General features: G+C 58.5%; 43 protein-coding genes, 8 pseudogenes and 1 other annotated feature (1 of these 52 cut by a window edge). Of the genes and pseudogenes, 17 read left to right on the top strand and 34 right to left on the bottom strand.

The window, feature by feature from the left end:
* The first annotated feature begins 808 nt into the window (after positions 1-808).
* Genes ACVINW_RS19055 through ACVINW_RS19045 form a run of 3 tightly spaced genes read left to right on the top strand, consistent with a single transcriptional unit; the run spans position 809 to position 3469 of the window.
* Positions 809-1018 carry a hypothetical protein gene (locus tag ACVINW_RS19055; protein ID WP_456752716.1) on the top strand — a complete coding sequence of 70 codons (210 nt, stop codon included), beginning with the start codon at positions 809-811 and terminating at the stop codon, positions 1016-1018.
* Positions 1019-1064: 46 nt separating this feature from the next.
* Entirely contained in the window at positions 1065-3206 is a 2142-nt protein-coding gene (locus ACVINW_RS19050; RefSeq protein ID WP_456756438.1) for an AAA family ATPase, read from the top strand.
* Positions 3203-3469: a hypothetical protein gene (locus ACVINW_RS19045; RefSeq protein ID WP_456752715.1), complete on the top strand. Its 267-nt coding sequence runs from the start codon at positions 3203-3205 to the stop codon at positions 3467-3469. Before ACVINW_RS19050 ends, ACVINW_RS19045 begins: the two co-directional genes overlap by 4 nt.
* A 1351-nt stretch (positions 3470-4820) precedes the next feature.
* Here ACVINW_RS19045 and ACVINW_RS19040 read toward each other — a convergent pair.
* Positions 4821-5573 carry an enoyl-CoA hydratase/isomerase family protein gene (locus tag ACVINW_RS19040; protein WP_456752714.1) on the bottom strand — a complete coding sequence of 251 codons (753 nt, stop codon included), beginning with the start codon at positions 5571-5573 and terminating at the stop codon, positions 4821-4823.
* Between the two features lie 26 nt (positions 5574-5599).
* Positions 5600-5941 (bottom strand): hypothetical protein, encoded by a 342-nt coding sequence (locus tag ACVINW_RS19035; RefSeq protein ID WP_456752713.1) that lies wholly within the window; start codon positions 5939-5941, stop codon positions 5600-5602.
* Positions 5942-6275: 334 nt separating this feature from the next.
* Between ACVINW_RS19035 and ccrA the strand changes: the two genes are divergently transcribed.
* The gene (ccrA, locus tag ACVINW_RS19030) at positions 6276-7508 is read left to right on the top strand and encodes a crotonyl-CoA carboxylase/reductase (RefSeq protein ID WP_456752712.1); all 1233 of its coding nucleotides are present in this window, start codon (positions 6276-6278) and stop codon (positions 7506-7508) included.
* A 530-nt stretch (positions 7509-8038) separates the two neighbouring features.
* Positions 8039-8443 carry a helix-turn-helix domain-containing protein gene (locus ACVINW_RS19025; protein ID WP_456752711.1) on the top strand — a complete coding sequence of 135 codons (405 nt, stop codon included), beginning with the start codon at positions 8039-8041 and terminating at the stop codon, positions 8441-8443.
* A gap of 25 nt (positions 8444-8468) precedes the next feature.
* Here the strand turns inward: ACVINW_RS19025 and ACVINW_RS19020 are convergent, their stop codons facing one another.
* The 3 genes and pseudogenes from ACVINW_RS19020 to ACVINW_RS19010 form a co-directional block, all read right to left on the bottom strand.
* Positions 8469-9230, bottom strand: a complete 762-nt coding sequence (locus tag ACVINW_RS19020) for an enoyl-CoA hydratase/isomerase family protein (protein WP_456752710.1) — start codon at positions 9228-9230, stop codon at positions 8469-8471.
* Between the two features lie 155 nt (positions 9231-9385).
* Positions 9386-10708 (bottom strand): aminotransferase class I/II-fold pyridoxal phosphate-dependent enzyme, encoded by a 1323-nt coding sequence (locus tag ACVINW_RS19015; protein WP_456752709.1) that lies wholly within the window; start codon positions 10706-10708, stop codon positions 9386-9388.
* A gap of 659 nt (positions 10709-11367) precedes the next feature.
* Positions 11368-11727 (bottom strand): annotated as a pseudogene (locus ACVINW_RS19010) (IS110 family transposase); the annotation flags it as partial.
* A 112-nt stretch (positions 11728-11839) separates the two neighbouring features.
* Here ACVINW_RS19010 and ACVINW_RS19005 point away from each other — a divergent pair.
* Positions 11840-12250 (top strand): annotated as a pseudogene (locus ACVINW_RS19005) (DDE-type integrase/transposase/recombinase); the annotation flags it as partial.
* Between the two features lie 31 nt (positions 12251-12281).
* Here the strand turns inward: ACVINW_RS19005 and ACVINW_RS19000 are convergent.
* The 6 genes from ACVINW_RS19000 to ACVINW_RS18975 all read right to left on the bottom strand — a co-directional run bounded on the left by ACVINW_RS19000 (position 12282) and on the right by ACVINW_RS18975 (position 19501).
* Positions 12282-13877, bottom strand: coding sequence for an MFS transporter (locus tag ACVINW_RS19000; RefSeq protein WP_456752708.1), 1596 nt, complete (start codon positions 13875-13877; stop codon positions 12282-12284).
* 882 nt (positions 13878-14759) lie between these two features.
* Positions 14760-15308 (bottom strand): CoA transferase, encoded by a 549-nt coding sequence (locus ACVINW_RS18995; protein WP_456752707.1) that lies wholly within the window; start codon positions 15306-15308, stop codon positions 14760-14762.
* Positions 15309-15514: 206 nt separating this feature from the next.
* Complete coding sequence (locus ACVINW_RS18990; protein ID WP_456752706.1) at positions 15515-16732, bottom strand: ABC transporter ATP-binding protein; 1218 nt, start codon at positions 16730-16732, stop codon at positions 15515-15517.
* Complete coding sequence (locus ACVINW_RS18985; RefSeq protein ID WP_456752705.1) at positions 16729-17541, bottom strand: ABC transporter permease; 813 nt, start codon at positions 17539-17541, stop codon at positions 16729-16731. The genes ACVINW_RS18990 and ACVINW_RS18985 overlap by 4 nt, the downstream gene beginning before the upstream one ends.
* An 8-nt stretch (positions 17542-17549) precedes the next feature.
* The gene (locus tag ACVINW_RS18980) at positions 17550-18464 is read right to left on the bottom strand and encodes an ABC transporter permease (RefSeq protein ID WP_456752704.1); all 915 of its coding nucleotides are present in this window, start codon (positions 18462-18464) and stop codon (positions 17550-17552) included.
* Positions 18449-19501: an ABC transporter substrate-binding protein gene (locus ACVINW_RS18975; RefSeq protein WP_456752703.1), complete on the bottom strand. Its 1053-nt coding sequence runs from the start codon at positions 19499-19501 to the stop codon at positions 18449-18451. Before ACVINW_RS18975 ends, ACVINW_RS18980 begins: the two co-directional genes overlap by 16 nt.
* Positions 19502-19881: 380 nt before the next feature.
* On the opposite strand from ACVINW_RS18975, the pseudogene ACVINW_RS18970 reads away from it, so the two are divergent.
* Positions 19882-21207, top strand: a pseudogene (locus ACVINW_RS18970) (IS3 family transposase).
* Positions 20160-20276, top strand: a sequence feature (AL1L pseudoknot). Its footprint overlaps the pseudogene before it by 117 nt.
* 118 nt (positions 21208-21325) lie before the next feature.
* On the opposite strand, the gene ACVINW_RS18965 reads toward ACVINW_RS18970, so the two are convergent.
* Positions 21326-22378 carry an ABC transporter substrate-binding protein gene (locus ACVINW_RS18965; protein ID WP_456752702.1) on the bottom strand — a complete coding sequence of 351 codons (1053 nt, stop codon included), beginning with the start codon at positions 22376-22378 and terminating at the stop codon, positions 21326-21328.
* A 319-nt stretch (positions 22379-22697) separates the two neighbouring features.
* Here ACVINW_RS18965 and ACVINW_RS18960 point away from each other — a divergent pair.
* Positions 22698-22885: pseudogene (locus ACVINW_RS18960) on the top strand (IS66 family transposase zinc-finger binding domain-containing protein); the annotation flags it as partial.
* A gap of 225 nt (positions 22886-23110) precedes the next feature.
* On the opposite strand, the gene ACVINW_RS18955 reads toward ACVINW_RS18960, so the two are convergent.
* From ACVINW_RS18955 to ACVINW_RS18940, 4 genes are all read right to left on the bottom strand, one after another.
* Positions 23111-24160 carry a hypothetical protein gene (locus tag ACVINW_RS18955; RefSeq protein ID WP_456752701.1) on the bottom strand — a complete coding sequence of 350 codons (1050 nt, stop codon included), beginning with the start codon at positions 24158-24160 and terminating at the stop codon, positions 23111-23113.
* A 329-nt stretch (positions 24161-24489) separates the two neighbouring features.
* Positions 24490-26136: a class I adenylate-forming enzyme family protein gene (locus tag ACVINW_RS18950; RefSeq protein WP_456752700.1), complete on the bottom strand. Its 1647-nt coding sequence runs from the start codon at positions 26134-26136 to the stop codon at positions 24490-24492.
* Positions 26137-26430: 294 nt separating this feature from the next.
* Positions 26431-27201 (bottom strand): crotonase/enoyl-CoA hydratase family protein, encoded by a 771-nt coding sequence (locus ACVINW_RS18945; protein WP_456752699.1) that lies wholly within the window; start codon positions 27199-27201, stop codon positions 26431-26433.
* Positions 27202-27273: 72 nt separating this feature from the next.
* Positions 27274-28770 (bottom strand): aldehyde dehydrogenase family protein, encoded by a 1497-nt coding sequence (locus tag ACVINW_RS18940; protein ID WP_456752698.1) that lies wholly within the window; start codon positions 28768-28770, stop codon positions 27274-27276.
* Between the two features lie 567 nt (positions 28771-29337).
* On the opposite strand from ACVINW_RS18940, the gene ACVINW_RS18935 reads away from it, so the two are divergent.
* A complete protein-coding gene (locus ACVINW_RS18935; protein ID WP_456752697.1) occupies positions 29338-30072 on the top strand; it encodes a GntR family transcriptional regulator in 735 nt (244 codons plus the stop codon).
* Positions 30073-30134: 62 nt separating this feature from the next.
* Here the strand turns inward: ACVINW_RS18935 and ACVINW_RS18930 are convergent, their stop codons facing one another.
* The 3 genes from ACVINW_RS18930 to ACVINW_RS18920 form a co-directional block, all read right to left on the bottom strand.
* Positions 30135-31403, bottom strand: a complete 1269-nt coding sequence (locus ACVINW_RS18930) for an NAD(P)/FAD-dependent oxidoreductase (RefSeq protein WP_456752696.1) — start codon at positions 31401-31403, stop codon at positions 30135-30137.
* Between the two features lie 61 nt (positions 31404-31464).
* Positions 31465-33120 carry a thiamine pyrophosphate-binding protein gene (locus ACVINW_RS18925; RefSeq protein WP_456752695.1) on the bottom strand — a complete coding sequence of 552 codons (1656 nt, stop codon included), beginning with the start codon at positions 33118-33120 and terminating at the stop codon, positions 31465-31467.
* On the bottom strand, positions 33117-34343 hold the full coding sequence (locus tag ACVINW_RS18920; RefSeq protein ID WP_456752694.1) for a pyridoxal phosphate-dependent aminotransferase: 1227 nt from the start codon (positions 34341-34343) through the stop codon (positions 33117-33119). Before ACVINW_RS18920 ends, ACVINW_RS18925 begins: the two co-directional genes overlap by 4 nt.
* 834 nt (positions 34344-35177) lie before the next feature.
* Between ACVINW_RS18920 and ACVINW_RS18915 the strand changes: the two genes are divergently transcribed.
* Both ACVINW_RS18915 and tnpB (ACVINW_RS18910) read left to right on the top strand, forming a co-directional pair.
* Entirely contained in the window at positions 35178-36017 is an 840-nt protein-coding gene (locus ACVINW_RS18915; RefSeq protein WP_456752693.1) for a Crp/Fnr family transcriptional regulator, read from the top strand.
* 646 nt (positions 36018-36663) lie between these two features.
* Positions 36664-36954 carry an IS66 family insertion sequence element accessory protein TnpB gene (gene tnpB / locus ACVINW_RS18910; protein WP_456752692.1) on the top strand — a complete coding sequence of 97 codons (291 nt, stop codon included), beginning with the start codon at positions 36664-36666 and terminating at the stop codon, positions 36952-36954.
* 170 nt (positions 36955-37124) lie between these two features.
* Here the strand turns inward: tnpB (ACVINW_RS18910) and ACVINW_RS18905 are convergent, their stop codons facing one another.
* From ACVINW_RS18905 to ACVINW_RS18895, 3 genes are all read right to left on the bottom strand, one after another.
* Entirely contained in the window at positions 37125-38678 is a 1554-nt protein-coding gene (locus ACVINW_RS18905; protein ID WP_456752691.1) for a S10 family peptidase, read from the bottom strand.
* A 206-nt stretch (positions 38679-38884) separates the two neighbouring features.
* Complete coding sequence (locus ACVINW_RS18900; protein WP_456752690.1) at positions 38885-39238, bottom strand: RidA family protein; 354 nt, start codon at positions 39236-39238, stop codon at positions 38885-38887.
* 18 nt (positions 39239-39256) lie between these two features.
* Positions 39257-40174 carry an NAD(P)-dependent oxidoreductase gene (locus ACVINW_RS18895; protein ID WP_456752689.1) on the bottom strand — a complete coding sequence of 306 codons (918 nt, stop codon included), beginning with the start codon at positions 40172-40174 and terminating at the stop codon, positions 39257-39259.
* A gap of 1254 nt (positions 40175-41428) precedes the next feature.
* Between ACVINW_RS18895 and ACVINW_RS18890 the strand changes: the two are divergent.
* Positions 41429-41798: pseudogene (locus ACVINW_RS18890) on the top strand (transposase); the annotation flags it as partial.
* Between the two features lie 330 nt (positions 41799-42128).
* Here the strand turns inward: ACVINW_RS18890 and ACVINW_RS18885 are convergent.
* Entirely contained in the window at positions 42129-42428 is a 300-nt protein-coding gene (locus ACVINW_RS18885) for a hypothetical protein (RefSeq protein WP_456752688.1), read from the bottom strand.
* A gap of 15 nt (positions 42429-42443) precedes the next feature.
* Complete coding sequence (locus ACVINW_RS18880; RefSeq protein ID WP_456752687.1) at positions 42444-42722, bottom strand: transposase; 279 nt, start codon at positions 42720-42722, stop codon at positions 42444-42446.
* A 578-nt stretch (positions 42723-43300) separates the two neighbouring features.
* Here ACVINW_RS18880 and ACVINW_RS18875 point away from each other — a divergent pair.
* A pseudogene (locus ACVINW_RS18875) lies at positions 43301-43514 on the top strand (transposase); the annotation flags it as partial.
* Positions 43515-44028: 514 nt separating this feature from the next.
* On the opposite strand, the gene tnpC (ACVINW_RS18870) reads toward ACVINW_RS18875, so the two are convergent.
* The 6 genes and pseudogenes from tnpC (ACVINW_RS18870) to ACVINW_RS18845 form a co-directional block, all read right to left on the bottom strand.
* The gene (gene tnpC, locus ACVINW_RS18870) at positions 44029-45609 is read right to left on the bottom strand and encodes an IS66 family transposase (RefSeq protein WP_456756322.1); all 1581 of its coding nucleotides are present in this window, start codon (positions 45607-45609) and stop codon (positions 44029-44031) included.
* A 76-nt stretch (positions 45610-45685) separates the two neighbouring features.
* Entirely contained in the window at positions 45686-46033 is a 348-nt protein-coding gene (gene tnpB / locus ACVINW_RS18865; RefSeq protein ID WP_050382259.1) for an IS66 family insertion sequence element accessory protein TnpB, read from the bottom strand.
* Positions 46030-46425: an IS66-like element accessory protein TnpA gene (tnpA, locus tag ACVINW_RS18860; protein WP_253589780.1), complete on the bottom strand. Its 396-nt coding sequence runs from the start codon at positions 46423-46425 to the stop codon at positions 46030-46032. The genes tnpB (ACVINW_RS18865) and tnpA (ACVINW_RS18860) overlap by 4 nt, the downstream gene beginning before the upstream one ends.
* 1113 nt (positions 46426-47538) lie before the next feature.
* Positions 47539-48624 (bottom strand): CaiB/BaiF CoA transferase family protein, encoded by a 1086-nt coding sequence (locus tag ACVINW_RS18855; protein WP_456752686.1) that lies wholly within the window; start codon positions 48622-48624, stop codon positions 47539-47541.
* 145 nt (positions 48625-48769) lie between these two features.
* The gene (locus ACVINW_RS18850; RefSeq protein ID WP_456752685.1) at positions 48770-49888 is read right to left on the bottom strand and encodes an acyl-CoA dehydrogenase family protein; all 1119 of its coding nucleotides are present in this window, start codon (positions 49886-49888) and stop codon (positions 48770-48772) included.
* 986 nt (positions 49889-50874) lie between these two features.
* Positions 50875-51378, bottom strand: a pseudogene (locus ACVINW_RS18845) (ATP-binding protein); the annotation flags it as partial.
* Positions 51379-51684: 306 nt separating this feature from the next.
* Here ACVINW_RS18845 and ACVINW_RS18840 point away from each other — a divergent pair.
* Together ACVINW_RS18840 and ACVINW_RS18835 are read left to right on the top strand one after the other, a co-directional pair.
* Complete coding sequence (locus ACVINW_RS18840) at positions 51685-51873, top strand: hypothetical protein (RefSeq protein WP_456752684.1); 189 nt, start codon at positions 51685-51687, stop codon at positions 51871-51873.
* Positions 51854-52235, top strand: a pseudogene (locus tag ACVINW_RS18835) (recombinase family protein); the annotation flags it as partial. The gene ACVINW_RS18840 and the pseudogene ACVINW_RS18835, both read left to right, overlap by 20 nt.
* A gap of 21 nt (positions 52236-52256) precedes the next feature.
* Here the strand turns inward: ACVINW_RS18835 and tnpC (ACVINW_RS18830) are convergent.
* The 3 genes from tnpC (ACVINW_RS18830) to tnpA (ACVINW_RS18820) are packed head-to-tail and all read right to left on the bottom strand — an operon-like array spanning position 52257 to position 54693.
* Positions 52257-53864, bottom strand: coding sequence for an IS66 family transposase (gene tnpC / locus ACVINW_RS18830; RefSeq protein ID WP_456756437.1), 1608 nt, complete (start codon positions 53862-53864; stop codon positions 52257-52259).
* A 50-nt stretch (positions 53865-53914) separates the two neighbouring features.
* Positions 53915-54268, bottom strand: coding sequence for an IS66 family insertion sequence element accessory protein TnpB (gene tnpB / locus ACVINW_RS18825; protein WP_456752683.1), 354 nt, complete (start codon positions 54266-54268; stop codon positions 53915-53917).
* Positions 54265-54693, bottom strand: coding sequence for an IS66-like element accessory protein TnpA (gene tnpA / locus ACVINW_RS18820; protein WP_456752682.1), 429 nt, complete (start codon positions 54691-54693; stop codon positions 54265-54267). The genes tnpB (ACVINW_RS18825) and tnpA (ACVINW_RS18820) overlap by 4 nt, the downstream gene beginning before the upstream one ends.
* Before the next feature lie 147 nt (positions 54694-54840).
* Between tnpA (ACVINW_RS18820) and ACVINW_RS18815 the strand changes: the two genes are divergently transcribed.
* Together ACVINW_RS18815 and ACVINW_RS18810 are read left to right on the top strand one after the other, a co-directional pair.
* Positions 54841-55116, top strand: a complete 276-nt coding sequence (locus ACVINW_RS18815) for a recombinase family protein (RefSeq protein ID WP_456752681.1) — start codon at positions 54841-54843, stop codon at positions 55114-55116.
* A gap of 123 nt (positions 55117-55239) precedes the next feature.
* Positions 55240-55686: an ATP-binding protein gene (locus ACVINW_RS18810; RefSeq protein WP_456752680.1), complete on the top strand. Its 447-nt coding sequence runs from the start codon at positions 55240-55242 to the stop codon at positions 55684-55686.
* Positions 55687-56623: 937 nt separating this feature from the next.
* On the opposite strand, the gene ACVINW_RS18805 is transcribed toward ACVINW_RS18810, so the two are convergent.
* On the bottom strand, positions 56624-57671 hold the 3' portion of the coding sequence (locus ACVINW_RS18805; protein ID WP_456752679.1) for a porin. Its footprint extends 491 nt past the window's final position; 1048 of the gene's 1539 nt are visible here — the last part of the coding sequence; its start codon lies beyond the right edge, outside the window; its stop codon occupies positions 56624-56626.

Raw genomic sequence — 57671 nt, 5'->3', positions numbered from 1 at the left:
CCTCAATGCGCCGCGATTGCATCTCGTCGTTGCTGTTCGGAAGAGATGTCGTCCGTTTCCTTCCCCCGTCGGCGGATTGCGCTGATGCCGAAGCGCCAGCGACCTGTCGACACGATAGACCGCCATAAATCGGTGATTATCCGTTAGCGAAAATCAAGGGTAACGTGCCCTGGCCATACATCCCGGCCTTCTTCGCCAACATGAAGCTTGACTCTGACTCGAGGCGTCCTGGAATCCTCGGCGATTCATTCAGATCGACCATGGTCAGATAGGTAGCAAACCCAGACACTAAAACTGGCACTCGCGAGCATACAGGCTTGGGCTCTGTATGAGAGGTAAGACAGACAAGTGGCAACAGCGGACCCCTGCCAATCCTTTTTCAAAACCGCTGGCTTGGCGAGACGCCCGCGATGGGGATGCAAGTTGGACGTTGGGCACGTTCCGGACGAAATGAAGCGCTATGATTTGGACGACGAAGTTGGAGATATGTACGATCCGTACAGAACTTCATGGTTTCAACAGTAGCCTCTAACCGAAATTTGGTCGCGCATCACTTGCGCGGCATGATACTGAGATTGCGACTTATGATCTCAGAGCTCTCATTTATGCGGCGCCGGGGCCGCGACGGAAGTTGCGAGCCAGACTTGTATGAAGGCTCAAATATTCGCCGACAAAACATCAGCAATCCACCGAACAAATACTCACCGGGCAACGAGCGATGATTGTCGATGACGGGGGTCATCGCGAACAGCCGGCTGAGTTATGGCGAGCACAATCATCGCGCTTGGCGCGCAGCGGGGTAAGTAGCTTGGACACCACGGAAGATAAAATTGAGGCGGCTGAGCCGCCCGCAAAAGTCAAGTCCGTCGCCGCCACCATCCTTGGCGAGTTCTTCGATGTTCTGGAGAAAGAGGAAGGCCTCAGCGAAGTCGCGCCGGGCCTCCGCAAGGTCGTACTTGGAGACGGCATTTTCCAGGAATCCTCCATACGAGCCGCCCTGTTTCCGGATGCTTCATGATCCGGATCGACACGATACATATTAAGGAGTTTCGCGGCATCCGTGACTGACCCTCGAGTTCAAGGGCCAGAACTTCGCTGCATGCGGACCGAATGGGACTGGCAAGAGCCGCATAGTCGACGCGATCGAGTTCGCTCTGACCGGCAACATCTCTCGCCTGGCCGGCGCCGGCACCGGAGGCCTTTCTGTCAAAGCGCACGGCCCGCACGTCGACAGTCGCAACAAGCCGGAGGCCGCGTCGGTGACAGTCGACGTCACCATCCCCGCGCTCGGCAACAAGAAGGCCCGGATTCGGCGATCCGTGAAATCGGCGAGCGCGCCGGAAATCACACCTGCCGACAAGGATGTCATCGCGGCGTTCGAGAACGTCAATCTCCACCCTGAATTCGTGCTCTCACGCCGCGAGCTAATCCGCTATGTCCTCTCAGAACCGGGCCAGCGAGCGAAAGAGGTTCAGTCGCTTCTGCGTCTCGACGACGTCGAGAAGCTCCGTGCCGTCCTGCAGAAGATCGCCAACGCTTGCACCAAAGAGCTTGCTGGCCTTGAACGAGCAGAGAAGGACGCAGTCACGAATCTCCTGGCAGCACTCGACACTGCCCAGCTCACAAAGAAGTCGGTTCTCGATGCGGTCAATCCGCATCGTGAACTTCTTGGGCTGGCCTCTTTGCCAGAGCTCGACGCCAATACTTCGCTGAAGGATGGACTGACCGCGACCACCCCCAGTGGGCCGGGCCGCGTCCCGAAGACACAAGCCGCTGCCGACCTTGCCACGCTGAGGGAAGCACTCCAGGCGCTTCAGGCCGATGCATTCAAACAGGCCAGCTCGACCGCCGATGCCAATGCGGCCGAACTCGGCAAGGATGCCGACAGCCTCACCGGCCTGTCGCGCGAAGCGCTTCTGAAGTCGGCGCTGGACCTCTACGACGGAACGGCGTGCCCGGTCTGCGACACTCCATTCGAGCCCGATGTCTTCAAGCGTCATCTTGCCGGGAGGCTCGCCCATCTCGACGACGTGAGCAAACGCCGGAGCGCACTCGAAGCGGAGCTGAAGCCGATTCTCGACAGCCTTCATGCCGCCGGTACCACCCTGAACATCATGATCGATTATGCCAGGCTGTTCTCGCCCAGGATCGACGGATCCGCGCTGGCCGAGTTCAGGACCGTTCTACGTGGCCGATACGAGCAACTTCAGAAGCTTTTGCCCCTCGAAGATACACGCGCGGTTCTCGCGGCCGTTCACATCGTCCCAGATCTGGAGCCGACGATGACCGCCCTCGATGCAGCCATCGCCGCGATTCCGGAGCCGACCAGGCAGGATGCCGCGCGCGACTTCCTCGTGCTGGCGCAGGAGCGGCTCGAACATTACCGGACGGCGCGTTTGAAACTTGCGGCCGGCAAGCTTCGCGCCGACCGCGCCACAAGGGTGTCTAGCACCTATGGGACAGTGACAACCGCGGCGCTCGAAAAGATCTACAAGGACGTTGAGGCGGCCTTCGCGAGTTATTACCGGAAAATCAACGAGGACGATGAAAGCACCTTCACGGCAAAGCTCATGCCCTCCATCGGCAAGCTCGGCTTCGACGTAGACTTCTACGGGCGCGGGCATTTCCCCCCGGGGGCCTATCATAGCGAGGGCCATCAGGACGGCATGGGCCTCTGCCTCTACCTTGCGCTCATGAGCCATCTGCTCGGGACGAATTTTACCTTCGCAGTCCTCGATGACGTGTTGATGTCCGTCGACGCCGGCCACCGGCGTCAGGTATGCACGCTCCTGAAAGATGGGTTCCCTAACACCCAGTTCATCTTCACGACCCATGACGAGATCTGGCTGCGGCACATGAAATCGGAAGGCCTCATCAAAGGCCGCAACTTCGCGCACTTCCGAACCTGGACCGTTGATTTCGGTCCGACCGAATGGGACGACCGCGATATCTGGGCCGAACTGGAAAGTTATCTCGCGAAGAACGATGTGCGTGCCGCCGCTGCGCTGCTGCGGCACTACCTTGAGCATTTCGCCAAAGAGGCATGCGATCGCCTGCGCGCCAGCGTGGAATTCCGTGGCGATGCCCAGTTCATGCTCGGCGATCTTCTTCCGAGGGCGACCAGTATGCTCGGCGACTTGCTCAAGAAAGCAAAGTCGCCGCGAACTCCTGGAATCAAAAGGACGTCGTCGAGCGCATCACCGTGATCGAAAACGCGTTCGGCCAAGCCAAGACCAAGACCGGCTATGAGAACTGGCAGATCAACACCGCCGTGCATTTCAATGAATGGGCCGACCTGAGGAACCAGGACTTTGCTCCGGTTGTGGATGCATTCCGGACCTTTACCGGCGCATTTGCCTGCGACACGTGCAACGAGATCTTATTCGTTGTTCCCGACAGAGGGAAAAAGGAAGCGCTACGATGCGGATGCGGAGCGTTCAACTTCAATCTCCTGCAAAAAGGTGGCTAGGCGGAGTTGCAGAACCTGCAATCCTCCCCGCCCGCAATGTTCCCATTCATCTCGAGTCGGGTGCAACTAGTCCAGATGCCGCCTGAGGTCGGCTATCGCTGCTCCCAGGAGAACGGCCGAAGTCTCGATATCCAGCTCGACTATCTCTGCCTCGGCATGACGAAGAAGGCGAATCAGGGTCACCAGCTGCTTCTGCCTGTTCCCCTCACCAGACTGGCTGGCACATGACGCCGACGATCGCCTTCCGTAAGGTGCGATAAGCCGGGAAAACTGCCAATTTGCTGCACGGGAAAGCGCTCTTATGAAAGAGCTCTCGACCAGCCTGTAGTTCCACCCGCGCCATGTACCTGACATATTTTATCAAGCTATACTCGACGTAAAGACAGCTCAGAGTCTCAATCCGGTCCTGACCGCAGGATACAAAAAAAGGGAGAGAGAATCGACTATCTATGCTTGTAGGAAAAGCTGCTGCGCACCTTTCGCCGACTTTCGGTCGATAACGGAATGTCGAGCTCAATTTCGCTGCGCACCTCTACAATTGCCTCCCGGCAGCGGCCGTTGTGCCACAGTGCGTATCTGAGCGCTTGGGAACGGTCCACGAAGAGACCTCCAAAAAGGCCATTTCGTTCGCGGGCAACCCAGTTGCCACGATGATTCCTGCCGACCAAGACGATTGTCGTGGCTGACGAGCTATCTAACCGTTTCGCTATGGGATTCACCCTCATGCCTCGCCCATCTCGCATCAGGAATACCCCGTCAAGCAAGGCGGCGCCCCTACCGCTTCAGGTGAGAACCGGCTGGCCTCCTTGCCTCAGCCCGTCGTCCGCCTGGAGAACCCTGAAGGAGGCTCCGCGATTAGCGGCATTCCTCTCCCGCCACGGGCTTCGTTAATCAACGAAGTCGGGCGTGGCGTTTATAGTTGTTGGGTCTCGAGTGGGAGTCTGCGATCTGTAGCCGTGTGCGCCTTCAACACGGGGCAGTTGACAAAGCAGGCCAGGAACAGTCTTCCGCCTCTCCTTTGACAGGCTCTCTCGATGTGGCTTCCAGGGCTTGCGTGTCCAGCTCAGTTCCGCAGCCTATGGGACTCTCGCGTCATCGATTGCCGGGAGGCAAGCAACCAGGCCGAGGCATATTCATTCAAGCCGCTGCCGTTTGCAGCCAGAGTAAGTCGAGCCCCTGAAATCCACGCGCCAGCGTTCGTCGAAAACAATTGACCTGACCCGAGCGGCATTCCCTCATGATCGTCGTCACCGACGTTCGCGGCCCAGAGGTAACGAACGCAAATGTATCGCGGAGCCAGACGGATTAATGTCATCCACGATCATGCTTGCGCCATGGCAAGCCTGTCTGACTATTGTCGCACAACCCGAGCAAAATGCGCCTGGGCAGAGCTGCTACGGAAGCCGTCCAGAATGATATCTTTTGCCATCGGCTTCAGCCGTTCGAGCCCGGCAATGAAAGAACGGTTCACAGACTGTTTCGTTGGCAGGTAGGCGGCTTGCGGATATTCCCCGAGCACGCCTGCTCTCCAGATTGCTCTCTCGACAACGTCCCGCCCCTCGGCAATCTCATTGAAGAACCTGTGCTCTACGCCCCAGTCGGGTGGCACAACTTCACAGCCGAAAACAATATCTGACATCGCGGAGCGCCCGAAGGATTTCCGAAGCATGTAGGCCCCGATGGGACAGGCCAGTCCCTGCTTGAGCTCCCAGCCAAGCGCCTTCGTCGTCGGCGTTCCCACACGCCAGTCGCAACAGAGTGCGATCTGGAGCCCGGCGCCTATGGCATAACCGTCAATTCCTGCGACGACAGGCTTGGTTACGCTGAGGATGGCAATGTAAAGTCCGACCGTCCGATCGATCAGCTCTTCGACGCCGGCGGGAGTTTTGATTTCTCGTGCTTCATGCAAGTCATCACCGACACCGAAGGAGCGATTCACTCCGCCGGTAAGGACGATTGCCCTGACAGACGATTCGGATTGCGCCCATCGACATGTCTCAACAATACCTTGCTCGAGTTCGCGATTGAGCGGATTCAGGGGTTTCTCGCGGTTGAACTGCACCAAAAGAACGGCTCCTGCCGCGTGAACATTGAGCGCTGTCATGCGAATCTCCTCTGTTTGTGCAAGCATCACCACTGCGGACCGAGGGCGATGACAGCAGGAGGCATGTCACCCGCCAAATTCTTGCTTCGATCAGCCCGCCTCGTGCCTGAGCCGCTCATCTTTACCTCAGCATTATCAGTTTTGCTGTTTAATCCAATATTGATTCTTACAATAGGTGTTTTGCTTGTTTTAAAATTCTCTGATTTGGAGTATGGTGCTCCTGTCAACACGACCAACTGCCAGAGCATGCGGTCCTGGCGATCCGGAACGGAGATGTTCGAACAGAGATTGAAAGTCGCGCCGCAAGCACGAAGAGTAACCTGCAGAAAGTGACCGAGCCTCATTGCGACCACCCCAATCGCATGCAACACGAACTCCCGATGCGGTGGGAGTTCACCGGCCGATCGATATCAGCTGCGCCAGCGGCCTTGCGGCGGACGGCGTCCGCCCGGCGTGCCGCGGCCCTGGTTCGCTGCCAGAACTCGGCCGGCTTGCGGAGATTCCTGCGGCCGCTCAAAGCGCCGCAACAGCAGCCTGCAGGCAAGCATCGCCCCAACATCGCAGGCATCATGAGGCGCCGCTCAAGGGACGAGGGCTGCTGGCCGGTTTCCCGTGTCTGGCGCCTTTTCAACGAGGTGAATGATGAGCATAACGGATCAACCCAGCGGACAGGACACGTCGACCGGGAAGAGTGTCCGGCCGATGAAGAATCTCTATGAGATTGGCGAAATTCCGCCATTGGGCCATGCACCGAAGCGGATGTTTGCGTGGGTCATACGCCGGGAGCGGCATGGTGATCCGGAGAATGCGATGAAGGTGGAGGTGGTTGAGACGCCCACCGTCGGACCTGACGATGCCCTCGTGATGATCATGGCGGCAGGGGTCGGCTACAATGGCATCTGGGCCTCTCTCGGGCAGCCTGTTTCACCCCTGGATATTCATCGACACTCCCATCATGTCGCGGGATCGGATGCCGCCGGCATTGTCTGGTCAGTTGGAGAGCGGGTAAAGAGATGGAAGGTGGGTGACGAGGTTGTTGTCCATTGTCATCAGGACGATGGCGACGATATCGAGTGCTGCGGCGGGGATCCCATGTTGTCGCCTTCCCAGAGGATTTGGGGCTATGAAACTCCGGAGGGAGCTTTTGCACAATTCGCGCGCGTTCAGTCCCGTCAGCTGTTGGCAAGGCCGAGGCACCTCAGCTGGGAGGAAAGCGCGTGCTATACGGGCACGGTAGGAACTGCATACAGGATGTTGTTTGGCCATCCCCCACATGCCGTTCGACCGGGTCAGAACGTGCTGGTGTGGGGCGCAGCTGGTGGATTAGGCTCGATGGCGGTCCAGCTCGTAACTCTGGCGGGCGCAAATGCAATAGGTATTGTGTCTGACGACTCAAAACGGCCCCATGTGATGTCGTTGGGTGCAAAAGGCGTGATCAACCGAACAAAGTTCGACTGTTGGAGCCGGCTTCCCGAGAGCGATAACGCCGCCACGTACGGGGAATACATGAAGGAGGTGCGCCGATTTGGCAGAAGCGTCCGCGATATTACGGGAGGGGCCACCGATATCGATATCGTCTTCGAACATCCCGGAGAGACAACATTTCCCGTGAGCTGTTACGTCGTGAAACGGGGTGGAATGGTTGTATTCTGCGGTGGGACCTCGGGTTACCATCTGACTATGGACGCCCGCTTCGTGTGGATGAGACAAAAGAGGGTTCAGGGCAGCCATTTCGCCAATCCGTATCAACTGTGGGAGGCAAACCGGCTTGTTCATGAGCGGCGTATCGATCCATGCCTTTCCGAAGTCTTCAACTGGGAAGAAATCCCGCGAGCACACATGAAAATGTCAAGGAACGAGCACCAACCCGGAAACATGGCCGTTCTCGTCCAGGCAAATGCTCGACACACCAGCTCTCAATTTCCAGGGGCCTGACTGAAGCTCAGCGCCCGGTCGAAGACTACTCATGCTGCCAGACGGTCGTCATTCGCAGAAGCCGAACAGCTTCCAGGGGAATGCGCTGCCGGGACAAAACAGTCGACATTTCCTTGCGCGGCACTCTTGAAGAATCAAGCGAGGCCGCAACCTGGTCCGGCGCCTCTTCGCCAGCTCGAATCGCCAGACAGAGCGTTGATCGTCATCAATTCGCGGATTGCCCAGCGATCCCGGCGGTGAGCCTTTCTATCCGGGCGGTACTCTCACTAACGCGCGTCTATTAGGTCCCATCCGCGCTTTCGGTCTCCTGAAACTTAGACAGGGACGCATGATCGGGCTGGCCTGTGCGTCCAGTAACTCCGATCCCAGCGCGCCGACCGGAGTTACTCAACCGCGCGGACGCTTGTTGAGGTTTAACGTTCGTCAAGCCTCATTCGCATCCCTCGGCGGAGCCGGTTGAACGAACCAACTGAGAATGCTATGGATTTCTCTCTATCGGAATGAAAAACGCCTGTGGCCGGACCTGATCGGTGACATACAACGACCTTGACGCGAGAATCGGCGAACGTATTCGAGCCCAGCGAAAGCTGGTCGGCCTCAGTCAGAAAGAGCTCGCCAGCCGATTGGACATAGTGTTTCAGCAACTGCAGAAGCATGAAAATGGCACAAGCAGGGTGCCGGCCAGTCGGCTTTACGAAATCGCTCAAGCACTGAACACACCAGTCACATATTTCTATGAAGTTGCTGACAGCGTCGCATCACGGCGGCGTGCGCCGCTTGCGGATGTTTCCGCGATCGTCGGCGCACAAAGGGGCAAGCTGGCAAGACAGGTTCTGGAGCTTGTGACGGATTTCATGAAGATCAAGGATGAGCGTGCCCGCACGGACATTGTTTCGTTAGTGGCCAGACTTTCGAACTCGAACACTCGGCGCTAGAGCTGCCGTCAGGCAGCTTGCGAGTTCAACTCGGGCTGCTGCCCAGCACGTTTCTAAAGTGCTGTTGTGCGGAACTGCTCGCAACACCAGCAACATGCGCCTGTTTTGCCTCAAGCGCGACGCTGCGCAAACCGGCAAGCAAGCCTTGATTGATCGATTCCTTCGTTCGGCGAAAAGTGATTTCAGGAAACTCACCAAGAATCCGCGCGCGCGCAACGGCCGTCTCCACAAGGTCTCCTGAATCCACGACCTCGTGAAGCAACTTGTGATTCAGTGCCCAGGTAACCGGAACGGCCTCGCACCCGTAGACGATGCTGGACATCGCGGCCCGACCGACGAAAGTCTCCAGCATATATCCACCGACAATACAAGCAATGCCGTGCTTCAGTTCCCACATAATCAGCTTCGTTCCTGGCGCTCCGACGCGCCAGTCGCAGCATAGCGAGACCTGAAAGCCGAGCCCTATGGCATAGCCACCGACCGCGGCAACTGTTGGTTTCTTAATGCTGAGTATCGTCGAATAAAAGTCAATCAGCCGGTCAATATACGCCTCCACTGCCGAACTTCCAGAAAGTTGGGCCACCTCCTTGAAATCGCCGCCAGCGCAAAAGGATTTCTCATTCCCTCCCGTCAATACCAGAGCCCCAACCTCCGGATTGTCATTTGTCTCGCGGCAAATCGATCGGACTGCAGTCTCAAGTTCCTGACTCATAGGATTGTGGCGGCTGGCGTGATTGAAACGCGCAACCAGAACCGCACCTCGTGACTCGGTTTCCAATATAGCCATGATCTCTCCGATTCATCACGTCCATCACAAGCCGCAGCTCGGGCAATCGAGCGCGATCATTATGAGAATATGTCAACCAACAAACCAACCACAATGAGATTTCACCTTGTCAGGGGCAACAACCTGACGCTCTGCCTTCACTTCATGGCCCGCTTTCAGCAGAAAGAACCTCTATCATGCCGGCTAGCTCCTTCATTAGCTTCTGTACGAGCGCAACGCATTCCTGCAATATTGACGGCTCTTTCTTTGATGCAGTCGCACAGCCGCTCTATGTCACTGATCTCATGATCCGCGGTAATACATATTCGAATGCCTGCCCTTCTTCGGGGAACAGTCGGAAAGAACGTGACCGACGTATAAAAGCCAGCATCTAGCAGCTCCCTTGCGATTGCAATTGCCGTGGCTTCCGGTCCAATGGAAATCATCCTGATTGGAAGCGAATTACCTCGCTCGGCCGTTACAACACGACGATCGAACAATTCGATGCGTTGTGCCAGCCGCCTTCGACGCTCGCCAAGTTCTTTTGTCCGGTGAATCTTAGAGGAGCCGAGCGCTGCTCCGACTGCCGCGAGATTGGGTCCCACCGAAAAGGCATACGGAATGGAGTAGCGTCGGAACAGCGCCTCATGTTCGGCTGTTCCGAGCATCAACATGCCGCCGGATGCGCCGAACCCCTTTGCCAGTGAGGCCGCAATAATGGTGCGGTCTCCAAGTACTTGGGGAAACTGGGATCGAGCAAATCCTTCTCCGTGGCGGCCGAATAACGATATGCCGTGAGCATCGTCGATATAAAGAAAGAGCCCGTAGCGCTCCTGAAGTTGCCGCAGTTCGCTGATCGGCGAATTTCCTCCCATAGAGTACACGCCATCACACACATAGGCCACCAGCGGTTCCTTGCGGCAAACACGCTCGAGAGAGTCCATATCATTGTGGTCTATGGTTTCCACTCTCGTTTCATCAGCTATCACAGGCTTATGATACGCGAGGGAGACGTGCGCCGTGCGATCGAACACGACGAGCGGCTTCCTCCCGTTCGTCAAGTGACCCGACGCAAGTATTGGCATCGCACCCAGATTGGCGAGCATAACAGTAGAAAACGTGAGCACGTGCGCGCAAAACATTTCTGATAGAGTTGCCTCGAGCTCTGCCACAAGATCGAAATTCAGTCGCGTTCGAGCGCACGACCAGTGCAATGAGTGATGTGCCTGAATCGCTTCAATCGCGCCGGCAACGATTACCGGATGATTGTCGAGGCCCAAGTAGGAGCATCGCACGAAGTCAATCGAACGCGCTCGCTCATCCAATGGACCGACACCCAAAGAAAATGCGCGCCCCGTAGTCGAACGTCCCATAATGCTCATGACACCGGCCGCGTGGGCTGCATCGAAATACGGCCTGCTCTCATTGATCACATAGGCAGTGTTTCGAAATTGTCTGATCGGGCGACTACCATCAGAGGGGACGATACCGGCTTGCATTTGATTCTCCATTCTGATGCGCTAGGACGAATATCGCCCGCTCAAATAAGTTCGCTTTGTGGCGTGCATTATCACGCCGGCAAACTGGAGTTGCTGCACTGTTAGCGCGGGCGACAATGCCGCCGTCATTCAAATGAACATAATCACGATCTATGCGGTTGAGCAGCTACCAAAGCAGACAGGCGCCAAGTTCCCTTAGAATGCTCTGCTTCATCGTTACCAGCCTTTGTTCCGCACTGTTTGACCGTTCCACCTCGATTACGGCTGCGCCTCGTTGAGCTCAGCCTTTTGCTAGATGATGTTCAGCAAACGAGCGCTCGCTTTCGATCGAATGCGAGACTACGATCAGTACGAAAGATCAAACGCTATCAAAAGCAATTCACACTTGTGACTGGCCGGCGTGCTGTACATGCTCATATCCTCGGTCTTCTGCTGCGGCGGCGGAAGATTCGGAGGCCCTTCGTGCCGCAGCTGCACCGCACGTCGTTGCCGAGTGTGATCCCACTTCTGTGCAACCTACTCACTCTGTGACAATCGGCACATTGCACCATGTCAAGGATGACTTCGGTCCTGACCGCGTCGGCCCTGACGGCGCGCGCAACGCCGGTCCGATCTCACACGCCCTTTGACATCGGAGGCGGGTGCTGTGTAACAGCCCTTACCTCCGTCAGCTCGCCGGCGCGCAGCAGCCGGGCGAGAGAAACAGCGTCCCGGCGGTCCGTCTTCACGCGATCGCCCGGCTTCCTCGGGATCAGCGACGGCGCAGCCACACTGCATTCATGGCCGAGCGACCGGATCAGGCGATAAAGGCCATAGCCAGTCGGACCGGCCTCGTAACAGAAATGCACACCAGCAAACCGGCTGGCGATCCGTTCAACGACCCGGCGTATGCCGGTCGCCGACGCGTCGACCTAACCGAAGAAGCGAACCTCTCCTTCCCGGCCTGTTTCCGCGATCGCGATGGCGTTTTTCAGCTTCGCGACGTCGATTCCGACAAATGCTTCCCTGCAATCTGCCACGGCTCGCCCTCCTGTGATGAGGATCGGCTCGGTACGCCCGAGTAACGCTCGGACGCGCAGTGTAGGGCGAGCCACCTCGCTGGAAGAGGCGGACATACGGCCTTACGCTCTACTGGCGGCCATCATGGATCTCTTCAGCCGCAAGATCGTCGATCGTCGGATGGGCGATTAGAGATCACATGCAGGTCGAGCTTGTCTCGTTCGCTCAGACCATGGCGATCCGCGAGCAACGGCCGGAGGCCGGATTGATCCATCACTCCGACCGCGGCGTGCAGTGCGCCTCACACGACTACGTGCGCTCCTGTCGGCCGCCCGCATCACCGCATCAGTGAGCCGCAAAGCGGATTGCTACGACAATGCCCCGATGGAGAGCTTCTTCCATACCCTGAAGTGCGAGCTCGTATACAGGACACGAGCAGAGGCCCAGCGCGATATCTTCGCCCTCATCGAGGGCTTCTACAATCGAACCCGACATCATTCCGCTATCGGATATATCGCCCCAATCAAGATGGAGCTAGAAGCAGCTCAACCCTGTCCACTTTTTAGGGGGAAGGTCAACCAAACGGCCGCTCAAGCATGCGACGGACACGGACGGGGCTAGGACCGCGATGTAAGGCTATCAGCCGCCCTTCCATCTCGCGCTCGGACTGCGTCGTGCGACCGCGATAACGCAAGTATTCGAGCCACGTAGGGCAATGATAGCGTTCTATCCACAATTCGGGATCGGCAATGTCGCGCGCGATTGACCAGCCGAAGCCCCCATTGCGCTGACGTGACAGCTGCACCTCATGTATCAAGTTTTGAAATGTTCGCGCGTTCTCCTGCGCGACCCGATATTCGATCTCGACTACGAGCGGCCCACTTCGTCCCGTTAGTGCGAGCCGCACCTCAGGATCCGCGAGCTTCTCGGCCTCATTAGCGGGCGCGTTGATGCGAGGCATGCGCAGCCAGAGCCCAATGAGTGGAGAGGTCAGCATCAGTGCCGCGGAAACCAGGAGCGCTGTTTCGACGCCGGCGGCATCGGTAAGATGGCCCCACCCCCAACTACCAACCGCAACACCGCCTGATCCCGCCGCTTGGTAAGCTGCGAGCGAGCGCCCCGCGACCCAGCGCGGCGCCGATAGTTGCACGCCGATATTGAATAGCGTCGCTGCCATGATCCATACTGCGCCTGCCAAAATCAGGGCCGCCGCCGTTAACATCGGGTTACGACTTACTGCAACGGCGGCGATTGCTCCGCCCATGTATAGTGCACAGCCGCGGATCGCGGCCTCGCCAGTCATCCGCTTGCGCGCCTCGGCTATCTTTAACGCCCCGATCACTGCGCCCAGACCAAAGCACGCGAGCATCAGACCATAGGTCTTCGCTCCACCATGCAGTAGATCGCGCACCACGAGAGGCATCAACGCGATTATGGAGCCGCCGAACACGCCGGTTATCATGGCGCGGGTCAAAACGATCTTGATGGGTGGCGAATTCCGGATGTACCGCGCACCAGACACTATGGCTCGACCGAATTTTTCAGGTGGCAGACGAGAAGGCTCACGGGGGCGCTTCCACAGACACAGCGCACCTATCAGGGGAACATAGAGTAACGTGTTCAGCGCGAACGCCGACGCTGGACCGGCGCTCGCTACCACGATGCCGCCGATAGCGGGACCCACGCTCCGAGCAATGTTGTAGCTGACACTATTCAGCGCGACCGCTGCCGGTAGTATGTCCGTCGGCACTTGTTCGCTGACTAACGATTGCCAAGCCGGTCCCATCAGCGCCATACCGCTTCCCACGACAAAACAAAGCAGGAGTAAGAAGTTTGGCGTGGCCAGATTGAGCCACGCGAGCGTCGTCAGCGCGGCAGCACCAGCCAGAGCGATCAAAAGAGCGACTAGCGCGACCACGCGGCGATCGTGCATGTCGGCGAAGGCACCCGCCGGAATCGCGATCAGCATGACCGGCAACGTCAGAGCTGTCTGGACCAGCGCGATTTTGTCAGCCGATGACGTCATCTGCGTCATCGCCCACGCCGCGCCAACGGCCTGAATCAGAATCCCGAGGTTCGAGAGTAAACTCGCAAGCCAGATACGTCTGAACGTACGATGCTGCAAGGGGGCGGTAATGCCGTCCGCGTTCAGGATTTGCGGCTCAGTCATAGTGGCTCATGGTTGTAGCGCGCATCAAATACCTTACCTAGTAGCGGGAGGCAGCAACCTGGGCATGAGCTGATCAGTTGGAGCCCGGGGATAAGAGCCCTTATGATGCTGATTGTAAGGATCAGGCACGATTCTCGTTCACGTTTGGAAGCCGGCCCGTCGCTCAGCATTCTGCGGTGTACGTCACCCGATTGACGAAAGCGACAAGTGCAAATCTGAACATGATCCAAGCTCATTGCCGGCTCAACTCATCTCCATATCCCATCCACAAATGTGGGCACCTCTCACCAGGGTCTACTCCCCGATCTAGGAGGGGCACAGCTAGGGAAAAGCCATCAATAGAATCCCCTTCTAAGCGGCGTGTTCGGCAGCTTGACTTTCTGCTGGCGCATGGATGCCTGAATCGCGATAAGAACGTGAACGAAATGTGCACCCGAGTTCATTAGTTGATCCAATTGCTGTGGACTGAGCTGGGCTGGAAAAGCACGTCGTATGTATGGGACCCACGTGGCGGTACGTGATACGGCTGGGCCGATGCTGTCGCCGAGAACCTTGGCGCCCAGGTCACCTGCAATATACCGTCGACTGTCGTATAGATCCGACGCGCCACGTTGTGAGGGCGGGCAGCAGCCTCTAGCGGATCAAGTACGGTGGCGAAGCACGCGTCCGTGCCGTCAAGTAGTATGCACCACATCCAAGCCAACACGCTTGAGGAATTCGGCGTAGAACTAAGGTTCGTCCGGGACGACGTTGATCCACGTGCCATCGGAACAGCGTTAGCATCGGGGAAAGTGCCTGGCGTCAGCGCCCGGCTTGCCAACCTCCAAGGCCCCACGCGCATTGCAATGAGAGAGTACGAGATTGAACAGGTGCGCGGAACCATCAAGTTTGCTTCCACGACTTGGTCGCATCTATTCCGACGTGTGCGCAAAACGCCAGCAAGGACTCCGATCGCCGAGTAAAGCGCGCCACGGCGACGTCGCCTAATATCGTCTGGGTTGGCGCCGGTCGCTGGCCGGGCGGAGCGGAAAGCCACAGCGCCCATGATAGGGCAACATAATCACACTCGTGTCCGGCAGCACGTGTCAAGGGTCCGCATTGTCCCCAGCCGGTTATGCGGCCGTATGCAGGTGAGGGATGGCATGTAAGGCAAACGTCCGGCCCCAATCCAAGCCGCTCCATGACACCGGGTCGTATGCCTTCGATGAGCGCAACAGCGCGCTCGATAAGCTCCAACACCGTGTCGACCGCTCCCGGCTTTTTGAGATCCTGGATGATCGACTGCTTACCTCGGTTAAATATCTCCGATGGTCTGGGATGACCGGCATCGAAAGCCGGACGTTCTACCACAATCACTTCGGCACCCAGGGCGGCTAGCAGCGTGCCACAGAACGGTCCGGGCTCTAACGACGCAATTTCAAGAACCTTCATTCCTTCTAGGACGCCCATAATCCACGCTTTCTGTTTTCAGGCCTCATAGCGTCATCACGACGCGCATTCTCGATCACGCTTAGCGACTCAGCGCCTCCGAACGACGGTACGGATGGTAGGTGCGCTGCCTGGGTTCCGCGCCCGAAATGCCGGACCTGCATCGACGGACATCCCTGCCCGCCATTCTGAGTGCCGTCTACAGGCGATTACTTCTCCAGCACTACTAGATCGGACGAAGACCAACACAGCCGCACTCGCGCCCCAACCGCAAGTCTCGAGCGGATCTGCTCTGAAATCATCTTGGCCGTTATGCTCAGGCCGTTCTCCGTCTTGACCGTCACGCGGGTTATACTGCCGGTAAACGAACAACTTTCAACTTCGCCGTTCAGTACATTGCTATCATCGGCCACCGGGCCATCTATACCCGTGATCCGCACTTTCTCAGGTCTCAACATAATCAATAATTCTGCCCCTTCGATGCCGGCGGCACCAGGAACGGCAACCGAGTAGCTTTCAGCGATTTGGACGCGGCCACTGGTGGTCATTCGACCACGGATCAAATTCGATTCGCCGATAAATTCAGCCACAAACCGATTAAAGGGATGAAAGTACAATTCTTCAGGAGTCCCAAGCTGGGCAACTCCCCCCATATTCATAAGGCAGATGCGATCTGACATGTTCATCGCTTCTTCCTGATCATGGGTCACGTAGATGAAGGTCGTTCCCAAGTCTTTGTGCAGCCGCTTGATCTCACCCTGCATCTGCTCGCGTAAGTTCTTGTCGAGAGCTCCAAGTGGCTCGTCCATCATAATGATGGCCGGCGAATAGACGATACAACGCGCAATTCCGACTCGCTGTTGTTGACCGCCAGACAACTGACGCGGTTTACGGTCTTCGAAGCCACGCAATCCAACACGCTCAAGCGCTTCCGTCACCTTGGCGCGGATTGTCTTTGCGGGTTGGCGTCGCACACGCAGTGGATAGGCCACATTCTCGAACACAGTCATATGGGGCATGAGGGCATAATTCTGGAATACCATTCCAATCCCCCTTTCGCGCGGAGGCTTCCGGGTAATGTCTCGCTCATCCAGCAGAATGACGCCCGCTGTTGGTGTGGTCGCGCCTGCGATTAGGTTGAGGAGAGTAGTCTTGCCGGATCCGGATGGACCAAGAAGTGTCAGGAACTCTCCTTTCTTCACTGTCAAATCAGTCGGATGCAGCGCCATCACCGGACCGTAGGCCTTAGAGATGCCCTTGAGGGCAATTGCAGGTGCGATGGGAGTCGGAGGGATCTGAGGCCCACTTAGAACCCGCGTCCGATCATCTACCCAAATCTCTTTCACGGTTTCCTCTTTCACAATGGGAAGCAACACTGAGAACTGTTCCTTATCTGTGACGGTTCGGATTTCAAGCGGCCCGCTCAACTCTCGGTCGGAGCCCACTTCTTGAATGCAATCGCGACAATGCAGACAAGCAGCGAAATCGCTGTCAACAAGGTGGACACCGCCGCGATCACCGGCGAAACCTCATATTCGAGGGCGCTGTACATTTTGACTGGCAAGGTGACCGAGCTGGTGCCAGCCAAGAACCACGATATGATAACTTCATCGAACGAAAGGAGAAAAGCAAAGAACGCAGCACTCACCAGGGAGGGAACGAGTTGTGGTAGGACGACTGTAACGAACACTCGGATCGGCCGGGCTCCCATCAATTCGGCGCCAAATTCGAGATTGCGGTCTAGTTTTTGTACGCCCGCTACGATCATGAGGACAACAAAAGGTAACGTCACCATAAGATGCCCGAGCACAAGACCCAGCGTTGTCCCCTCGAGGCGAATGTAAGAGAAATAGAGATATAGACCAAGGCCCGTAACAATTGTCGGAACGACGAGGGGGCTCATGATTATGCCTGTAACGAGCCGTTTCCCGATAAATTCGTGGCGCGCGATCCAGTAGCCAGCGGGAACACCGGCAAACATCGCCACGGCCGTACACGCTAGCGCGACCTCAATGCTTTCGAACAGCGGTCCCTGCCAACTGGGGGAGCTGAAGAAGATTCGAAAGAGATCGAACGAGTAACTCGGCGGCGGAAAGGCTAGCGTATTTGTCGGACCGAAGGCCATCGGGACCGCCACCACCACTGGAGCCAAGAGAAACACATAGATAGCCGCGGCGAACGCGGCCCCAACTGTATGGTAGCGGCGCGAATGTGGGTCGCGAATGATATCTGACATGACGAACCCTAGACCTTATTCCGCCGCCAAAGCGAGACGGGAGCGGCGAAGATGAAAACGAAACCGAGCAGCATCACGCTGATGGCTGACGCTTTGGGCCAGTCCAGGACTTCTCGATTATAGAAATCCACGAGATTAGACATCATTTGATCTTGCGGGCCCCCAAGTAGCGCTGGGACCACGAAAGCACCCAGCGACATCACGAAGATGCTCAACACGCCGGCGAATACACCGGGGAGACTCATAGGAACTGTGACTGTCCAGAAAATGCGGGCAGGCTTGGCTCCCATAATGGCGGCGGCACGGTAGATGGCATCATCGATCGCGAGCAGGCTGGCGAGAACAGGCAACACGACAAGTGGAATGAGAGAATTGGTCATGCCAACGAGGAGACCCACACGATTGAGCACGAGCGGAAGCTGAATCTTCGTGTCGAAAATCGAAGTCAGAATAGTGTTGATGATCCCGTCGCGACCTAAGATGATCGTAAACGCGAAGCATTTAACCAGAATACTCGTCCAAAAAGGAAGGAGCACGAGCACCATCAAAATGGTTCTGCGCCGGGCATTCTGACGGGCAAGATGCAAAGCGACGACAAACCCCAAGAGCAAGCTGAGAAAAGAGGCAGATGCGGCGATAACGAGGGTTACGCCGAGTGTTCGAGTAAATAAACGGCTGCTTAGAACGTCACGGTAGGCCTCCATGGACATTGCCGGTCCGTGGATGCTGGTGAAGACGACGTACAAGATTGGTGGCAGGACGATTGCAGTAGCTATCAATGTCGCCGGCGACATAAAAATAGCTTGCGTACGAACAGTACTAATCTGACCCATGAGTAACTCTGAATGGTCAACCTGAATACAACGATAGTACGGACCGCGCAGACCCGCACCCGCGACAAAAACAATCAGCTCAAGACCCACTCCTTGAATCGACGCGACAACTCGCTGAAGTTGCTTACCCAATAGCCATTATTAATGCGAATATGGTTAGGGTTATCCAGATCTGGCTGCCATTTGCGAGTCTCCGCCGACAACAGCGCCAAAGCTTTTTTGGACACTGGAATGCCGGCAATCTGATTTTCGAAGCGCGCCTGAACCTCCGGGCGCAGGAAGTAGGCGAGAAGTTTCATCGCGCCCTCCTTGTTCGGAGCCCCCTTGAGCACTGCGAGGCTTTCCGTGTCCAGCAGATTCTGCTCAAACGACAGAGCCAAGGGTACCCCGCCCCCCGGCTCGTTAGTGGCTTTCACGCGATTGGCGTAAGTGTAGCTGAAGTCGACCTCGCCAGTCTGCACCAAGGAGATCGATTGAGTGACTGCGTTGATCCACGAAGCAATGCTCGGCTTGATCCGATCGAGCGCCTTAAAGGCACGGTCGACATCTAGCGGATACAAATCCATTGGTGCAACACCGTCAGCGACGAGCGCCATCTCCATCGTCTCGTTAGGCTGATTACGAAGGGCCCGCCGGCCTGGAAATCTCTTCAAGTCGAAATAGTCTGCAAAACTGGAGGGATGTTTTCCAAGGCCGTATTTTGTTGGGTTCCATGCAATGCCGGCTACAAATACACTAAATGCAACGTGATCGGTTGCTGGTTGGATCGCGATATCCTCGACGTCAAATATCGAAGGATCCAACTTCTCCCAAAATCCATTCTTCGACCCAAACTCGATCTTTGAACCGGAGACATCATAAATGTCCCATTCAACGTTGCCGGTAAGCAGCTGCGCCTTAACTCTTGCGAGGTCCGGGATAGGCACAACGTTGACGTTGATCCCGGTCTCTTCGGTAAACGGATTTAGCACGGTTCTTACCAAGGTTTCTTGGTAGGTCCCGCCATACCCAGTGAATGTCACTGGATCAAACTTGGCTGCGGCACGGGTCACTCTGAGCACCGTCGGCGCCGCGACAAGGCTAGTGCCTCCGAAAAGGATAAAGCGACGTGAGACTTTTTTCCTCATGGACGTTTTCCTTCCTACGATCGCGATCGGCGAATTTTTATTTTTGAACTCAAGGGGTCTGGCTGCTGAGCCAGCCCATGCGAGATCCGCGAATTGATCAATACTGGACTGTATACAGATAAGTACGCAAGCAAAATTTTTACCGGCGCCCCAAATTTAATCCTGCTGGTTCCAACATGGCCACTATCGAGGATCTATCGATTGGGATCTTGCCGTACTAGATCGAGGGCCCTGATCGTATTGGTTAGACGCCGTCCCGCCGGGTCATCGTTGGTCAAGTACACGACCTTTCCACTAAACGAGCGCTGCGGGTCCGTGACTTTTTCGGAGTGAACCGCCCCGGGTTTGCCGCACGCTCCAACTCCTGAGAGGATGGAGCCATGACAAGCAAGACGACGAACAGATTTTCGCCTGAGGTCGGGGGCCGGCGATCGGTTCTGGATCACGCTGGCGAGCCCCCTTCGCGCTGGGCGGCGGTGTCATCGATAGCGGCCAAGATCGGCTGCACTCCGCAGACGCTGAACGGCTGGGTCAAGAAGGCCGAGATCGATAGCGGGCAGCGAGCTGGCGTTCCGATCGACACGACCGAGAAGCTGAAGGCGCTGGAACGAGAGAACCGTGAGCTTCGGCAGGCCAACGAGATTCTGCGCCAGGCGAGCGCCTATTTTGCGATGGCGGAGCTCGACCGCCGGTCCAAACCATGATCGCCTTCATCGATGATCATCGTGGGGCGCATGGGGTCGAGCCGATCTGCAAGGTCTTGCCGATCGCTCCCTCGACCTACCACGCCCATGTGGCCAAAGCGCGATCCCGCCAAGCTGTCGGCGCGCGCCAGGCAAGACGCTGCGTTGAAGGTCGAGGTGCGGCGCGTCTTCGATCGGAACTTCTCCGTGTACAGCGTGCGCAAGGTCTGGCGACAGCTCAAGCGTGAAGGCTTTGACGTTGCCCATTGCACGGTGTCGCGCTTGATGCGGGACATGGGTTTACAAGGGTGATCCGGGGCAAACCTGTCAGGACCACGATCAGCGACAAGACCACGCCCTGCCGGCTGGATCACGTCAACCGCCAGTTCAAGGGTTTAAGGCGTCGAGGCCGAACGTCCTTTGGCTCTCCCACTTCACCTATGTCGCGACCTTGACCCGCTTTGTCTACGTCGCCTTCGTCATCGACGCCTATGCCAGCAGGATCGTGGGCTGGCGGGCCTCGCGCACGGCGCACGCCGGCTTCGTACGCTGGAGCAGGCCTTGCACGATCGGCGGCCGGTCCATCGCGGCGGGCTCGTGCACCACAGCGACAGAGGCAGCCAATACGTATCCATTAAGTACAGCGAGCGTCTGGCTGAAGCTGGTGTCGAGCCTTCCGTCGGCAGCGTCGCAGATTCCTATGACAACCCTCTCGCCGAAACTATCGCCGGACTCTACAAGGCCGAGGTGATCCATCGGCGCGGGCCATGGCGAAGCTTCGAGGCCGTCGAGTTCGCCACCCTGGAATGGGTCGACTGGTTCAACAATCGGCGGCTCCTGGAGCCCATCGGAAACATCCCGCCCGCCGAAGCCGAACAACGCTACCCATGCTGGAACAATCCGCCATGGCGGCATGACTTAAACCAATTGGCCTCCGGCAAACGCGGGGCGGTTCAGAGCTTCGCCAATCGGCTGCACGAACCTGCGGACCTCATTTGCGAGCATCCACGTTTCACAAGCTAGTTCGTGCGCTCCCAGATTCCCAAAGGTCCGTCTAAGCGGACAAATGATTAGCTCTGAATGGGGCGCCCAAAGATGCCGTATGGGTTCTGGGCACCCCCGTACCGGTGACAATAAGGAATCAGCTCAAGACCCATTCCTTGAACCGACGCGAAAGCGAATCGAAGTTGTCTACCCAGAATTTGCTGTTAATACGAACATGGTTGGGGTTATTCAAATCTGGCTGCCATTTGCGAGTCTCCGCCGACAACATCGGCAAAGCTTTCTTGGATACCGGAATGCCAGCAATCTGATCTTCCAACCGCGCTTGGACTTCCGGGCGAAGGAAGTAAGCGAGAAGCTTCATAGCGTTCTCCCTGTTCGGCGCGCCCTTGACAACCGCAAGGCATTCCCGGTCCAACAAGTTCTGCTTAAAGGATATAGCCAAGGGCACGCCACCACCAGCCTCATTAGTGGCTTTGACTCGATTGGCGTAAGTGTAGCTAAAATCGACCTCGCCAGTCTGCACCAAGGAAATTGACTGAGTAACAGCGTTGATCCACGAAGCGATGCTCGGCTTGATCCGGTCAAGCGCCTTGAAAGCGCGATCGACATCCAAGGGATACAAATCCTCTGGCGCCACACCATCAGCGATCAAGGCGATCGACATTGTCTCGACGGGCTGATTGCGCAAGGCTCGGCGGCCCGGGAAGGCTTTTAAGTCGAAAAATTCCGCAAAATTGGACGGATGCTTTCCAGCAGCGTGTTTCGCTGGATCCCATGCGACGCCGGCGACATATACACTAAAGGCGACGTAATCGCTCGCCGGCGGGACTGCCATATCTTCGAGGTCAAAGATCGAAGGATCCAACCTCTCCCAAAATCCATTCTTAGATCCAAACTCCATCGCGTAACTCGAGGTTTCGTAAATATCCCACTCAACGTTGCCGGTAAGCAGCTGCGCCTTGACCTTCGCCAAGTCTGGTATGGGCACGACATTGACTTTAATTCCGGTCTCTTCGGTAAAAGGGTTCATCACGGTTTTTACCAAGGTTTCCTGGTAAGATCCGCCATAACCGGTGAATGTCACAGAATTTGATTTGGCTGTCGCGCGGGTGGCTCTAAGCACCATTGGCACCGCAAGTAAATTGGCGCCTTTGGTAAGGACAACCCGGCGCGAGACTATTTTCCTCATTGACGTTTTCCTTCCAACTTAGAGATTGCGATTTTTTTCGGAACGGCGAGCGGGGCACGCACGCTAGCTTGATCGGCTCAAGCTCCTTGCTATACTGTCCTGTATGCAGGAGAGTGCGCAAGTCGAATGTTGCCCCGCTAGTCATGGGCCCTAATTTGTTGGATCCGAACTGGTACGTCGACAAATTTGTTTGACCGCAATCGTGGTAAAGACGAGCTCTGGGCTGCCGGCTCATTCACACGAGCTGCCGCATGAGGAGAGAACTTCCATACGCTTAAGTTAGACATGACTGCGTGCCGGCTGGAAATGATTACGGAGACGGGACGCCAAGCGCCGCAACAATCGCGGAGCCCTACCGGCGCATCAGCTGCGCGGATTGAGGACGACCTCGACGAAGACTCGTTCTCCTGCAAGGGCAACTTGCACCGAATCGGCGAGGACAGGAGCGAGCGACTGGACAAGGCGCCAGCCCAGTTCCGCACTGTCACTACGCGCCGTTGCAATTACCGATGATCGCGACTTCCGGACATCCACGCGCCTAGCTTTTTGAGATGTGGATCCGGCTCTTAGTCACGTGTAAAAGCGTACCCCATTCAATTCACTCGGAGGCCGCGTGCGATCGTATGATAACGAGTCCAAAACAGCGATGCATTCGATCATCAGCAAGGCAGTTGTCACCCTGCTGCAGCGGGACATGTTTTGAACTAAGCGTAGGGGCCACCATCAGCAATCTTACCAAAGCCAACGTCCCGCGTCGCAGAATTCCCAGACTTCAGCCTCTCCGTCCAACTTTCGTACGACAGAGACACGACCGCTAATCAGACGCGTGGCCATTGTCGTGAACTCGAATCGTGCGGTACGCAGCGCCTCGTTTTCCGGACCCAATGGTAGGTGTGAGCACACAGCCACTCGGTGCACGTCGCACGACGGCGTTAGCCGTACTTCTTGTCCGCATGCGCGCTGCAGATTGTAGTGAAAATCCGCTGCCCCTTTTGCGTCGGACGCTTCAATGCCCATTTCCAGCTTGAACTCGTGAGTGAACTGAACGGCTACGCCGCGCATCACTTGCGCCACCAGAAAATATGTGTACTGCTCGCCGTACATCCGAAAGAGAACCTCGACGGCAGTCCTGAAGTATTGACGCATCAGGTTTCGCTGCGCCTTGAGAAGCCGCGCCTCAGGCCAGACGACAGGATCGAGCTGTGGCTGCTTTGAGGGATCGAATTCCGGCGTAACGCCAGCAGGTTCAACGCGGTACGACTCGCCAGGTGCCAAATCATGGTCGTACTCAATGAAGTAACCCTCATCATACGGCTCCATGTCCATGATGCTTTTCGTGGAGACCCAACCGAGGCGCGGACATCCCATTAGTGCACCGTTCTTCGCGTGCCAAGCTTCGGCACCGCCCTTTCGGATAGAAGACGGCAATGCCATCATTGCAACGCCTGGATAGGCCCAAGAAGGTGCCAAATAGCGGATCCAGACCTTCTTGGGTGACTCCTCAATATACTCCATTTTGAGGCCGCCCATCGCGTTCGACAGGTAATGATATTTTGCCGCACGCACCGCTGGCGGCTCATCATCGCGAATACCAAGCTTGCGTAATCCCTCCAAGTAATGGCTGCTTTGATGATGTCCTAAGCTCAGGACCATGAAGCGCTTGGCAGCTTCCTCGCCCTTTTCTCGGAACACAATTGCGGTGAACCCGGCCCAGATGCGTCCCCAAAACTTGTTCGCAACATCGCAATCTGCACGCAATCCTTGGATGTTTTGTTCTGGCATGATTGCCCCATCGATTATGGTCAGGTGTCGCGTGGCCGCAGTCTCGCGAGCCCCAATTCGCATACTAATCTGCATTCAGGACAGAACGCAATCGGTTTTATCGGTCCGCTTTGGGATTTTTCGGAAGATGCTAGACGGCTAGGTGGACAGGCCGCGCGATCATCAGATCGGTGCTCAGCCTAATGCCAGAAGCTGAGATCCAAAGCGGGCGACTGGCGAGCGCATCAGCCCGCCGTCGGCGCCGGTTCAGGGGGATCGTAAGAACCCTTACGTCTACTTTCGACCTCTATTCGTCTGTTAGGCAATCCTCGAAATGGCGGTGAGGCAATTTAGCGCCATCGCATCTCTTCGGCATCATAAGTGTCCGCAAGTGGATCCTTGATGTTCGTCAGCTCACGCTTGAGCACCTTGTTAGTAGATGTGGTTCTCGGAAGCGCTTCAGTGAAGGCAATGTACCGTGGAACCTTAAATGCGGCCAGACGCGCACGAGCATGCTCAAGAATGCGCTCGACCGGCAGATCGGATCGCGCGACACCATGCCTCAGCTCCACATAAATCTTGACCTCCTCACCTCGCTTCGCATCGGCGACGGGCACCGCAGCCACGTCGACGATCTGGGGGAGCTCGCGGAGGATGGCCTCCACCTCTCTCGCAGCGATGTTCTCGCTTGAGCGTCGAATCACCTCCTTTTTACGTCCGACCAGCCAATGGAAGCCGAGTTTATCACGGCGAAATACATCACCCGTCTTAAACCATTCGCCTTCGAAGACTGCAGCGGTGGCTTCCGGGTTATTCCAGTATTCCTTAAAGATCGACCGCCCCTTCACCCACAGCTCACCAGTGTCGCCCACCTGCGTGGAGGTACCGTCATCGTTGACTAACCGCAACTGACGGAAAGGCGAGCGGATCCCGTTGGAGCCGGAGTCTTCCATCTCTTCCATCTCGGGGGGCATTTGTGTGCCATACCCAATCTCATTCATCCCGTAACCAGCCTGGCCACGTACGCCAAATCGCTCACGGAATCGGCGGATCGCTTCAGGATTCCAGTTGCCGAAGTACCCGACCTGCCGAAGGTTGGTGGATACGTGGTCAGCTTCGGCCTGCCGCGCAACCAACTCAGGGAAGCCGCACCACTCAATCCGGTATTTGTTCAGCCAGTCGACGAAGCGCGTCGAACTCAGCTGCGGAGCCAGATATAGCGTGCCGCCTTGCCGATATGATTTGAGCAAAAGCGATGGGCTCTCTGCGTAGGTAAACGGTCCCACACACAGGTACGCCTTATACGGCTGAAGATCAGTGTAGGCGTGTGCATAGGAGGTCACCCCCCAATAGTCGTGCGTCAACACACAGCCCTTCGGAAAGCCCGTTGTACCTGAGGTGTACGCGATATTCGCAATATCATCGAACCCGACTCCTTCGTCCAAGGACGATGAATCGGCCTTCGTGACCAGTTTTTGGAACGTCGATTTGTCAGAAGATCGCCCCACAACGATCACGCGTTCCTTCGCGAGGTCTCGTGGCCAGGGCTCCATCGCGGAGAAAACCGGCCATACCAGTTCATCGACGATTGCGAAATTTGCTTGCGTGTCACTCAAAATGTATTCAATCTCTCGATGTGTATGGCGCATGTTAACCGAAACCAACACCGCACCGAGCTTTGCAAGCGCAAACCAAAAAATAGGGAATTCGATTCGATTGGGAAGCATCACACCAACGCGGTCGCCCCTGCGAACTCCGAATGCTTGCAGCGCGCGTGCGTACTTGTTGGACCACTGCTCCATCTCCAAGTAGGTCGCACGTTCGCCGCGCTCGAAGACGTCGATCGCCGTCACTGAGCCGTGTGTACGCGCCCGCAGCGCAACCAGCTCTCCCACCGTGGTGGCTTCATAGGCCGCTTCCAACGCTTCGATGCGGCGCAACGCATTCGCGACACGGAGATCGAGCTCAAGCTCATCTATTCTCAGTTCTTTTGACATACGTCGGTAACCTCGATTTGAAATCGCCCTAGACGACAAATAGAGCGCAGGCGCCGGTCTAGCCTGCAGTATTCCGTGGACCATTACATAGACACTGCGCGCCACCTTGTGCGGGTGAGTGGCTGCCACTGGTTGATCTACACAGGCACAAAACAGGCATCGTTGCCTTCAGCAATCCGCACCATCGCCGCGCCTCTTACACGCGAATAGTGCCGCGAGTTCGTTCGAAGGATCCGCCAAGCGTCGGGACTGCTCTTTCATTGATAAAGCGTCATCATGTCCGATCGGCTGCGCTCACCGCCCCTTCCACACGGGCTTGCGTTTTTCGGCGAAAGCATTCAGTCCTTCGCGAGTGTCCTCGGACAGGCGTAGTTCTTGGACCATCGGCATCTGTTTCGCGAACCGCACGTCATCGGGGTTATTCACCGACTGGAAGATGATCTCCTTGGTCGCCGCTAGCGCCATCGGTCCGTTCGCCAACAATAATTCAGCTAGCTTGATTGCCTCTTCGAGTGCCTTGCCCGGTTCCGAGACTCGGTTTACGACGCCAAGCCGTTCGAGATACGTTGCATCCTTGAAAGTTCCGGTCAGCGCGAGCTCCATGGCCAAATGATAGGGCATACGGCGCGGCAGCCGGACAAGTCCACTATCCGCCACCAAATTGTACCGAACCTCGGGCAGACCAAACTTCGCATCGCGCGCCGCCACGATCAGATCGCATGCGAGGCACGTCTCGAAGCCGCCGGCCACGGCGTAGCCTTCCACCGCGGCGATCAAGGGCTTGCGGGGCGGACGCTCCTGGATGCCCGAGCCGCCGCGAGCGAGCTCCGAGAGGGGAATGCCATCGGCTGCCTGCTTGAGATCTGCGCCCGCCGAGAAGGTACCGCCGGCGCCCGTGATGATACCGACGAAGAGCCCCTCCTCCTGATCAAGAACATCCATCGCCGCTTCCATGGCCTTCGCCGTCTCTAAATCGAAGGCATTCTTGACCTCGGGTCGGTTGATCGTGACGATCATTAGAGGACCGCGGCGTTCGACGAGGACTCGTTGGGATACATCACTCATATTTCTCTTCCTAATATAGCTGGCGGCGCGCCGACCAGAGCGCGCCTGCTGGCAGGCTTTCGCACGGCGCCTTTACACAGTTTTGATCCAGACAGCTTTGACGTTGAGGTATTCCTCCACATGTTGGAGCCCCGACTCGCGCCCATACCCAGACATCTTATAGCCGCCGAACGGCACGGCAGGGTCCATTGTCTGATAGCAATTGACCCAGACAGAGCCGGCCCTGAGCGCTCTGGCGAGCCTATGAGCCTTCGATACGTCGCGCGTCCAGACGCCACTGCCTAAACCAAATTCGGTGCGGTTGCCGCGCGCGATAACTTCGTCGATATCGTCGAAGGGAATGGCGGAAAGTACCGGCCCAAATATCTCCTCGCGGGCGATCGTCATTTCGTCCTGAACGTCAGCGAAGACCGTGGGCGGCACAAAATAGCCGTTTGCGAGCGGCCCCTCAGTCGCGCGCGCCCCGCCAGAAACCAACCGGGCCCCCTCCTGCACACCAAGCGTGAGATAAGCCGTCACTCGATCGAGCTGCTCGGACGAGACGAGCGGACCGACCTGAGTCTGCGGGTCGAGCCCATTGCCTAGCTTGAGCGAGCGACTGAAGTCCGCAACTCTCGCCGTGAATTCGCCATAGATCCGACGCTCAACAAAAAGGCGCGTTCCAGCCGAGCAGACCTGCCCAGAATTGGCAAAGACTGCCATCGCAGCACCCGGGACGGCAGCATCTAGGTCGGCATCAGCGAAAACGATATCAGGAGACTTGCCACCTAGCTCAAGTGAAATGCGCTTAAGGTTGCCTGCCGATGCCCTGACAATCTTTTGGCCAGTTAAGTGCGAACCGGTGAAGGCGACCTTATCGACGCCATTGTGCGCCGCGAGAGCCGCCCCCGCTGTCTCGCCGTAGCCCGGCACGACGTTGACGACCCCCTCCGGAACACCGGCCACCGCGCAGAGCTCAGCAATCCGGAGCGGAGTCAGAGGAGCTTCCTCAGCAGGCTTCAGCACTACGGTGCACCCCGTCGCCAACGCAGGCCCGATTTTCCAAAGCGTAGCTCCCAATGGGCTGTTCCATGGAATGATTGCACCAATGACGCCGAGCGGCTCCTTGAGAGTGTAGGAAAAGATTTCGCGAGACAGTGAATTCTCGATCGTCTCACCATGGATCGAAACTGCCTGACCGGCGTAGTAGCGGAGCATGCCGATAGCGCGCTGTTTGCTTGCTCTTGTTCGCGAAATCGGGGCTCCCATGTCGAGCGTATCAAGCATTGCGAGCTGCTCGATATCAGCTTCAACAAGATCGGCGAGCTTGAGAAGCAAGCGCTGGCGATCAGCCGGCCTCCAATTGCTCCACTGCCCGTCAAAGGCGCGCCGCGCGGCCGCAACGGCGAGATCAATATCGGCAGCATCACCCTCAGCAACCTCGGCTAGTAACTCGCCGGTCGCGGGGTTCCTGGTCGAGAACCTTTTTCCCGACCTCGCCTCGACCCATTGGCCACCAACAAAGAGACACTTCAGCTTTCCGTCCAAGAACCCTGGGGGAGAGGCAGCAGACTTGTTGACATAGACCATCCAGTATCTCCGCTGTTTCGGGCGAGAGGCCCTTGGATTACAAGCCTCAAAGAAAAATCGCTAAAGCCGCCCAGACCGACTAACCTTTCATCGATCAGAGCCCCGCTCGAGAACCTGTAGACATCCGCCGCCTCTGCCCAACCATCCGAGAACGGGATCGTGACGCGTCATGGTTGTTAGTTGGCGACCTCAAGGTCGGCGTGCACTGATCTAGATCATACAGTGAGAACCTTCGAGAAAAGGACGCACTGGGTTCAAATGAACGGTGGGCAGTCGCGCGCAGATGCACACGCCCGGGAGAACAAAGACCTTTCGATTCGAATGGACAGGTATGAGCAGGGCGCCTTTGTGTGTGGACACTGCTGATCAGGCACCGAAATCGGATCTTGCAGATCAAATCGCGGGTTTCAGCATTAGTATACGATGCTGAATACAGTGTCAACCAGATATCTAGATCTCTAGATCGGCCCCCGTTCCAATCGCGAAAGCGCGGTGAGACCCACTGCCCGCAAATTGCATTCCGATCCGAATACGACTAAGCTGCTTTTATCAAGCTATGAGGGTACAATGGCTCAGGCACTAGGCCAAAAGAAGCGAACCACTTCCCGAGAGGAAGCTGAACTTGAGAGCTCGGTTGACAGAGCGTATGAGCAGATTCGGGAGATGGTAACGAGGTTTCGGCTTAAGCCGGACGAACGACTGAATGAAAGCGAATTGTCCAAGCAACTGGGGCTCAGCAGAACTCCGCTTCGCGAGGCTTTGAATCGCCTGTCGATGGAAGGGTTCCTGAATGCCAGATCGGGAAAAGGATTCTTTTGTCGCTCTCTAGACCCCCAAGAGATTTACGAGCTTTATCAATTGCGAGCGGCTATTGAGTGCGGCGGCGTGCGCATTGCCGCTGAGCTCGGAGATCCCGCCGAGATCGAAAAGCTGCTCAATTTTCTTAAGCAGACAGCAAATATTGAGGGAGCATCAACTTCAACGCTGGTCGGCTATGATGAACGATTCCATGAAGAGATCATGAAGTTAACCGGCAATAGGGAGATGCTTAAGACACTGCGCAACATCAATGATCGCATTAGGTGCGTCAGGTGGATTGATATGGATCGTCGTGGACGCAAATCGACGCAGAATGAGCATCTTGAAATCGCGCAGGCCCTGAAGATGAAAGATGTTGAACACTGCGTGGCTATCCTCCAGAAGCACATTGCTCGACGGCTGGAAGAGATCACCTCCTCCATTCGAGAAGCGTACGGGCTTCTTTACATGCCCAAGAATGTTCGCTCGGAGCATCCGTTTTAGATAAAGAGAACGCATTCAGTCACGATCAAGCTCGCCGGCGGATGTCGTACATTATATGAAATTCAAAGAAAGCGGTCAGGCATAAACGGCGCGAGCGGAATCTCCGGGGCCTGGCCGCTCAGGAGCTGCGCGACCAGCCGGCCGGTGCGCGCCGAGCCAACCAGCCCGACATGGCCGTGGCCGAACGCGTAGACCACGTCGCGCGTGGCGCGGCTGTGGCCGATGCAGGGGCGTCCATCGGGCATGCTCGGGCGATGGCCGAACCAGGTCTTGATCCGCGATGCTGGAATGTCCCTCGGCAACTTCGGGAACATGCTCAAGAGATGCTCGCGCAGGATCTCGGCGCGCTTCCAGTTCGGCTCGGCGTCGAGGCCTGCGATCTCCACCGTGCCGGCGGCACGCAGGCCCTTGTCGGTCCAGTTGACCACCATCTTGGCATCCGAGGCCATCATCGAATTGCGCGGGCCGGATTCCGGGTTCTCGATCATCACGTGATAGCCGCGCTCGGTTTCGAGCGGCAACGGATCCCCGATCGATGCGGCCAGCTGCTTCGAGCGCGCGCCCGCGGCGACCACCGCGGCGTCGCAGGCGATCTCGCCGCTCTCGGTGACAACGGCGACCAGCCTGTCACCCGCAAGCTTGAGCCCTATCGCCTTGGCTGTGATGCGCTCGGCACCGTTCGCGATCGCGTGCGCGGCGAGCGCTGCGACATACGCGCCGGGATCGCGGCAGCGCCCCGCCTCCTCCACCACGACGCCGAATTTGTAGCGCGGATGCAGATCGGGTTCGCGCTGGCGCATCTCATTCTCGTCGAGCTCGAGCCATTCGATCCCGACGCGCTTGCGGATGCGCCAACCGAGATCCCTGTCAAAGGGCGCGCGCGAGGGAAACACATGCATCACCCCGCGCCGCTCGATCAGCCCGGGCACGCCGGCTTCCTCGGCGAGCTGCTTGTGCAGCAGCGGCGCATCCTTCAACAGATCGCGCATCGCCCGCGCGGTGGCCTCGACCTGCGCCCCGGTCCGGCTCGACAGCAGATACTTGATCAGCCACGGCAGCGCCTTCGGCAGATACGACCAGCGGATCGCGAGCGGCCCGAGCGGATCCATCAGATAGCCCGGCACCTTCTTCCAGGTGCCGGGCTCCGCCGGCGGGATCACCGAATGCGACGACAGCCAGCCGGCATTGCCATAGCTCGCGGCCTGGGTGCCGCCCGGTTCGCCCGGATCGATCAGGGTGACGCGATGACCCGCGCGCAGCGCCTCGATGGCACTGATCACGCCGACCGCGCCGGCGCCGATGATCGCGACGTGGCGCCCCGTTCCGGTCATCAGCGCTTCGCCTTTTGATTGGGCATGATCTCCTCGGAAAACCGCTTCGCACTTTTCCGGATCATGCCTCGGGCACGAAATCCTTGCCGACCGACAGCGCGCGCTGATCGACCAGGCAGTGCAGGATCGCCGGCTTGCCGGCGGCCAGCGCGCGCTCGAACGCGGGCGCAAAATCCTCGGTGCGCTCGACCCGCTCGCCATGGCCGCCGAACGCCTTGGCGTAAAGCGCAAAGTCCGGATTCTTGAGCTGGGTGCCGACGACGCGGCCGGGATAGTCGCGCTCCTGATGCATGCGGATGGTGCCGTATTGCGCATTGTCGATGACGACGACGATCAGCGGCGCGTCGTACTGCACGGCAGTGGCGAACTCCTGCCCGTTCATCAGGAAGCAGCCGTCGCCGGCGAACGCGACCACGACGCGATCCGGATGATGCCGCTTGGCCATCACGGCCGCCGGCACGCCATAGCCCATCGAGCCCGAGGTCGGCGCCAGCTGCGCGGCGAAGCTGTGGAAGCGATGGTGGCGATGAATCCAGCCGGCGTAATTGCCAGCGCCGTTGCAGACGATCGCATCCTTCGGCAACCGATCGCGCAGCCAGGTCACGACCTCGCCATACTGGAAATTGCCGGGCAGCTCGCGCGGCTTGTCGGTCCAGGCCAGATAATCGGCGTGCGCCTTGGCCGCCTCGCCCCTCCAGGCCGGCGCGGCCGCGGGCTTCATGGTCTCGACCGCCGCCGCAAAAGCTGCGGGCGTGGCCTGGATCGCGAGCGCCGGCTGGTAGACGCGGCCGAGCTCCTCGGAGCCGGGATGGACATGGATCAGTTGCTGGCTCGGCACGGGAATGTCGAGCAGCGTGTAGGACGACGACGGCATTTCCGACATGCGGCCGCCGATCAACAGAATGACGTCGGCGCCGGTGAAGCGATCCCTGAGCTTCGGGCTCGGGCCGATGCCGAGATCGCCGGCATAATGCGAGTGGTCGGCGTCGAACAGCGAGGCGCGGCGGAATGAGGTCGCGACCGGCAGGTCGAAACGCTCGGCAAAGCGCGCGATGCCCCTGGCGGCGTCAGCGGTCCAGGCGGAGCCGCCGAGCACGACGAGCGGCGCCCTGGCGGATGCCAGCATCGCGCCGAGGCGCTCGAGATCCGAAGGTGCCGGCCAGCTCGCCGCAGGCTCGACCTTCGGCGCGTCGGCGACCGCCGCGGTTTCGGTCAACATGTTCTCCGGCAGCGAGATCACGACCGGGCCCGGACGGCCCTGCAGCGCGACGCGGAAGGCGCGCGCGACCAGCTCCGGAATGCGATCGGGGCGATCGATCTCGACCGCCCATTTCGCCATGGTGCCGAACACCGCCTTGTAATCCAGCTCCTGGAACGCCTCGCGCTCGCGCATGCCGGTATCGACCTGGCCGACGAACAGGATCATCGGGGTGGAATCCTGCATCGCAATGTGCACGCCGTGCGCCGCGTTGGTCGAACCCGGGCCGCGGGTGACCAAGCAGATGCCGGGCTGACCGGTAAGCTTGCCATAGGCCTCGGCCATCATCGCCGCTCCGCCCTCGGCGCGGCAGATCATGACGTCGATCGGGCTGTCATGCAGCGCGTCGAGCGCCGCCAGATAGCTCTCGCCCGGCACGCAGGTGACGCGCTCCACCCCTTGCGCGACCAACTGGTCGATCAGGATCCGGCCTCCGGTGCGGGCATTGCGAAGGGTCATGACAGCTCGCTGCAGGCTCTGGCGATACGGTCGACCGCCTCACACAAATCTTGTTCGGAGGTGGCGTAGGACAGGCGGAAGTAAGGTGCAAGTCCGAAACATCTGCCCGGCACCACCGCCACGTCATGTCTCTCCAAGAGAAAGTGGCAGAACATGGCATCGCTGTCGATCGTGACGCCCTCAGGCGTGCGGCGACCGATCAGGTCGCTGCAACTCGCATAAGTATAGAACGCTCCCTCGGGCCGGCGGCAGCTGATGCCGTCGATGGCGTTGAGCGCATCGACTACGATGTCGCGGCGGCGCTGGAACTCGGCGCGGCGCTCGATCAGAAAATCTTGCGGACCCGTCAGCGCGGCAATCGCTGCGGCCTGGCTTATCGAGGACGGATTGGTCGTACTCTGGCTCTGCACAACCGCGATTGCCGCGATCAATTCGCGCGGCCCCCCGCCGTAGCCGATGCGCCAGCCCGTCATTGCATATGCCTTTGAGACGCCATTGACGGTCATCGTGCGGGATTGCAGGCTGGGCTCGAGCGCGGCCGCCGTAACGAATGGCATCCTGTCATACGTGAGGTGCTCGTAGATATCGTCGGCGAGCAGCCAGACATGAGGATGTCGCTTCAGCACATCGAGGATTGGGCGAAGCTGGGCCGCTGAGTAGGCCGCGCCGGTCGGATTGGACGGCGAGTTCAGCAGCAGCCAACGCGTGCGCCGCGAGATTCCGCGCTCGAGATCGGCCGCATCGAGACGAAAGCCCTTCTCCTCCCGGCACAGCACGTCGACTGGCGTGCCGCCGGCGATGCGCACCATGTCGGCATAGCTGGTCCAGTAGGGCGCGGCCAAGATAACCTCGTCACCCGGGTCCAAGGTCGCCATGAAGGCGTTGTGGATGACCTGCTTGGCGCCAGCACCGACGGTGATCTCCTCAGCGGAATAGATGAGATGGTTCTCGCGGCGGAATTTCTCCGCGATTGCGGCCTTTAGCTCCATTGTTCCGTCAAGCATCGTGTATTTGGTGTGGCCGGCGCGAATGGCGCGCTCGGCTGCGTCTTTGATATGACGCGGCGTATCAAAGTCGGGCTCACCCGCGCCCAGCACAATTACAGGCCTACCTTCGCGCCTTAATCTCTGGGCGGCCGCTCCTATCTTGAGGATCTCAGAAACGCCAACATCTGCGAGGCGGCGCGCAGGTCGAAAGCTTGCATGAGAAGCCATGACGGTCATTACTGACCTCCTTTGTCGGGCTGAGGGTTACTCGGAGACATCAAGGCCAGCCCATCAATACAATTAGTCCGAGGCGATACGCCCGCTGGCGCAATCAGCGCCGACCAGCGTGTTGCCCGAGAACGACCCAAGCATATGCACGCGACCGCCGCGGCGGTTCGCCGAAGCCGATCAGCTCCGGCCTGGTTGCAGTCGTGCATCCACGGTCCATCATACTGAAGCTTGTTGCCGACACCCACATCAACGCAGTCAAGCGACCTCGTCACCATATCGCTCGATGGCGTTGACGAGGATGCCCCGGGCTCAAGTTCTTTTGGATTCATAGAACTGCGTGCCCCGTAACCAAGAAGACAATGCCCTTGAGGCTAATGCAGCTCGCAGCGTTAATGCCGGCAGCGTCGTGTGATCAATGATCATGATCTCGGCTCCTTAGAGGATGGCAGGTAGCTTCGAGGGCTTAATGTTGTGATCCCGATTGATGCCGACCGGCAAGTCGCAAGACGGAGCAAGCTGTTCTATCGCCGTAGGCTCCTTCGCACCCACGAATTGAAGGCTCAAATTTCCTCCATCAGCAACGGGTATAGTTAGCCTTGAGCTTCTGTATACACACCTGAGTACTATTGCAAGATGTCTATTTCGGGATTATAAGGTTATTCATATATCGCTGGCGTGCAGGCACAGACAAACTGAATGCGTAGTAGAATGCAGCTATTTCATCCTGACTAGGACCCAAACAAGATCTGAGGGCGGCGGTTCAGGCTCCAGGTCGTCCCGATGATGGTCCAGCAGCATGTCTAGGATCAATCTGGCTCTTTCAAAGGATAATTCGGCTGAATGTCAGAGGTTATACGGCCAAGTCTTAATCGAGGGGGGCACGCTGCTGCCGGGCCGTCCAACGCGCGATCAGTTATAAGAAATTCGCTTCTTGCGAGTTTCTCGCTCGAAAATCTCGGTGCAATAAGAGAGTACTTAGAGCCGATTGTGTTGAGAGAACGCATGGTTCTCCAAGACCCCAAAAGACGTCCTGAGCACGTCTACTTCATAGAATCAGGCCTTATCTCACTGAGGATTGTCGCCGCAGGGAGCGTTCTCGAAACGGCGGTAATAGGATTTCGTGGCGCAATCGGCGTTTCGCTTTTGTTGGGGGGACATATCTCAACTCATCAGTCTGTTGTGCTGTTTCCAGGAAACGCGTACCGGATTCGCATCGTAGATCTGGCTCGACTGATCAATGAGCACCCCGAAATCCGAGAACATCTGTTTCGATACGTTCAAGCACTGAGCCTGCACAGTGCTCAGACCGGATTGTGTGGCATTCGGCACGATCGTGAACAGCGGCTCGCGACTTGGCTATGTTTGGCGTGCGACGCGGCTGATACGCATGTGCTTCCGGTCACCCATGACTATCTTTCCTCGGTCTTAGGACTGCGTCGCGCCGGAGTAACGGAGACGCTAATCCGATTTGAAGGACTAGGGTTGATTCGTAAGATGCGTGGCCTCTTGCAGATTGATGAGCGTGAGACTCTCAAGCAAAGAGCATGTAGCTGTTACAAACTTATTACAGACGCTTACAACGCCCCTGAGGATACCGGCAAGATCGAACACGCCGCATTTGATAGGGGAAGAGCCCTTCAGCGTGGAACGGCTCAATCCGGAACGGGTAGTGATCTGTAGCCGCGGCTTCCCAGTGTCCTGAACCGGAAGTCTGCTACATTGGGACGTGCTTACCCCGAGCATTGTAGCGACGGAAGCGCGCGATAGAAGATTTGTTCTATTAGAATCGGCGTTATGTCATAAGCCTCGTTCCGCTCCCACCTTCCCGCGGCACATGGGATAGGCGAATCTCATCAATCTCTTTTAGGGATCGGCTTGTGTCTATGCTTGACCATACGCTTAAGTCGGACGTGACTGCGTGCGGGCTGGAAGTGATTACGGAGACGGGACGCCATCGTTGGTTCTCCAAGGACGTACAAAGCTTGGATTGTCGAGGAGACGCTAAGTACGAGACGCGGTCGTTTTCCGAGATTGCCGGGGACATGGGCCGACCCCACAACGAGTGTTTAACGTGGCGCCGGCAAGCGCGCCGGTTGCCGACGACGATGGTCAACTATCTTCCGTTTGTACCGCGGCAGTGAACGCCACGGTACCGATGGTGGCAGTTGGCCACAGGCCAAGAGAGCGCGACGGCACGCCAAGCCGGACGTAGCGACATCGAGATCGGAGCCCAAGGCGTCACTATCAGGGTTGGCCAAGGCGCAGACCGCGGCCACCTCCATGGGCTGAAGCCAGGCCGGTAATCGGCCCATCCGGAGCTGTCCGGATGATGGTGGCAACCAAGAAGGGCGATTTCCGTAAGAGAACGAAGGGACTTGTTATGTTGGTGTGCGAAGACACGAAGGCCGATCGCGCCAAGCGGGCGGATCGGATCAAGCTGATCTTCTGGGATGGGTACGGTTTGTGCCTGTTCAAGCAGCTCGACGAAGGCGTCTTCCGCTGGCTGAAGAACGAGGATCGCGTTATGCGTTTGTCAGCGGCGGAATCGTCGGCACTACTCGAAGGGCTTGATTGGCGGGGTGTCCACGCGGCACGAGAGACGGTCGCCCCGACCTAAGCTGGATAGGCAGGGCCGTGCCCGGGCGTGAAGGCGCTCATCTGTTGCCGGTGAACCCTCAGTGCCCGCATATCGCATGAGCCCAAGCGCGACCTCTATCTTTACATGTGAATGAACTCGCGAACCGAGGTCGCCCGCGGCGATTCCAAGCGCGTTCAACAAGCGCCACGCTATTGCGGAGCGGCCACCTCGTAGAAGTGCCCAAGATCGGCGCGCATCTGCTTCAGTGCATCAGGGTCGGCCCAAAGCATCGAGTGACCCCACCGGTAGTAAAGGACCGACAGGTTGGCCTTGATGGTCGGGTCCAAGAGCATGTGGTTGAGATCATATTCCGTCGCCAAGAAGGGCGTGCACAGGTCGTACCATCCATTTAGCGACAACACCTTCATGCGCGGATTTTCACGCATGGTCTGAGCCAGATCGCGATAGACCGGGGCCACATTGGCCTTCCTGCCGCCCGCCGTCATGAAGCCGTGGTAATCGTCGTTGATAATCGTATGGCGAAAGTCCCACGCGGTTCCGATCTTTGTGTCCAAGCGGTATTCTAGGTCGGTCGCGTACTTCAGCTTGCCAATGATGTAGTCTTCCGCGAGCCCGAAGAAAGCGCCGGACAAAGCTGCAGTCGACGGATCGTAACTGATTGCTTGGCCAGCGGCGTCCTCTTCCTGGCCCAGACAACGGCTGTCGTAGAAACCGATGGTGCGGCCTCGGTCGCGCAGCAGCTCGCGCCTGAAAGGCTCACGCTTGACCCGCAGCTTGGCCTTCTTGATGTAGTCGACCGAGATTCCGATATAGGCGGACATCTGCTCAGCGATCTGATCAAACTCCGGCTGCCCGACCCCGTCGCCCTTAAAGAGGGCGGCCGCATACGGGCCGCCCGCCCAAGCCCGTACTTCATCCAAGAAGGCGGCCTGGTCGGGCGGTTTGTTCGGGACCTTATCATGGAACCAGGCTGCGGCTGCATAGCTAGGTAGGTAGTGTGCATAGGACAGATCGAATCCGGGTTCGCTTGCGGAGGTGTTCAACCAGGAGGACAGCAACACTACACCATTCAAGTTGATATCGCGCTGGCGCAGGTTATAGGCCACGACCGCCGAGCGGGTCGCGCCATACGATATGCCGAACAAAAACTTCGGTGAGTTGGTACGGCTGTTCAACACGATGTAGCGGCTGATGGCCCGGGCGAAAGCGTCGGCGTCCTGGTCAACGCCCCAAAATGCCTTCGGGTCAGTCTTGCCGAGAGCACGCGAATAGCCGGTTCCGATAGCGTCGATGAATACCAAGTCAGTTCTATCGAGCAGGGTTTCCTCGTTCGGACCAAGCAAGAATGACGCCGCGCCCTTGCCGTCGGGGCTAGTGATCGAGAGCCGCATGGGGCCGAACGAACCCAAGTGCAGCCCGATGCTCGGGACGCTCGGACCACCGTTGTAGAGGAAAGTCACGGGCCGATGGTTCGGGCCGCCTTTCGGATCATCTAACGTGTAGCCGACGTAAAAGAAGCTGGCATGTGGCTTGCCGTCACCGTCGCGGATGGTCAGGGTGCCAGCGGTCGCCTTGTAGGCCAGGGCTCGACCACGCGCTCGGATGGTGTGGCTGGTGACCGAGCCATGCTCCTCAACTGGGGCGCAGGGAGCGTCAAAGTTATCTAACGGCCTCACTTCGCTCTTCCTTACGAGAGATGCTGGACCCGCAGCATCTTGTTGAGAGTATTCGCCTACTTTCATGTTTGAAATTTCCTATCGAGCCGACTCATAACGACGGCATGATAAACTCGTGACCGCACGCTATCTATTCAGGAGTAGTCGGGATTCCTTCGCGCTTAAGCCGCGGTGTCGCCATTCCAGTTTTCAGAACCTCGAGAGGCCGCGATCGATGCAATGCGATTCGTGGGACGGAAGGTGGCAGATGCATAACGAAGTTCAGAACTGAACTATCGGAGCGCCGCCAATGCGATCACTTCGATACGGCAGGCAGGATCAGCAAGTTCGACCTTGCCACAGGCGCGTGCGGGCGCATTGTTGGGAACGATCCAGGAATCGTAAACTGCGTTCATCGCCTCGAAGTCATCCATGGTCTTAAGCCAGATCTGGACACTCAGTAGGCGCGATTTGTCAGTGCCTGCGCGCTCTAGCATCTCATCGACCTTGGCAAGCGCCTCTTGCGCTTGCTGGGTAATGTCAGCACTCTTCGTATCGGCGACTTGACCCGCGAGGAAGACGAGATCGCGATACACGGAAGCACGGCTACGGCGAGCGCTCTGGCAAAAGCGAGTAATGTCTGACATTGAAACTCCTTAATTATGTCAAAGACCGGTCGCGAAAATGCGACGGCAATGATCAAGCGCCGCTGCAATAAGATTCTCGCTCGCCTCTGGCGTGCGGAACCCTGAATGGGCTGATAGTGTCACGTTGGGAAGCGTGGTGAGCGGATGACCTGCCGGAAGCGGCTCGACAATGAAGACGTCGAGCCCGGCATGCGCAATATGTCCTGACCGCAGCGCCTCGATCATCGCCCCCTCATCAATCAAAGCGCCGCGCGCAGTATTAATCAAAATGGCGCCGGGACGCATCTTGGCGATGCGATCACGTGACAGGAAATTGCTGGTCTCATCATTGAGTAGAAGGTGCAATGAGAGAACGTGACTTTCAGCCAACAGCCTTTCTAGCGGCACGAACTCGACGCGCGCGTGCGACCTCGGGGCTCGGTTCCAAGCAATCACCTTCATACCGCAGCCGAGCGCCAAGCGCGCCGTTTCCGCAGCGATGCCGCCGAAGCCGATCAGGCCAAGGGTCTTTCCAGTGAGCTGGATTCCCTCCCGCCGCAACCAGCTACCATTGCGCACACCCCGATCCATCTCGCAGAAATTCTTGGCCGACGCCCACATCAACGCGAGCGCGCATTCGGCCACCGCTGTGTCTCCGTAGCCCTTGATTGTGTGGAGGCTAATTCCGCGCCGCGCCAGCTCTTCGGGATTCATGTAGCTGCGAGCTCCCGTGCCAAGGAAGACGACATGCTTGAGGCTAGGACACCTCGCCGCAATGGCCGTCGGCAGCGCTGTATGATCCACAATCATAATGTCGATACCCCGAAGAAGGCGGGGCAAATCCTCGGGCGCGATACTTGCGTTGTGGTTAAGGTCGATCGGCAGGTCTTGCGAGCGAAGCAGCTTTTCGGCAACTGCCCCCAAGGTCTCGTTTGCATCGACGAAAAGAGCGCGCACAGAATCTCCTTAAATTTTCAGAAAAGATGCAGCAGCCAAGTCATCATTCAGGATTCTGTATACATGTCTGCGTACCAAAGCAATGAAATTTTTTAGTAACCTGCGGCGGACCTTGATATCGTTGCCACTGAATACGATACTGAATGCAGTAACGTCCGTCATGGCCCTTAACACACAAATGAACTGCCGCCCTCCGGGCAAGATTGCGCGAACTTTTCTCAAATCTTCCCTACGTAAAGCGACTGCGCGTTCTTCACGTGTCATCGATATTGATATCGGGCGGAGACCGCCTCTTACCGCATAACAGTGTAGCTATGTAAGCTCGCGGTCGAAAGCCAAGCTCCACCCAGTCAGTTCCGACTCTAAGGATTACCTTCTCGAGACATTCTAGGTGGATGCACGCGATGAAGCCTTTCCACCACACGATCTTGTTCTGTCGATAAGCACACCGTCCAGCGGACTGAGCCCGCGATGTACATTCGTGATCGATCGTGTCGAAGAACGAGCGGATGTCGACGCCGAGCACCCAGTTTACTCTTTTCTGGTGAATGCCGATCCAGAGCGCGTCCAGCGCTTGATGTTGGCTTCGCCTCTCCCGTAGGAAAAGCTGAGAAAGTCCGCCTCTTGATTGCATTCAGGATCGTCTCACCGCGTACTGGACGATCTCATCCTCCGACGCAGCGATTCCGAGCGGTCTCAGTTTGCCATTCAATTTGGGGATATGCACTCGGCGAGATGGGAGCGCCCGTAGGGGCTGATTGGACCGCGTCCCAAACGCGGCTATTCGTTCGTCGAGCCCTTCCTTGTAGTCCCGCCGGTCAACCCGTCGACGCCGGGGCGCCCCAGAGCGCTTCAGTTGCCTGAAGGCTTTCCGTCAGCAATTTGCGCGTCACGTGATGGATCAACGCCATAACCCGTGTCTTCCTGTTCGTCTTGCTAGTTCACGTATAGCGTCCAATCTTGTGATGCGCTGATCCGGGCCGTGTCCCCAATGATGGTGTAGCTCGGTAGAGCAAAGGCGCCCGTACGCGCGCCCTCAACTAGCGCGGTAGCGGGGGCTTTGCGGTGGTCATCGATGATTCGTCGGTAGGGTCGGGTTGCTGACACCAACCTGATTCGAGGAGCCATCGATGACCGACGAGATGATGAACCTTCGCACCTTCGTGGAGAAGAGTCCTGATGCGGATCTGTTGCGCGAGATGATCGGCTTTGCCGCCCAGCGGCTGATGGAGCTGGAAGTCGAAGGCCGGACCGGTGCGCAAGCTCGCCCGCCGGGGGCTACGCGGCGTCAAGCTGGTCGTGTCCGACGCCCACGAGAGTATCAACGCCGCCATCAGCAAGGTGCTCAACGCCACCTGGCAGCGCTGCCGCGTCCACTTCACGCGCAACGCGCTGGCGCATGCCGGCAAGAGCGGCCGGCGCGTCGTCTCCCGCCTTCATCGCCACCGCCTTCGCCCAGGACGATGCCGAGGCCGCACGAGCGCAGTGGCGGAGGGTTGCCGACCAGCTCCGCCCCAAGCTGCCCAAGCTCGCCGGCTTCCTCGACGAGGCCGAGACCGAGACCGATGTGCTCGCCTATATGACCTTCCCGCCGCAGCACCGCACTAAGCTGCACTCGACGGATGAGACGGACACGCGATTTTTCGTGCGCGAGACGACGATTGCGGAGATCGCTGCAAGTCCATTCTTTTGTTCGGCCGCGCTGCGGGCCATTCTTCCGTCCCGGCCATCGATCTCGCAGCCGCCGCGCGGAGGGGCGGTCAAGGCTGGCCGCATTTGCGGCCACCGCAAGGCTTGGCCTTGACCGGCCCGAGCACGGTGGCACGCTGGCGTCGAACGGGACTGCATACTTGGCGTGGGTGGACCTTGCCGTCAGCCGCGATTATGGTTGTCGGGCGCGGGCGACCCTCGTGGCGAAGCGTGACGCGTCGGCTGCAAGGGTCACCAGACCGCCCTATTTTGTCCTGCCGGACTGAGGCGCCTGCGCGTCGGTTTTTAGCCGCCGCGGTTTCCATTGCGACACGAGGCGTTCGTAGCAGTGTTCTGCCTGAGCAACAATCAACGTCTCGCGGTCGCGTAGCGCTTTGACGTTGTAGGCATAGGCCGGTCCACGCCGGCAGCCTTTCTGTTGCGGATGTCCGGCTTGAAGTTGCATCGTACGGGTCTTGTTGCCGACCAGTGCTGGGCGCGCCCAAAGGTAATCCACACCTTTCGTCAACAAATGCCAGCAGACCACAGTGAGCTTCCGCGCCACGGCCACCGCTGCGATCTAATGGCCGCGCCGGGCGCGGATGCGCACGAAAAACGCATGCAGTGGACCGGGTGCCTTGGCTGCTGCCCAGGCCGCCTCGACCAGCATGGCGCGCGCATGACTGCGGCCGACCTTGCTGATGCGGCCGTGATGGGCAGGTCCCAGTCCCGACTGCCGCACCCGTGGGTTCAGCCCGAAATAGCTTACTAGCTTCTGTGGGCTGTTGAACCGGCTGATGTCGCCGATCGCCGCCATGATCCCGGCGGCGACCGCCAGATTTACACCGGTGATCGTCATCAATCTGTTGAGCGCGGAATCTTCGATTGCGTCCTGCGCGACCTGGCGGTCGAGCAGGGCCAGATCTACCGCTAGCCGATCCAGCTCACGGACGTGCCGATCGATGGCCGCTCGCTCATCGTTCGGCGATTGTTAAGCGGCCAACCACGTCCGGCCGCGGGCGTTGAAAAGATCGGCATGCGGGCACTTCGGGATCAGGTGCGCGTGCAGGATCGAGTGCCTCCAGCGCAGTCCGCGTCATATCAATGAGGCCCGCACGTCGGAGCCTGCCGTCCTCCCAAAACACCACCTCTCCGAAAGTTCGGTGGACGTCGACGCCAATCACTCGTCGCATTTGCACACCTCCTGTGAGACACATGACGGGAGCTGGCGGGCGACACGACAACTACGGATTCGCGCTCTCGGCGCAACCGGGCGAGTCGCAGAGGCGGCCAGCTACTAACTCGAGCTCTCGGCTCATCGTGTGTATCGACCTGCCCGCACTTCGTGCTTCCGGTGCCCTCTGTCCCGATGGGTCGCACCATACGCTCCGATGTGGGAATATCGCAGCGGAACGTTGGCAAAGAAATCTCATACCAGTTACCAACCCGATCGAGCGCCTCAACGGCGAGATCAAGCGCCGGACCGAGGTGGTCGGCATCTTCCCCAATGAGGACGCGTCCGCCTCATCGGCGCGATCCTGCTCGAACAGACGATGAATGGGCCGTCCAGCGCGCCCGTTACATGACACTGGAAACCATCGCGCCGTTGAGCGATGATCCAACCGTCAGCCTTCTGGCGATCGCCAGCTGATCGACCCGACTCTCGCCGGCGAACGCGGAGCCCCGCCGCAGCTACACCACTCAACGGGACACGATCCTGATCCGGCTCTGTGTCCGGGACGCAAGAGGGTATTTGCCCTTGGACTCGCTTTTGTTCAGGTCGTTTGCGGACGTCTGACTTCTTGTCGACAGTGGCGCTGGACTTATGGCATCACCCTTTCTCCAACCTAGCCGAAGACTGCTTGCCTCGGGTGACGACAAGATCTCCCAGTTCCTATCCGAAGGATTTGCCCGCATGCTCGGCGTCTGGACCGAGCGGAGCCGTCGAGCGGCTCGCGATGTGCGCCGCCCAACGTATTGCCTTCCGCCTAGGATAACACGTCGGCGCTCAAACCTCCTATTTTGCGGCTTGATGGCTGGCCCGCTGTTTCCCTGTCAACGCTTCGAAGCCGTCCTCACGAACGCCTCTCACATGATTCGGGGCCAAGGTGGGTGTACGCATCCGGCCAGCACCCCGGGCAGTCGCGCCGGTCTGCCGCGGCGCCTCAGGCAGCAGCCGCTTTGGACTGTTGGGTCGCCTTCCAATTCCACGGGAGCAGGTCGGCGACTCTGTTGACAGGGTGATCTGGAAGCCTGGCCAACACGTCAGCGAGCCAGGCTTGCGGATCAACGTCGTTCATCTTGCAGGTTTCGATCAGGGTATAGACAGCGGCGGCACGATTGCCGCCAGCATCTGAACCGGCGAAGGTCCAATTTCGTCTTCCGACAGCCACACCGCGTAACGCTCGTTCGGCAGCGTTGTTCGAGAGGCAGATGCGGCCGTCGTCCAGGAAGCGGGTGAACGCGGCCCAGCGGTTGAGCAGGTAGTTGATCGCCTTTGCAGTATCGTTGCCTGATGAGAGCAACGTTCTCTGCTGGCGCATCCAGATTTCGAGATCGGCGACGATCGACCTCGACTTATCACGACGTACCGCAAGTCGCTGTTCCGGCGTTTTGCCGTTGATGGTCCGCTCGATCTCGAACAGGATATCGATGCGTCGCACGGCCTCGCTGGCAATCGGCGCCTCTCCAGATTTCGCCAGCTCGAAGAACTTTCTGCGGCCGTGGCTCCAACAGGCCGCTTCAAGGATCGGAGCCGGCTTCCTTTGGGCCTTGTAGAGCTGGTTATATCCATCAAAGGCATCGGCCTGCATCAGGCCCACGTAGCCGGCAAGATGGTTTTGCGGATGCTCTCCAGCCCGGTTGCGTGAGTAGTAGAACAGGGCCGCAGGCGGATCCGAGCCGCCAAACGGCCGGTCATCGCGAACATAGGTCCAGATCCGACCGGTCACCGTCTTAAGCTTGGCCAGTACCGGCACCGTCGTATCGTCGGCGTGGATGCGTTCCGCGCTCATGACGTGGATCCGGATGGCCTCAATAATGGGATCGAGTGCTACCACGCAGGCGCCGACCCGATCCGCCAGGGTCGAGACGTCGATCTCGATCCCTTCGCGAGCATAGGTCTTGCTCTGTCGGTTCAACGGCTGATGCAGCAGGAACTTGTTGACCAGAACCATCGCCAGCAGGCTCGGCCCGGCAAAGCCTCGCGGGATCGGATGGGAGGGCGCCGGAGCCTCTGTGATCGCTTCGCAATCTCGGCAGGAGAACTTTTCGCGGACATGCTCGATAATCTTCCAGCGCCGCGGCTCGCATTCCAGGGTCTTCGAGACCACCTCGCCGAGCTTGTGCAGTCGCTCGCTGCCGCACTTACCGCATACGCAAGGCGCGGGTTCGACGACACGTTCGATGGGCAGATTGTCCGGCAGCGGACGTCGCGGCGGCCGCGGATCTTGCGCGCGCTTCTCCTTAGCGGCCCCTGGCGCGGCGATCTCCGCCTTGGTTTCCTGCTCGGCCTGGGTCTCTTCAAGATCCTCGATGGCGAGTTCGAGCTGCTCGACCAGCAGCTTGCCGCGCTCAGAAGATTGCCCGTACTGTTCGCGCCGTGCCTTGGCCAGCATCAGCTTCAGCCGCTCGATTTCCAGCCGGCCGACCGTCACCTCGCTCTTCGCCAGCGTCAGCTGCTCGCGTTGCGCAAGGATCATCGCGTGCGCAGCGGCAAGATCGGCGGGAAGCGGATCGGAGGGCATCGTCACGATGACCAACCAACCATATTCGGCGCAAAAAATCCCGCTGGATTCCTGCCGTGAGTCAAAGAGCCACAGCTTAACCAGAAGCCTGCGGACGCCAAGTTGCCTGCGGCATTCGCCAGTCGATGCCGGACAGGAGATAAGAGAGCTGCGCAACGCTGATCGTCACAACGCCGTCCGCCATTGACGGCCACAAAAAGCGGCCGCGCTCCAGCCGCTTCGTGAACAGACATGCGCCCTGGCCATCATGCCAAATGATCTTGATCAGGTCGCCGCGGCGGCCCCTAAAAACGTAAAGATCGCCAGCGTGTGGATCCCGCTTCAAGCTCTCCTGAACCAGACGCGCAAGGCTCGGGAAGCCTCGGCGCATATCGGTATGGCCGGTCGCAAGCCACACCCGTACATTACCCGGTATGGCGATCATCGGCGCTCAAGCACCTCGAGGACCCGCGCCAGTGCCTCCGGGTCGACGTGCGCATCCACCCGGATGCGTCGCCGGTTGCCAAGATCAATCTCGATCAATCCAGTACGCGCGGACGCTACGGAGCGCACCCGACCGTCACCCGCAGGCAAAAGCTTCGCAGTTTCCTCCACCTCCGTAGCGACGACCTGCACCGGCGCAAAAGATGGTACGACCTGCTCTGATGTCCGTGCTTGTCGACGCCAGGTAAACACCAGGCTCGCCGCGACTCCGTTGCGGCGCGCAACCTCAGTCACCTTCGCGCCCGGCACCAACGTCTCCTCGACAATCCGTGCCTTGTCGTCCTGCGACCAGCGCCGCCGCCGCTCCAGCCCGCCCAAAACCTCGACCCGCATCGCCTGATGACCTTAAAGCTAGACTTAAGGCTACACGCTTCGCGAATTACCTCGCGTCACGCAAGACGGCGCCCGTCGGATGCGTACAGGTGGGTCGCTACTTCCTTTCCTGTATCGAACTTTCATCGACTATCCTTCGCCAGCTATCACTCCGACGAAGATCTCCTTGCGCGGTGTGATGGACTCGGCGCCATTTGGACATTCGAGGAGAAGCAACGGATCAGGTGCCCAGAGCTACGGCGAGCCACGATTGGTGTCGGTGGCCCCGCAACGGTTGTCTGCGAGCCAATGTTCACGTGGCGCCAGTTGGCGCGCGAAGACCGGCTGAGCGGAGACAGGCCGGCGATTGTTTCAGCCCCCAGGCATCGCCGCCTGCTGTCATCTTCATGTTCTGCGCCGCGTATGAAGGACGAGATAGAGCTTGGCGGCTGCTGCGTGAGCGTTGATCGCGACGTGGATGCCGAGGTACTGCAGCGGTTCCTTGAGCTTCGGAGACGGCCATGATCCCGATCCCGAGCGGCGTCAGGGCCTGGATCACCACTGGCCGCACATGCGCCGCGGCATGCAAAGCTTGGGGCTTGCCGTCCAGGAGACTGTGAAGCGCGCCCCTCATTCGGGCGATCTCTACATCTTGCGGGCCGCCGCAACAATCCGGTCAAGATTCCCTGGGGCGCAGACGGCTTATATGCCGGAAGGGATCGACTGGTGAAACCCACAGCTAACCTGGCGGCCACAGAGGGCTGGCCGACGTAGAAATCTGCAGTCGGAGCCATTTTGCGGCGTCCCAACGTGCCCGATTTGTGATTCATTGGGTTGCATGGATACTAATTACGACGCTGCCCCTAATGACGTCGGCTCTCTGAAAGAGGTGCTGGCCGTCGAGCGCGCGAGGAGAGATCGCCGCTGATGAGAACAACAGTTCATCGAGCGAGCGCCCGTCGTCGCCGGCATCGCCCCTTCGATTACAAGACTTTCCTGACCGGCGACGTGAGCGCGGGTCGGGCGCTCGGTGGAATCCGCTGCACGCCCCGCTCTTCCTAAATACGGCCTCTACTATGCGGAGGCCCCCGCGTGCACGACCTCGCAAGCAGTTCCAGCTGATGAGCAGCGAGGTCATATTTCGGAGAGAATTTCGTGCGTATGAGCTCCACGCGGAGGTACGCGAGTTGGGGCGGCCAATGGCGTGACCGAGAAGCGCGGCACCGGAGCGACCTGCAAGACTCCATCAATCGTCACATAGAGGCTGCGAGCGACATTATGCGGGTGGACGGCTGCCTCTGGCGGGCTCAGAACGGGAGCGAAGCAAGCATCGGTGCCCTCTAACAACTTCGACCATTCCGCGCGCGTTTTGGTCGCAAACAACGCGGCGAGTTCGCCCCTCAGACCGGGCCAAGCCTCGGGATCCGATTCCCCCTTCACAAAGCGCTGATCATTCTCGAGACCCAGGCGCCTCAGGAGCTCAGCAAAAAATTGCGGCTCATGCGGGACGATATTGATCCACTCGCCATCAGAGCAGCGATAGCAGCGGGAAATGTGCTTGGCGTCAAATGCCGGTCTGCAGGACTCAAAATCACCACCTCGAGCTGCGATGATTGAGAGCAACAGGTTGAGACTGTAAGAGGAGCCATCAAGCATTGCGGCGTCGACGACTTGCCCCCTTCCATCTTGGCGTGCACACAGCACGGCAGACAGGATTCCAACGGCCAAATAAAGTGCGCCTCCGCCAACATCACCAAGCAAGGCAGGAGGTAATTCTGGCCGAAAGTTTGGCTGGGAGCAAATCCACATTGCGCCTGACAGGGCAAGGTAATTTTTGTCATGTCCCGCAACCTTTGCCAAAGGCCCGTACTGCCCCCATCCGGTCACGCGGCCATAGACGAGGGATCTATGGCGCGTAAGACAAACGTCAGGCCCTAGTCCAAGCCGTTCCATGGCGCCCGGCCGCATTCCCTCAATCAGCACGTCGGCGCTCTCGACCAACTGCAATACTGTGTCCACCGCGCCCGGCTTCTTGAGGTCTAGAATGATAGAGCGCTTACCGCGGTTGTATATCTCCGTGGGCCGGGCGCAGCCTGCATCGGCGGCCGGCCGTTCCACTGCGATTACGTCCGCGCCGAGGTCAGCGAGCAACATGCCACAGAATGGCCCAGGCCCCATTCCTGAGATTTCGACGACCTTCATCCCCTTCAGAACGCCCATAGATCAATCCTTCCGTTAGGCCACTGTCCGTACTAAAGCTGAGCCCGACATGCGCAGCATTCGCGATGTTTATCGAGCCATCATCGTCGGTGGTTAAGATGGACGTCTGCCGGGGTTTTATCCTCGTTTAATGTGGCCGAGGAACTCAGGCCAACAGATGGCGGGCGAGAACTCGGTACTTCAGAACCTCGCTCGCGCCCACCCAAATTCTCGACATGCGCTGAATGTCGTACCAATGCGCAAGTGGGCTCTCGTATGTGCAGCCTGCACCACCATGGATCTGAATGGCCCGGTCGACGACTCGGCCCACCATTTCGGTGCAAGTCAACTTTGTCATACTTGCTTCAATGCGCGTATCGTCCCCACGATCATGTTTCTCTGCGCAAGTGTACATCATCACTCGACTATGTTGGATTTCAATCCACGAATCAACGATCATCGACTGAATCGCTTGTTTCTCGCTCAGCACTCCGCCAAATAAGACGCGCTGCTTGGCACATTCAACCATCATGTCATAGCAACGCTGAGCAATACCGACCGTTGCTGCGGCATTAGCAAAGCGTGTAGCGTTTAGCGCCTCTTGTGCACCTCTGAAGCCGCCGCCCTCACTGCCGATACACGCCAGGCCATCGACTCTGCAGTTGTCAAAGGTCAGCTGGTGCGTCGTGTACCCGCCAAGCATCGGTAAGGAACGCGCGACGAGCCCTGGGTTGTCTTTCTCGACGGCAAACATCGAAAGGCTTTCATCGCCCGACGTGCGGGCAAAAACAAACACGCGGTCGGCTTCATCGAATTCGCTGACCCAACTCTTTGATCCGTTAATAATCCAATCATCTCCGTCTCGCTTCGCGTGGGTGGACGTATTGCGAGCTGGATCGGATCCGCCGCCGGGCTCAGTCAGGGCGAAGCATATGGATGTAGCGTCCGCAAGAAAGGGAACGAGGTAACGAGCCCTCTGCTCCCCCTGAAGGTAGAGCAGGTCGGACAAGACTTCCCCCCCGAATCGGATCGGGGTCAGGCATTTACGATTTTCTTCGATCACGGCCAGCCTATCGACCAAACAAAGGTGTGCCCCTCCGAGCTCGGGAGGCAGGGCCAGTCCCCAGAGGCCAGCCTTATGCGCCGCTTCACGCCCGGGTTCATAATCTTTCGAGGTCAGCTTCTCGCCTCTGAGCCTTCGGATCTCGAGCGGAGCTTGGTGGTCCTTGACAATTCGGCCAACAAGATCGACGAGCGCCCTCGTTTCTTCCTTGAACTCGTACATATCAACTCCTGTCTGCAACGTGCGACTGCGGATAAATCGGAACCGGCTGCGCTGCCTACCGCACCGCTCAACGGATGAACAGCATGTGGGCCTTGCTCAGCGTTACAATTGCCTTGAAATCATTTCCATCATTCTGTGGCGCGTTGAGTCAACGGCGTTGACGAGAGCCACTTTGCTCGCCTCATCGATCAGCTCAATCATAATGTTCTGTTCCTTTCACCTTGGAGTATGTTGATACATTAGATGCTACCTTGCACTGGTCAGCGTTGCGATACGCAAACCAGGACGGACGACGGTCATCGTACGACCGATCGAACGATTGAACCACTTTCTTGGTGTGAATCAGTCCTACTAGCTCCGGTAGGGATATCCGCATGGCGGTTCGTCGACAGCTTCCTGTTCTTCGACGACTCCTGTTTCGTCGTAAGTTTATCGTCTGAAACGTGTGCCGACGCTAACTTCGGTCGGCGGATCGCGCTTTTCGATGGCAATGTGGTTTGAATGGCAAGCAATTCATTCGTAGCCATGAGTCGACTGGCGGGACCTGAGCCAGGGCCCTCCGACCCAGATCGCAGAACAGGAAGATGATTGTATCCTTCCATTGAAGGGCGCTTTGTTTTGAGAATGCGAGCTCCGCAGGTCTTAGGGGCCTCCAAGTAGAAGCGAGTAGCGCGGAGCCGATTTGCGCAAGTGGCGCGCGAAGCGATCGTGACGCGCTGGTCGCTGAGCCGATCGATGCCATGGTGAACGCGCACGCAGCGCTTAAGGGGGTATTGCCGATTGCACGATCTGGCGGCTCGCCGCGGTAGACCGTTCCGCTGTTCCGCATGGCGTGCATGATCACGGGTCGGCTTGCGACCACCGTCTATAGCTCGACAATCAGCATGAGAGCGGCGCGTCAATCAAGATGAGACGAGGCGACCGAGTCAGAGGATGATTGCCGCTCGCGGCGGTTTTGGCAAGCCGTGATTGACGCCGCGCGACAATCACGCAGGATTACCAGCGTCAATCATAGCTTTGTCGACTTCGTTTGGAGTGACGTGAATGGGCGGCCGGCCTGGACCGCGCTTGCGATCGAGGGCAACTTTTCGACGGTAGCTCTCGACGTTCATCTCGAGGATCGTGGCGTGGTGCACCAGGCGATCGATCGCCGCCAGCGTCATTGCTTGATCTGGGAAGATACGCCCCCATTCGCCAAATGGCTGATTGGCCGTGATCAGCAGCGAGCGTCGCTCGTAGCGGGAGGCGATCAGCTCGAACAGCACGCTGGTTTCCGCCTGGTCCTTGCTCACATATGTGATGTCGTCGAGGATCAGGAGGTCGTAGCGGTCAAGGTTGGCGATCGCGGACTCCAGCGCCAGCTCGCGCCGCGCCACCTGCAGCCGCTGCACCAGATCGGTGTTGCGCGCGAAGAGAACGCGCCAGCCATCCTCGACGAACGCCAGGCCGATCGCGGCGCCGAGATGGGTCTTGCCTCCGCCGGGCGAACCAGCGTCATAATGCCGGGTGTCTAGGATCGGAGATTGAGATCCTCTACCCGTTTCATCCGCGATGCGGAGCGTCAGTCGTGGTTGTCGCCTGCAAGCGGCTCGGCGATGAGACGCATTTTGTTATCAGACAGCCTGATGCCACGTTAACGCTTCTGCCGGCTTGGATGACGGCTCCCGTCGCCGCTTCCTTCCGACTGATAGCTGATCCGCGGCTTCCGGTGGATCGTCTGCTGGAGGTGCGCGTTCTCGTCGATGCGGTCTTAGCCTCCTCTTCCAGGGAATCATCCCATTCGCGAGGAGGCGGTCATGGCGGACGCATTACGTCGTCAGGGGGATCTTTTCGAGAACCCTCCAACATACAGCAGCATTCCGATCGACGCCCACCAGCAGATGCTGGAGCTCTTAAAGGAGCTTCTGGCCGAAGCGCTCACCGACAGCGCGGTAGAGACACACGACGTGAGCGGGGAGGACAGCGGTGAGCAAGATCACGCCTGAGCACCTTGCTCGCCAGGCCGTCGTCTACATTCGTCAGTCGACGGCCGACCAGGTTATCAACAACAAAGAGAGCCAGCGCCGCCAGCACGGCTTGGCCGACCGTGCGCGCCAGCTGGGCTGGAGCGAGGTGATTCGGCAGGGATTGGCGTACACTCCTGGAGTTCTGCGGGCTCGTTGGAACGCTGATCGTCGATGAAGATGGCGTCTACGATCCGCGCCACCCCAATGATCGCCTTCTGCTCGGCATGAAGGGCACAATGAGCGAGATGGAGCTGTCGATCTTTCCGCAGCGCTCACTTGAGGCCTTGAAGCAAAAGGCGCGCAGGGGTGAGCTCTTCCTCAACGTTGCCATCGGCTATATCAGTAAGCGCTTAGCCGCAACCCTATTGATGCTGGCTTGACGTTTTGCGGAACCGCCATGGCATGAGGTCGTCGATTTCGCTTTGGGGATGGCCGGCAATGATCGCCGTGAGCGTTTCGGCGATGTAGGCGACCGGGTTGACGTCGTTGAGCTTACAGGTCGCCACGATGGATGCGAGCAGGGCCCAGTTTTCGGCTCCGACCTCATGACCGGCGAAGAGCGCGTTTTTTCTCGTCAAGCAGATCGGCCGGATCGCGTTCTCAACCGGATTGGTGTCGAGCTCGAGACGCCCGTCATCGAGGAAGCGCGTCAGCCCCTGCCAATGATTGAGCGCGTAACGGATGTCCTCGGCGAGCGTCGAGCCGCTGGAGATCATCGACAGCTGTTTCTCGAACCACGGCTTCAATGCCTGGACGAGCGGCAGCGAGTGGTCCTTGCGCACGGCCAGCCTGATATCCGGCGATGAACCGCGTACCATGGCTTCGATGGCGTAGAGCTGTGCGATCTGCCGGACGGCGGCCTCGGCGATCGGCGATTTACTGTTGCGGGCCAATTTGACGAAGCGCCGGCGCAAATGGCTCCAGCAATGTACGAGCGTCCACGGCCCTTGCGGTCGAGCGACTTCGATCAGCCGATCGTAACCGTCATAGGCATCGCATTGCAGGAAGCGTCCGTTGAAGCCGTCCAGGAACTGCTCAGCGAAGGCGCCGATGCGACCGGGGGCATATCGGAACAGCACGATCGGCGGACTTGGGCCGCTATGGCCGCGGTCGTCGGAGACGATCGCCCAGAAATAGCCCTTCTTCGTTTGGCCCCGCCCGGGATCGAGCACCGGCGCCGTGGTTTCATCCATGAACAGGCGATCCGCCGCTGCCAGATGGCGCCGCATGTGGTCGGCAACAGGCTGCAGATGGAAGCAGGCGCGGCCTGACCAATTGCCCAGTGTCGCCCGATCAAGCCGGATCCCCTGGCGCGCATAGATCTCGGCCTGACGGTAAAACGGCGTATGGTCGCCAAACTTGGAGACGATCACCTGCGCAATCGCCGCTTCGGTCGGTAGTCCGCCAGGCACGACATGCTCCGGCGCGTGCGCCTGCACGACAGGGCCGGAGCAGCGGCGGCAGATGTATTTCGGGCGGCGCGTCACCAGCACGCGCCATTGTGCCGGGATCACGTCAAGGCGCTTGCTGACGTCCTCGCCGATCTTCGTCATCGCGCCGCAGCCGCATGGACAGAACGTGCTCGCAGGCTCGAGGATCCGCTCCACCCGCGGCAAATGGGCAGGCAAGCAGCCCCGATTGCGATGACGGTCCTGATCCGATCCAGCACGCGATCGGCCCCTGATGACCGCCGCAGCCTTCTCCTGTGCCGCGTCCAGGACGCCTTGCGCGATCTCCACGTCTTCGAGCGGTAAATGGTATTGATCTGGCCGCAGCTTCTCGGACTTTGCTCCGAACTTCTCTCGGCGTAGTTCGCCGAGAATGACCTCCAACCGGCGCCGCGCTTCTTCCGACGTGGCCAGCGCCGCTTGATGTTCGCTCAATGCTGCCTGCGTTTGCGCTAAAAGCGCCTTCAGGCGTTCATTCTCGTCGCGAAGCATCGCGGTGCTCATGCGCCACGTCGAGCACATCTGCGCCGCCGGCGCCATGCCAAACTCGGCACAGAGTCATTCTGCCGCACTTATCCAGCGATCTGTGGACGCCGCGCTTCCTCCGGCCGGACCAACCGCCAATCCAGGCCCTCGAACAGCGCGGCGAACATCGCCGGCGATATCCGCATCACGCCGTCCGCAATCTTTGGCCACACGAACTTGCAGCCCTCAAGGCGCTTGTGCACCAGCACCAGGCCCGTTCGATCCCACACCAAAATCTTGATCCGGTCCGCCCGTTTCGACCGGAACACAAAGGCTGCACCGCTGAACGGATCGAGACCAAGCATCTGCTGCACCTTCGCAGCAAGCCCATCATGCCCACAGCGGAAGTCGACGGGCCGCGTCGCGATGTAGATCTTCAGATCAGCACTGGGCGTGATCATCGTGACGCTCGCACCGCGCGGATCACTCGAGATAGCTGCTCCCCATCTATCGCCGCGTCCGTCCGCACGACGACGTCGCCAATCGCAATCTCGAGCTTGACTGTCGGAACGTGACGCTCCTCAAACGGCCCCTCCACGACCAGCGGCGCGAACGGCGGCTGCGGAGCCTCGCACGACGGCAATTCGCCGCGCTGTCGGAAGCGTCGCCGCCAATCGTAAATCTGCCAGCGCGTCGCCCCGTGCTTGCGCGCCACCTCCGCCACCTGAGCGCCGGGCAGCAGACTTTCGGCGACGATCCGAGCCCGCTCGGCCTCTGAACGCACGCGACGCCCGGACGGTCCCTCAAGCACCTCAAGCCGGCTGACTGCTCCAGACCCAACTGATGAGCTGTCCAAATGGGCGTCTTTTTTGCCGTCCAATCCCATCCCAAACCTCCGTTCAAGCCGGAGGCTTCTTCGCACATCTAATCCAACCCCGAAGCCAGGGTATTGGCTGAGCGCTTACCTATATCAAAGTCTCCCACGATCAGATCGAGAAGGATCCTACGACGCATTTAGGAGGCGCTCGCACTCGTGTTCGCCAAGTTCGCCGAGATGCAGACGCTGGGCCAGGTCCACCTATGGTTACGGCAAGAGCGAATCGCCTTGCCTGCAGTCAGCCGTGGCCCCGAGGGCCGTCACGTCGAGTGGAAGTTACCCGTCTACAACACCATCCGCCGCATCCTGACCAATCCGATCTATGCTGGCACCTACGTCTTCGAGCGTTCTGGCAGAAGGGTGACGATCGAGGCCGGCCGCAAGAGAATCGTTCGGGGCTTCCGCGGGAGCCCAGCAACTGGGAGGTTTTGATCAAGGACCACCATGAGGGCTACATTACTTGGGCGGAGTTCGAGAGGAATCAGCGCTTGATCACCGATAACGCCAATGGGAAGAACATGAGTCGTGGCTCGGTCCGCTGCGGTGAGGCCCTTCTTGCGCGGCTCCTTCGTTGCGGTCACTGCGGTCGTATCACGTTGCTACAGCGGCACGCACAGCAATATCGGGCGCTATCATTGCCGCGGTAGCCAGATCAATCATAGCGGAGAGCCATGCATCTCATTCGGCGGCCTGCGTGTGGATGCCGCAATCAGCGCCGAAGTCATCGCACGCCTGCAGCCGCTCGGAGTCCAGGCTGCGCTGTCTGCCACGGAGGACCGCGGCCGCGAGCACGCCGAGAAGCTACGTCAACTTGAACTGGCTCTTGAGCAAGCGCGCTATGAGGCCACTCGGGCTCGTCGGCGATATGAGGCTGTCGATCCCGACAATCGCCTGGTCGCCGGCGAGCTGGAGCGACGTTGGAATGAACGCCTGCTGACCCTGCGCGTTCGAGGAACAGCGCGGTGTACTGTTGGCCAAGCCGGAGAGTCCTCTGAACGATGAGCCGACAATACCAAGATTTCATAGTGGCTTCAGCATGTGCCTCTATTCAAGGCGTCTTAAAAAGGCGACGTCTGCTGGTCGCGGATCGGACATCATCGGGTGCAGATAGATCCTGCACACGACATAGTGGATGGAATGGTTCGGGACCATGTCGGTCAAGCCGACTAGTAGAAGCTACCGGGACGCGAGAGAAGCGTGCCGAAATCGCTCCCGCCGCAGCTGCAACTGCAAATGTGAGTCGCAAGGCCACTTTAACGTTTCAGCTCCTATTGAGTTCGTTGAAGCAGCGCTAGAAGTTGTGCTCACGAGCCCTGCATGTCTGTGCGAAAGCGCAGAATGTCGAGGGTCGCTACTCCGATAGAGCGCGGCAGTGTGATTGATCGTCCGATACCCGCCTGCTTCCACGCCCTGCATCGGCGAGCGTCTCGGTCGACCCACAATTCTGGCTCCCGCGCAAAGGGTACGCTCAGCTGAGATGGACAGCAACATCATCCGTTAGCTGACCGACCGAATGCAGGTACTTCGCGAACGGGCCGCGCGGCGCGCTTAGGGGGCAAATGATGCAGCTTCGAGAAACAATCAAGTGCATTGATCTAACGCTGCTCCCACCTCGTTAACTGTCGAACGGAAATGTACGGCTGCTTTGGACAGCTCGTACAACCAAGAAGGAAATCTAATTTCTGCCACTTCCCGACCGCGCGTGTCAGATTCTTCGTTCTAAAGCGAACACCGCTGAATCGCGGTATCGGCACATACGGGTACCGGGTATTTCGCGCAGGTTATCTTCTCGTTTCACGCTGACCGCGAAAACCTCCCGACCAGATGTACCTAGGCAATTGAGAAAAAGGCCTCCAGTGGGCATGCCAGAGGCCTTCTTGGAGGTCAGTCAGATCAAGATAACCTCTTTCTCCCATCGTCCTACGCAATCAATAGAGACTTACCAGTTGCGTTGAGCGCGGAGCAGCAGCGCGATGGAGTTCTGGTCCTTCAGCTCATAAAGAGCCCCTGGCTTAGCTATGCCCGACTGCAGCGGCACGGTCACTGTACTTCCGTTCGCATACTTTTGGTCGAGCAGAGCGTAAGTGAGGTCCGCCGAAAAGGTCAAGTTCTTCACCGGCGTCCAGCGTGTGACCAACCCTACAATCCCGTAGTTGAAGTCGGGGTTGCAACCCGCAACACCAGTTGAGAGCGCGAGATTTGCCACGAATGCGCTGCAGATGTAGCCCTTGGCTATTCGGTTGTATCGAACAGCCGCCCACCCGCCGTAAACGCTAGTGCTCCAGCGAGGATCCCAGTTGTGAGTGAACGCACCATTAAAGCCATACGTTGTAGTCAGTTCCTGGCCGGAGCCTGTCACGAAAACAGTGTCAGAGACTCCGCTGAGTCCCAAGCTTTGATAAGCACCCGCCACGCTCGTACCCCCGTACATGGCGTACGTACTTGATGCAAAGTCTTGAAAGTTGTAGCGGCTTGCGCCCTTGGTGTACACGGTTGTTACATTGATCGTATCACCCTGACCAGTCGGAATGTTCTTTATCGAGAGTGCTAGCTGGCCAGCCCAACCCCACTTGTCGCCCGGATGGCCTGTGATCTCGGACGCGCCGTAGTAGGCGGCATGATTATCATGCGCGGCAACCGACGCCTGGAAGAGGCCCCAGGCCTGATCAAGCCGAACCATCGCAGCCAGGTCCGGAGCTGCCGTGCCAGCTATGTCGTTGCCACCATAAGCACCCGCCGCGAGACCCGCAGCGGTCGCAGCGCTTAGGTTCCAGACGTTGCTTGTATCGTGCACCACTTGGTCTTCCGCCGAGATAGACGCCGTGATACCCTGCCCAAAGTCTGCGGTATAGGTGAACTGGTTCACGGGATCCCAGGCACCGCCACCCGGCAGACCGTCGACGTTGTTGCCAGGATAGTTGGCCCAAGGGGCGGAAAATTGTGATTGGGCCTTGCCCATGGTGAAACCAGCGAACTGGATGAAGGCG

Source organism: Bradyrhizobium sp. USDA 4461 (genome assembly GCF_054055655.1).
The sequence above is the reverse complement of the archived record's forward strand: the minus strand, read 5'-3'. Positions and strand labels throughout refer to the sequence as shown.

Bases quoted from the DNA above. Each gene is read 5' to 3' on its own strand.
- ACVINW_RS18985 (WP_456752705.1), bottom strand. From the start codon at position 17,541: ATGTCAGATATCATTCGCGACCCACATTCGCGCCGCTACCATACAGTT.
- ACVINW_RS19020 (WP_456752710.1), bottom strand. From the start codon at position 9,230: ATGGCTATATTGGAAACCGAGTCACGAGGTGCGGTTCTGGTTGCGCGT.
- ACVINW_RS19000 (WP_456752708.1), bottom strand. From the start codon at position 13,877: ATGACTGAGCCGCAAATCCTGAACGCGGACGGCATTACCGCCCCCTTG.
- tnpB (WP_456752683.1), bottom strand. From the start codon at position 54,268: ATGATCACGCCCAGTGCTGATCTGAAGATCTACATCGCGACGCGGCCC.
- ACVINW_RS19015 (WP_456752709.1), bottom strand. From the start codon at position 10,708: ATGCAAGCCGGTATCGTCCCCTCTGATGGTAGTCGCCCGATCAGACAA.
- tnpC (WP_456756437.1), bottom strand. From the start codon at position 53,864: ATGTGCTCGACGTGGCGCATGAGCACCGCGATGCTTCGCGACGAGAAT.
- ACVINW_RS18840 (WP_456752684.1), top strand. From the start codon at position 51,685: ATGGCGGACGCATTACGTCGTCAGGGGGATCTTTTCGAGAACCCTCCA.
- ACVINW_RS18905 (WP_456752691.1), bottom strand. From the start codon at position 38,678: ATGAAAGTAGGCGAATACTCTCAACAAGATGCTGCGGGTCCAGCATCT.
- ACVINW_RS18950 (WP_456752700.1), bottom strand. From the start codon at position 26,136: ATGTCAAAAGAACTGAGAATAGATGAGCTTGAGCTCGATCTCCGTGTC.
- ACVINW_RS19040 (WP_456752714.1), bottom strand. From the start codon at position 5,573: ATGACAGCGCTCAATGTTCACGCGGCAGGAGCCGTTCTTTTGGTGCAG.
- ACVINW_RS18850 (WP_456752685.1), bottom strand. From the start codon at position 49,888: ATGTACGAGTTCAAGGAAGAAACGAGGGCGCTCGTCGATCTTGTTGGC.
- ccrA (WP_456752712.1), top strand. From the start codon at position 6,276: ATGAAGAATCTCTATGAGATTGGCGAAATTCCGCCATTGGGCCATGCA.
- ACVINW_RS18975 (WP_456752703.1), bottom strand. From the start codon at position 19,501: ATGAGGAAAAAAGTCTCACGTCGCTTTATCCTTTTCGGAGGCACTAGC.
- ACVINW_RS18940 (WP_456752698.1), bottom strand. From the start codon at position 28,770: ATGGTCTATGTCAACAAGTCTGCTGCCTCTCCCCCAGGGTTCTTGGAC.
- ACVINW_RS18945 (WP_456752699.1), bottom strand. From the start codon at position 27,201: ATGAGTGATGTATCCCAACGAGTCCTCGTCGAACGCCGCGGTCCTCTA.
- tnpB (WP_456752692.1), top strand. From the start codon at position 36,664: ATGATGGTGGCAACCAAGAAGGGCGATTTCCGTAAGAGAACGAAGGGA.
- ACVINW_RS18930 (WP_456752696.1), bottom strand. From the start codon at position 31,403: ATGACCGGAACGGGGCGCCACGTCGCGATCATCGGCGCCGGCGCGGTC.
- ACVINW_RS18855 (WP_456752686.1), bottom strand. From the start codon at position 48,624: ATGGGCGTTCTGAAGGGGATGAAGGTCGTCGAAATCTCAGGAATGGGG.
- ACVINW_RS18925 (WP_456752695.1), bottom strand. From the start codon at position 33,120: ATGACCCTTCGCAATGCCCGCACCGGAGGCCGGATCCTGATCGACCAG.
- ACVINW_RS18955 (WP_456752701.1), bottom strand. From the start codon at position 24,160: ATGCCAGAACAAAACATCCAAGGATTGCGTGCAGATTGCGATGTTGCG.
- tnpA (WP_253589780.1), bottom strand. From the start codon at position 46,425: ATGCGGGTCGAGGTTTTGGGCGGGCTGGAGCGGCGGCGGCGCTGGTCG.
- ACVINW_RS18915 (WP_456752693.1), top strand. From the start codon at position 35,178: ATGTCAGAGGTTATACGGCCAAGTCTTAATCGAGGGGGGCACGCTGCT.
- ACVINW_RS18920 (WP_456752694.1), bottom strand. From the start codon at position 34,343: ATGACCGTCATGGCTTCTCATGCAAGCTTTCGACCTGCGCGCCGCCTC.
- ACVINW_RS18995 (WP_456752707.1), bottom strand. From the start codon at position 15,308: ATGAAGGTTCTTGAAATTGCGTCGTTAGAGCCCGGACCGTTCTGTGGC.
- ACVINW_RS18880 (WP_456752687.1), bottom strand. From the start codon at position 42,722: ATGACGATCACCGGTGTAAATCTGGCGGTCGCCGCCGGGATCATGGCG.
- tnpA (WP_456752682.1), bottom strand. From the start codon at position 54,693: ATGGGATTGGACGGCAAAAAAGACGCCCATTTGGACAGCTCATCAGTT.
- ACVINW_RS18935 (WP_456752697.1), top strand. From the start codon at position 29,338: ATGGCTCAGGCACTAGGCCAAAAGAAGCGAACCACTTCCCGAGAGGAA.
- ACVINW_RS18965 (WP_456752702.1), bottom strand. From the start codon at position 22,378: ATGAGGAAAATAGTCTCGCGCCGGGTTGTCCTTACCAAAGGCGCCAAT.
- ACVINW_RS18900 (WP_456752690.1), bottom strand. From the start codon at position 39,238: ATGTCAGACATTACTCGCTTTTGCCAGAGCGCTCGCCGTAGCCGTGCT.
- tnpB (WP_050382259.1), bottom strand. From the start codon at position 46,033: ATGATCGCCATACCGGGTAATGTACGGGTGTGGCTTGCGACCGGCCAT.
- tnpC (WP_456756322.1), bottom strand. From the start codon at position 45,609: ATGCCCTCCGATCCGCTTCCCGCCGATCTTGCCGCTGCGCACGCGATG.